Here is a 57671-nt window from a genome sequence, read left to right as displayed (position 1 = left end):
ATTCACTATGTGTCTTCTGATTCTCCTTCAGATACGCTTCTGCAGCCGGATCAACGAAAGCATATTTTCTCGTCCATTCTTTTGTCGCGTCATTTCTGACCGCTTCCGAGCGGTTCATGGAGAGGAACCGCACAAGTTCATATCCGCTGACCCAGATCTCATGATTTCCTTCTCTCTGTGATTCGTCAAAAATAAGCTGCAACCCAAAATGAAGATGATATTCATCAATATTGTTGACATTTTCTTCCGAGCTGTATCCTGTGCGGCCGAGATAGCCGATCACATCCCCCGCCTGCACCACATCTCCTTCTTTCAGCCCTTCGGCATACGGACGGTTCTGCCTTAGATGTGCGTAATAGTAATATCTCTTTTTATCAAAACTGTCGATTCCGATCCTCCAGCCGCCATACTGGTTCCATCCGAGCGCTGAAATCACGCCGGATTCTACTGCTATAACCGGTGTCCCCACCTGTCCCATCATATCATGTCCCAGATGATTTCTGCGGTATCCGTAGCTTCTGGAAACTCCGAAATCGTCATAATCCGAATATGAAAATCCTTTCGCGATCGGGTTAAATGCCTTGAGCCCATAAAAACTTTTCATACTCCCATCGGACTGTTCCAGACGGTACTCTCCCACCATCCCGTCCAGAACCGCCCCATAAGCTTCACGGTAATATGCAAAGTACTCCATCGTGTCTTCCAGTTCTTTCACCGATAACTCACCCATCTGCAGCTTTTCAGCCGTTTCGGCAAGATCCGAGCTTCGGTAACGGGAGAAATCTCCCCCGTATTTTGCTCCCAGGTATGCAAGAAGATCGACCCAGTTCAGGTGAACATCGCCGTCATATGTATCCAAATCATATTGGTATGCCTGCTTCATTGCCTCTGATGTCACATGAAATTCCACCCACTTGATGTAATCCTTTTCATCCCCGTTTTCTTCTGCATTTTCTTCGGGTTCCTCTTCAAGAAGATAGGCCGTAAAGGTATCCTGTACCAGACTTTCTGATGCATGACCGGTGTTTCCTCCTACGTTTACGGTTTGCTCACTCCAATATGCGATTCCAAGAATACAGGCTGCTACTGCGGTTGTTATCACAAATCCTTCCGGCGAAATTTTCTGTTTTCCCATGCATGATCTCCTGCTGCGCCTTCATCACATTCTATGCGGATCGACCAGGGGAAATGTCTATACTATGTCGTACATCTCGTCCAGGCGTTTCATGCAGCGTTCCACCAATTCTATCTGCGCGTCGTCTGCCGGTACTCCCGAAAAAAAGTATTGTACAGAAGCCGAGTTTTCTTCCTTTTGATCGGTCAGATCCCCCGGCAGAACGCGAAGAAGCTGCCGGAGCGTCCCTTCATTACCGTCCACGAAATGAATCTCTTCCGGGAAAACATTTCGAAAGTTCTGTTTAAAATAATTAAAATGGGTACACCCCAGTACGACTGCCGCATAATCTTCCAGGTCGAATTTGGAAAGTTCTTCGCATAGATATGCTTCGATCCCTCCGGATGTAAAATCACCTTTTTCCGCGAATCGCACCAATTTCGGAAGCGGGAGCAGATCTACATCATGCTCCTTATCCACCCGCTCAAGGAGATTATGAAGCTTATCCGAGGCAATCGTAATCGGTGTTGCCGCCACAAGGATCCGTTTCCCGGTGTCACAATACTGCTCCACTGCTTTCTTGACCGCCGGTTCCATCCCCACGATTGGCACCGGAAAGCCGGCGCGAAATTCCTTCGTGGCAACACTCGTAGCTGTATTGCAGGCGATCACAACCGCATCTACCCCCTGATCGATCAGGAAATTCAGATTATGTTCGTCAAATTCCCGAATCTGCTGCACCGTCTTTTCTCCGTATGGCACATGCTCGGTGTCCGCATAATAGACAAAACTCACGTTCGGCATCATTTTCATCGCGCGGTGAAGAACGGATAATCCGCCGATTCCCGAATCAAAAATTCCAATTTTCATATGTATAACCTCGAATCCACCGTTTTCTTTTCCGGTATCCTGCTCTCGCAGGGTACACCGGTCTGGCATTTTCCGCAGCCAAGGCGCGGGGCAAAATCTCTCTTCGTCTGCATCAGTTTCTGATGACACAGCGGATGCTTCTTTCCTTCTTCGAAGGAGATCGCCTGCACCGGACAGCGCCTGATACATGCACCGCAGAAAATGCAGTAATCATAAAGTCCGGAATACTTCCGCACATCCGGCTCCGCCTCCATCACCGTAACCAGACTGCCGAAGCGCCCTGCCATTCCTTTTTCTGTAATGATCCCTTTGGAAAGCCCGAACGTTCCCAGACCACACACATAAGCCGCATGTCGTTCCGACCATCTGCTTCCGTAGGTCTTCTCATTGATATTCTCGTATCCGGTAATTCCCTGGCCTCCCATAACACTTTGGAACCGCTCGTCCTGCGCCGGTACAAGAGTTGGTACATTCTGTTCGTTCATCCATGCAGCCAGCTCACGCATTGTATCGGCCAGAAAGGCCTGCCCTTCGATCCTTCCATGAAGCCATTCAGCTGAGGGCTCTCCTTCCGTCTCCCGGTTGCTTCTTCGCACTTCTTCTGTAAACGGGAAAAAAACAGAAACCACTGTATTGGCTTCCGGCATCCATTCTTTCGGACTGAGATGCCACGGTCCGATCACACCCTCTTTTTTATACTCATCAAACAGAGGATCCTCTGCACTTCCGATTCCCACCAACGGCTCATCAAAAAAGTGAACCCCTACAAGCTCTGGCCTGATAGCAAAATCTGCCGAAATCACATTGCCCGGATGATCCTTCATGCGGTTCCCCAGCCAGTTTTCTATCCTTTCCTTCGTCATATTCTGCCTCCATTTCCTCAATGTAATTTCTATTCCCATTATAATGTTGAAACCAATGGATTTCAACCCTGCCTTTTAAGCACACACGACTCGATCTGCCGAATTGGCTCACTTTCTTTACTTTTATTCGTTTTTCGCTTGACTTTACTTTAGTAAATTGATAATATTGTGAAGTAAATCGCATTACATATTTAATATAAGGAGAGAATTAAGCATGAAAAAGTTAATTTCAATGGGCCTTACTCTTGCCATGATTCTTTCGCTTGCAGCCTGCGGCGGTTCCGGATCGAAGACAGAGGAAAATAAGGAAACAAAGACAGAAAATACTTCCAGTGAACAGACCGATATGGAATATGTGAAAGAAAAAGGAACTCTGGTTGTTGGTATCACCGATTTCGAGCCGATGGACTATAAAGATGAGAACGATGAATGGATCGGTTTCGATGCTGATATGGCAAAAGCTTTTGCAGAAAGCCTGGGTGTTGATGTTGAATTCGTCGAGATCGACTGGGATAACAAGATCATGGAACTTGACGGAAAGACGATCGATTGTGTATGGAACGGTATGACTCTTACAGATGAAGTAACAAGTTCTATGGAATGTTCCAACGCTTACTGCAACAATGCACAGGTTGTCATTGTTCCAGCTGACAAGAAAGACCAGTATCAGGATGCAGACAGTATTTCCGGACTTACGTTCGCAGTAGAATCAGGAAGTGCCGGCGAAGCCGCAATCAGCGACCTTGGAATCAATTACACATCCGTAAAATCTCAGGCTGACGCACTGATGGAAGTTGCTGCAGGAACATCAGATGCTGCCGTGATCGACTCTCTGATGGCAGCTGCCATGGTCGGTGAGGGAACCGGATATGAGAACCTGGCCTACACATTCGGACTGAACAGCGAAGAATACGGCGTTGGATTCCGTAAGGGTTCTGACCTTGCCAAGGCTCTGAACGATTTCTTCTCATCCAGCTATGCGGATGGCAGCATGATGGAATGTGCTGAGAAATACGGTGTTCAGGCAGCACTTATTGAACAGTAATGATTTTCCGGATAGAGAGCGGTTCCTCCGCTCTCTATTCATTTACATTCCACTTACGTATTATAATGCGTAAAATACAATCTATTTTTGGAGAAAGCAGGGTATCCCTATGAATCAGATTATGGAACAGATGCCGATTGTCATCAACGCTTTGAATGTCGGCTTTTTACAAACATTAAAACTTTTCTTTGTGACACTGATCGGCGCATTTCCGCTCGGACTTATCATCGCCTTCGGTTCCATGTCACGTTTTAAACCACTTAGCTATTTGACCAAGCTTTTCGTCTGGATTATCCGTGGTACTCCTCTGATGATCCAGCTTCTCATTATCTTTTACTTTCCGGGGCTGGTCCTTCACAATCCTATCTGGGGCGGCGGTGAAGGAGGACGTTTCTTGGCAGCTTCCGTTGCGTTCATTATCAACTATGCATGCTATTTTTCAGAAATCTACCGCGGCGGGATCCAGGGTGTTCCGGTAGGTCAGGAAGAAGCCGGACTGGTACTTGGTATGACAAAAAGTCAGATTTTCTTCAAAGTAACGCTTCTCCAGATGATCAAACGTATCGTTCCTCCGATGTCCAATGAGATCATCACCCTTGTCAAAGATACTTCTCTTGCCCGCATTATCGCACTGCAGGAGATCATCTGGGCCGGTCAGGCGTTCATGAAAGGATCCCACGGTATTTCCGGTCAGATCTGGCCGCTGTTCTTTACAGCTGTTTATTACCTTATATTCAACGGTATTGTAACGGTACTGTTGGGCCGCTTAGAGAAAAAGCTGGATTATTTCAGATAAAGGAGAAAGAAAACAATGGCAATCTTAGAAGTAGAACACATTGGTAAAACGTTTAATCATACAGAAGTTCTGAAGGATATCAGTTTCTCTCTCGAAAAAGGGAAAGTCGTATCCATCATCGGTTCTTCCGGAAGCGGTAAGACGACTCTTTTGCGCTGTCTCAATTTTCTGGAAAAACCGGATGAAGGCGTCATCCGCGTAAATGGTGAAACGCTTTTTGATTCCGCAGATCCTTCGACCTGGCAGGAATCCTCTGTTCGGAAGAAACGTCTGCATTTCGGTCTCGTCTTCCAGTCATTTAACCTGTTTCCGCAGTATACTGCTCTGGAAAATGTCATGCTGGCGAAGGAACTCCTTGCCAAAGAACAGCCGGATTACAAGTCACGCAAAAAGGAGATCCACGACGAGATCCGCCTGCTGGCGGAAGATCTTCTTGCACAGATGGGACTTTCAAACAGGATGAACAATTATCCACACCAGCTTTCAGGCGGTCAGTGTCAGAGGGTCGCAATCGCCCGTGCTCTTGCGCTGAAACCGGATATTCTTTGTTTTGATGAGCCCACTTCCGCACTGGATCCGGAACTGACCGGTGAAGTGCTGAAGGTAATCAAAGAACTCGCCGACAAAGAAACCACAATGGTGATCGTAACGCATGAAATGGCCTTTGCAAGGGATGTCGCACATCAGGTCATTTTCATGGATGACGGATATATTGTAGAACAGGGTGATCCGAAGGAAGTGTTTGAAAATCCGAAAGAAGAACGAACCAGACAATTCCTTTCACGATTTAATCAGGGATAAATTTCAGCGTGCCTTTTATAAGCATCTAATTAGCGGCACGCAGAAAAAACAGGACGATAAGCGTTGATGGCGCCTGTCGTCCTGTTTGTATTAAAGCAGTCTTTCAACCTCTTCTTTTGCATATTTCAGTTTATTGATATCTTCCTGTGTTACTTTATCTACACGGAGCCTGGACAGACATTTCTGGAGCGCCGCATTTGCACTCTTCAGCTGCTTCTTGACAGCTTTGTCCATCTGCTTTCCTTCTTCTTTTAATTTCTTCTGTGCCTGGATGACGATCTGATTTGCTTCGTCTTTCCAGTCATCCTTGCATTTATAGTAAGCAAGAAGAATCGTCATATCTGCAGCATAGTCTATATATTGATTTTCAAACATCCTTTATGTCCTTTCGTAAATTTCAAGATAAATATCAATTCTTCCGAATCTTCCACTCATCATATCGGAGAAATCTAAACTAAAACGAAACTCAATTGCCATTTCACAAAAATTTCATAAACGCATATCACTACCTGGCGTCTTTCGGAAGATGCTTCGCAGAAACCATCAGGATCGGAAGCGTATTCTGTGATTCCCTGAGTACTTTAGTAAACTCATATCCGTCCATTTTCGGCATCATGACATCCAGTACAACAAGATCAATGTGCTCCCGATCCATCAATCCCAGCGCTTTCTCCCCATTCTCAGCCGTGTACACCGTATAATTCTCACTTTCTAGTACCGCTTTATATAAACGACGCGTATTCTTATCATCGTCGACAACAAGTATATGAACCATTTTCTGCCTCCTCAAATATTCTGTTATGATTATATAATAATAGCCGGAAAAACTAAACTGAGTCTAAACATTCTTTCATTTTTCATCCCTATTACACCATTAAAAGAAAAAAAGCACTCTGCATGTTTCCCATACAAAGTGCTCTCTTTCATCTCACTATATTATCATCTCACATGAAATCCCAGTTCTTCCACCAACGGAATTTCCAACTCCGCCGCATAATCGATCCGGATAAAATTCCGTGTTCTGAGCTTCTGCACCAGAAGATCAAGCTGTTCTCTCGTTCCCTGCGCTTCCATTACCACGGTGCCGTCCCATTCATTTTTCACCCAGCCGGTCACGCCGATCGCCTGCGCAAGATACTGGGCGCTGTACCGGAAACCTACTCCCTGTACATGTCCGGTAAATGTATACTGTTTTCTGATCTTTTCCATCTGAAAATCCTAGAATCCAAGTTCTTCATTGACCAGAATGATCTTGATTCTCTTCGGAATCTGACTGAATCTGGTAATCATCGTCTGACAGCAGATGCATCCCGGAGACTTGCAGTCGGAGCATTGTCCGGTAACGGTACAAGGTGTCTTTCCGAAACGCTGTGCGTTGACCGGCGCCGCAATATGTTTTGCGCGCGCTCTGGCATCTTCCTCGGAACGCACGACCTTATTCATTCCGATGATCATAAGTACATTCTTCGGTCCGTATGCAATGGCAGCTACACGGTTGGCATATCCGTCAATATTGACCAGGATTCCGTCTTCCGTGATTGCATTGGAGCTTGCCAGGAAGAAATCGCTGAAAAATGCCTTTTTGGTAATCTCGGTTCTTTCTTCCGGAGTCTTTGCCAGATCCCGGTCATAGACTTCGTAATTTCTTTCATGAACAGCCTTGATAAGACCGATTTCCTTTACACTCATGGAACCGCCCCATGCAACAGAGCTTCCTTCCGGCATGAGCTCCAGAGCCTTACAAAGCGCTTCTTCTTTATTTTCCGCATAATAAGCTTCCATATTGCGGGATTCCAGTGCTTTTATCATCTGCTGTGCCAGCAGTTCATTTCTCTTTTTTGCATTCTGATCCATTATTCAACCACCTTGATCCATCCTTCCGGTGCTTCCAGATGTCCCATCTGAATTCCGGTCAGGGTTTCATACAGCTTCTTGGTAACAGGTCCCATCTCGTCCATTCCGCTCGGGAAGCAGATCTCTTTGCCGTGATCCACGATCTTGCCTACCGGTGAGATAACTGCTGCGGTTCCGCAGAGTCCGCATTCTGCGAAATCTTTCACTTCGTCAAAGAATACTTCTCTCTCTTCTACTTCCAGTCCGAGATATTCTTTTGCCACATGCAGGATCGAACGTCTTGTGATAGACGGCAGGATACTGTCTGACTTCGGTGTAACGACTTTATTGTCCTTTGTTACAAAGATAAAGTTTGCTCCGCCGGTCTCTTCCACTTTCGTTCTGGTCGCAGCGTCCAGATACATATTCTCTGCAAATCCTTCTTCATGAGCGGTCACGATTGCATGAAGGCTCATCGCATAATTCAATCCGGCTTTGATGTGTCCTGTTCCGTGCGGTGCTGCACGGTCAAAATCGGAAACCTTGATCGTAATCGGCTTTGCACCGCCTTTGAAATACGGACCTACCGGTGTTGTAAATACACGGAACTGATATTCATCCGCCGGCTTTACACCGATAACCGGATTGGTTCCGAACATATACGGACGTACATATAAGGTTGCTCCTGAACCATACGGAGGTACATAAGCTGCATTTGCCTTTACAGTCTGTGCAACTGCCTCAATAAATCTGTCTTCCGGGAAAACCGGCATTTCCAGTCTTCTTGCGGAATCTGCCATACGTTTTGCATTCAGATCCGGACGAAACATTACAATATGTCCATCTTCTGTTGTATACGCCTTCAGGCCTTCAAATACAGTCTGTGCATACTGAAGCACTCCTGCGCACTCATTCAACACTACATTCGCATCCGGTGTAAGTCCACCTTCATCCCACTTGCCGTCCTTAAAATTAGAAACATAACGCATGTCAGTCTGTACGTATCCAAACCCGAGATTTGACCAGTCAATCTGTTTCTTTTCCATTGTAATTCCTCCATTCCGCTGTCCTTCGGCAGTTGTATTTTTATTATTTTTACTTATTTAATGCTATGGATTTCACACTCTCGAAATCTAAACTTCATTATAATACGACTCCGCCTAAAATTCAAGAGTGCGCTCTGTTTTTTGTTTTGATCTGTTTTCCTATCTCTTCGGCATGGTAATCGCTTCGATTCCCACAGTTCCGCCTCTTACCACTTCGATTGACTGGAACTCCGAACGAAGGAACTGAATGATCGCACTGTTTTTGTGCGCCGTGTGAACAAATTCCAAAAGCACACTGTCTTTTCCGTAATCGCGTACCTTTGCCTGATAGGTTTGTGCAATCTGGAACAGTTCCGTTTTATCTTCCGGCGTGCAGTTCTTTACTTTGACAAACATAAGCTCCTGCATGACTACAGAAATCTCCGTGAAATCAATGACTTTGATCACTTCTACCATTCGGTTCAGCTGTTTCTTGATCTGTTCGTATGTTTCTTCATCACTGATCGTTTCGATCGTCATACGGGAGATCGTCGGATCCTCCGTCTTTCCTACAGTCAGGCTCTCCAGATTGTAGCATTTTCCCGAAAACAGGCCGGAAATCTTGGACAGGACACCCACCTGATTTTCTACATATAATGAAATCCATCTTTTCTTCATTGTATTATCCATGTCTGCTCCTCCTTAATTATCCAGAATCATCTCTTCCAATGTTCCGCCCGGCTGTACCATCGGATAGACCTGATCTTCCGGATCCAGAATGAATTCGATCAGTGTCGGTACCTTAAGAGCGCGGTTTCTCTTTGCTTCTTCAAATGCCGGCTTCATTTCTTCCGGACGGGTTACACGGATTCCCTTTGCTCCGTAACTTTCAGCCAGTTTCACAAAATCAGGCGTATATTTCACCGGAGGTTCTTCCCCTCTTCTGGTCGCCGCACCGGAGCGGAGATCCGTCATGGAATAACGTTTGCCATAGAATAATTTCTGCCACTGGCGAACCATTCCCAGATATGTGTTGTTAAATACACAAAGGATCAGCGGCAGCTCCTCCAAAACTGCAGTTGCAAATTCCTGAATATTCATCTGCATTCCTCCGTCACCGGAAATTGCAATCACGGTGCTGTCCGGATTGCCGATTTGTGCACCGACTGCACCAGGCAGTCCATATCCCATTGTACCAAGTCCGCCTGACATATACATTCTTGTTTTTTCATTGACTTCCAAATATTGGGAAGTGAACATCTGATGCTGTCCTACATCCGTCACAACGATTGTATCATCCTCTTTAAATACTTCATTGATCGTTTCGATAATATCCTGAGCCTGCATCACGCCGTATTTTGGTTTCATCTTCAGCGGATGCTCCTGTTTCCACTCTCCGATTCTTTCCAACCATGCCGCATTGTCGCCCGGTTCCACATACTCAAGAAGCTTTTCGATGGCCTCCTTCGCATCGGCGACAATCGGGACATCTACTTTGATATTTCTGGAAATCGACGCCGTATCAATGTCAATATGCACGATCTGCGCGTTCGGTGCAAATGCATGCAATTTTCCGGTAATACGGTCATTAAATCGGGTACCGATGGAGAAAAGGAGATCGCATTCACCCACAGCCATATTGGAAGCATAGGAACCGTGCATTCCGAGATTGCCGATAAAGAGCGGGTGATCGGTCGGAATCGCACCTCGTCCCATAATCGTTGTCACCACCGGAACATTTGTGATCTCAGCAAATTTGCGAAAGCATGCATTGGCTCCGGAAATATTAACACCTCCGCCCGCAAGGAGCAGCGGGCGTTTTGCTTTACCGAGCATCTTGATTGCCCTCTTAAGCTGGCCGATATGTACACCTGTGCTCGGTTTATACCCACGGATATTCACAGTCTGCGGATATTCCGGACTTCCCAGCTCTGCCATCACATCTTTCGGGAGATCCACAAGTACCGGACCTGGGCGTCCTGTTCTTGCAATATAAAACGCTTCTTTGATGATGCGCCCGAGATCCTCTCTCCTGCTTACCGTCACACCGTATTTGGTAATACTTCTTGTGATTCCTACAATATCAACTTCCTGAAAGGCATCATTTCCGATCAGAGGTCTGGCCACCTGACCGGTAAAGCATACCAGAGGAACACTGTCATAGTTGGCTGTTGCAAGTCCTGTTACCAGATTCGTCGCACCCGGGCCGCTGGTTACAAGACATACGCCTACTTTCCCTGTCGATCTCGCATAGGCATCTGCCGCATGAACCAGTGCCTGTTCATGTCTTGGAAGGATCACCTTTGTATGGTTCTGCTTATAAAGTTCATCGCTGATATCGATCGTGCAGGCGCCCGGATATCCGAACATGACCTCTACTCCTTCTTCTTTCAGCGCTTTTACCAATAATTTGTTCCCCGAAATTTTCTTCATGTAACTACCTCCTTTGTTCTATAAAGCAAAAAAACCGCCCCAAACTATTACTAGCTTAGGGCGAATCATCATCCGTGTTACCACCTAAATTCAGGAACCGCAGTTCCTGCACTCTGTCAGTACGGGACATTTCTCCTGTCCGATACCGTTCCCATGTAACGTCGGAACCACGTCGAAGTCTACTGAGGCATCAGCCCGTTGGGTTCGCTGCTCGAAGGCTACTTCCATAATTCCATCCCGAAAGCTTACACCGACCGCTTTCTCTCTATGCATCCGGAAATTATGTACTCCTCCTTGTCATTGCATTTCACATATTCTTGCTTGTTTCTTTACTGATTGAATCTATTATACTTACCATTACCAGTCTTTGTCAATGATAGTTCTTGCATATTTTCTTGATGTTTTTTGTTATTTGCGTTCATATCTGGTAAAGGCATACTCCAGATCAAAACAGGTCTGTTCTTCCCCTTCATCTGTCAGCTCCCACTCTTCATCCTCATCAAGATTCGGGAACCAGGTATCGGCTTCGTAAGCATAATCGATCCGCGTCACGAGTGCCGTATCACAATAAGGAAGCATTGCCCGGTAAATGCTCTCCCCGCCGATCACAAATACGTCTCCGTCATATTTCCTGCTCTCCTCAATTGCTTCCTCCACACTGTGAACGACGACCGCATCCTTGACTTTGTAGGACGGATTTCTCGTAATCACAATATTTACCCTGTTCTTCAGGGGCTGTCCCTGCGGAAAGCTTTCCAGTGTCTTTCTTCCCATGATCACGACGTTTCCCTGTGTCGTCTCACGGAAGAATTTCATATCAGCCGGAATACTCCACATCAATTTATTGTTTTTCCCAATGGCCCAATTTCTATCAGCCGCTACAATCAGTTTCATATTTGCTTCTCTCCTTTATCCCGTATTTCGCCTCTACACAGCGATTGGTATATCCTTGATCTGAGGTCCCGTTACATAGTTATCAAGACGGACATCATCTTTTGTAAATGCATAGAAATCTTTAATTTCCGGATTCAGCCAGAACGTCGGTGCCGGATGCGTCTCTCTGGTGATCAGTTCCTCGATCAGCGGGATATGACGATCGTAAATGTGCGCATCAGCAATCACATGTACGAACTCTCCAACCTGCATATCGCAGACCTGCGCCAGCATATGCAGAAGAACCGCGTACTGGCAGACATTCCAATTGTTTGCCGCAAGCACATCCTGAGAACGCTGATTCAGAATCCCGTTCAAGGTAAGTTTGTCACTTCCTTTTTCCTTCGTCACATTAAACGTCATGCTGTACGCACACGGATAAAGATTCATCTCATGAAGATCCTGATGCACATAGATATTGGTCATGATTCTCCGACTGTACGGATTGTTCTTCAGATCGTAAATCACCCGGTCCACCTGATCCATCATTCCTTCTTTATACTGATGCTTGACGCTCATCTGATAACCGTAGGCTTTCCCGATGGATCCGTCCTCATCCGCCCAACTGTCCCAGATATGGCTGCTTAGATCATGAATATTATTCGACTTTTTCTGCCAGATCCATAACAGTTCATCGGTACAGCTCTTGATCGCTGTCTTTCTGAGCGTGATTGCCGGGAATTCCTTACGCAGGTCATAGCGGTTCACAACACCGAATTTTTTGATCGTGTATGCCGGTGTTCCGTCCTCCCATCTCGGACGAACCTTCTCCCCTTCCGTGCTGGTTCCGTGATCAATAATGTCCCGGCACATATCTATAAAAACTTTGTCTGCATAACTCATGTCTCTTTCTCCTTTACCACTTAGAATCTGTCCGATTTACGGTTCAGAAATATTATATAGTACTTTTTCCAGCGCTTTTTTGAGCGCCTGTACTTCTTTCTGTGTCATTCCCATCGTAAGCTGCCTGTCACTCTTCTTCCTGCTTGCCTCCATCTTCTTCTGAATATCGTAGGCCTTCTCAGTCAGATAAATGTTCTTGCAACGTTTATCCGTCGTACTGGGCACGGATAAAATGAATCCCTTCTCATCCAGCCGTTTCAAAAGACCTGTCACCGTCGGATTCTTCAGACTTAAGTGCCGTTCGATATCACGCTGTGTGATCTCTTCCTTGCTGCTGTGAAATAAATAATCCAGTACCGCGCACTGTGAGGAAGTGATGCCGATCGACTTCAGCATCCGGTTGAAATCTTTTTCATAAATATTATTAATCTGTTTCACCAAAAAGCCTATCGTCGTACGCTCACGCATTGCTCCACTTCCTTTCTCTATGATTCCCTTAATATTCCCGGATGATACTGCTGATTTCTTTTACGATCGGCATTTTCTTAAGAGCATCCACTGCATCCTTCATATGATATTCCTTAACTGCCGCGGTTCCGATAACCAGTTCAGCATGCATTTTCTTCGCTTCTCTTTGTACGACCCGTTCGATGCTGACCTTGTGATCGCCAAATACTTTCGCGATTTGCGCAAGAACGCCCGGCTCATTCGTTACCTGCATTCTCAGGAAAAAGCGGTTCTTGACTTCTCCAAACTCTTTGACCGGCAGTTCTTTATAACATCCGCATCCGATTCTTCCCATGCAGCCGTACTGCATATTCCTTGCCACATCCAGAATATCTCCTACTACCGCGCTTGCCGTAGGCATCTCACCTGCTCCTCTTCCATAGAACATGGTGTCTCCTACCGCGTCTCCATGCACGAACACTGCATTGAAGGATTCTCTTACCGTAGCCAGAGGATGATTCTTATCAATGATCATCGGATAGACACCGACTTCGATACCCTCTGGCGTATTTCTTGCTACCCCAAGCAGCTTGATAACACAGTCAAATTCTCTGGCATATGCGACATCTCTTGCTGAGATCTTTGTAATTCCTTCCGTATACACATCGTCGAATACGACTCTGGAATGGAATGCAGCGGAAGCCATGATCGCCATTTTACGTCCTGCATCCAGGCCCTCGACATCTGCGGTCGGATCCGCCTCCGCATAGCCCAGCTCCTGCGCCTGTGCCAGAGCCTCACCGAAGTCCATTCCCTCTTCAAACATTTTCGTTAAAATATAGTTTGTCGTTCCGTTTACGATTCCGACGACTTCATCAATCGCATTTGCCGCAAGACATTGTTTCAACGGTCGGATAATCGGAATTCCTCCGGCAACCGCCGCTTCAAAGAGAAGATCTACCTTATGTTCCCTGGCGGCTTCCAACAGCTCTCCTCCATGTTCCGCAATCAGATCCTTATTCGCCGTAACCACACTTTTACCTGCTGCAATCGCCTCCAGAATCATCGTTCTGGCCGGTTCAATTCCTCCCATTGCTTCAATGACGATCCGAATTTCTTCATTTCCGATAATATCCTCCCAACGGTCCGTCAGAAGGCTCTGTTCGATTCCATGGCGTGTCTTTTTCAAATTATGTACAAGAATCTTCTCGATCTCAAGATTTGCTCCAATCTTCTGTTCCATCTCATCACTGCGGCGTCCAATCAACTTATACACACCTGTTCCGACTGTCCCCAGTCCAAGCAGTCCGATTTTAATCACCTTATTATCCATCGTATTTTAATCCTTTCCTGTATCTCGAGTAAATAGTCATTAATTGGTTCTATTCTATCACTTTTTTGAATACGTGCAAAGAAGTTTCTTGACTTCTTTTCCAGAAGTGATAACATTATATATGTATGGACATTAAGACTATGAAAAGCCAAAGAGGAGAGATAACGAATGAAATGCCCCATTTGTAACAAAGAACTTGAGATCAGAAACAAGAAAGTCGGTGAGACTGCAGACGGTGAGGCTATCTACAATGAATTTGCCATTTGCCACGATTGCAAGAAACAGTGGAATTTAGATAAACAGCGTGCCAAAAAGGAAGTTGATACAGAAACGCCAAAGCCAAAGCGCAAAAAACGCCCGGTGAATCCGAATCCTGTTCCGGGAAATGAAAACCCGGTGAGAAAGGCACCTGTCTCCGAGTCTTCTGCCAAACCGGCAGCCCCTGCCAGGAAAAAGAAACCTGTTCCTTCCGGGTCTGAGGCAAACACCCAGGAACTCCCACAGGCAAAGGCTGCAGCGACTGAGAAGAAGGCAGCTCCGAAGAAGAGACCTGTTTCTCCGGAAGCTAAAGAAGCAGCACCCAGAAAGAAACCTGCTGCTCCGGTAAAAGAGAAAACTATGCCTGAGAAGAAAACCGTTCCTGCCAAAAAGAAAAAAGCAGCTCTGGATGAGACTGTTGCAATTGAACGTCCAGGCTTCGATGAAGAAGCACCGCGTCCGAAGAAAAAACCACGTCCGGTAAAACCGGCACCGCGCGCAATGGAAGATCCGATCGAGGAATTTTCCGATGCACTGGACAGTGCCTTTGAGGATCAGCCGAAACCGGTCAGACGCAAACAGATCGATAACAGAAAGTCAGAACAGACTTACTCCAACATTCCGCCGAAGCATGTGCGTGAATCCCGTGAAAAAGAAATGCGTGAGAATTACCAGAATATGCTTGATGAAGATGACGAGGATGAAGGCGGACGTTTTCCGGTCGTACTGGTCGTGATTCTTGTCATTCTGATCCTTGCTGCAGCTGCATTTGCCGGATACTGGTTCTTCCTCCGGTAATCGGATTTTGCTTTTCGTATATTTTAGTGAATGAAATTCATTACATAAAAGAGGAGTCTGCCTCAGCCATTAACCGGCAATGCAGACTCCTTTTTTCTGATTCTATTTTTTCTTTCGTTTTACTGACTCTTCAATAATCCGGCACACTTCATCCTTGTTTTTCCCGAGTGCAAAACCAAGTTCTGAATACAGGCTCTGTTCCGCCTTTTGAAAATAGCGTTCATCTACCATCATCGTTTTTTTGCCCTGGGCCATTCTTTTCTGATTGCGCAAGTATATCATTTTAATAATACTGATCAGAGATTCCGGATCGCCGCTTCGAACCGCTTCCTTATATCGCTGCTCCCTCATTTTTTCATTGTCCACCCACATTTCCTCAATCTCGGGTATTTTGTCGATCAGTTTCAAAGCTTCCTCTTCCGTCATAGCCTTTCTGATATTGGTTTTTGTGTCGACAGGGACATATATTTTTTCGGCCTTCTCTCCAACCGGTATCAATAAATAGTACTCTTTCTTGCAATCAACTCCAGACATGTTCAAATGCAGGATGTCTTCCACTTTGCATACACCATCTGTAGATTTTACAATGTAATCTCCAATTTGATACACAATCATACCTCCTTCATTCTCCGCTCGAAATGTCCAGAAAACTTTACTAGCATTACTTCTGAGCAAAGAATTACATAAAAAAAACAATGGAGCATAAACCCCATTGTTTCCAGAGCGACAGACGGGACTCGAACCCGCGACCTCCACCTTGGCAAGGTGGCGTACTACCAACTGTACTACTATCGCATGTATGAATTTGCGTTCCTCTGAACAAAATATAGTATACCCTATATGCGTGCACTTCGTCAACCCTTTTTTTCGTTTTGCATGTATGACTTTTCATTTGTTTCAAACGAATTGTCAGCAAAATATCCACAAATCCTCAAAAAGTTGAACATGCATTTCTTCACAAATCAGTTGACAAATGTTCATTCATAAGGTATAGTATATATTGTTCTGAGGAACGACAATTACACATGCGATAGTAGTACAGTTGGTAGTACGCCACCTTGCCAAGGTGGAGGTCGCGGGTTCGAGTCCCGTCTGTCGCTCTTTAACCACTGAGATATCCCAGTGGTTTTCTTTTATATAATTTTTTTGCAAGTCTAGATTATTCGTCATGGAAGTGAAGTTTTCTATAGAAAAAAGCACGTCATCCATTTTCTGGGCAACGTGCTTCTCTTCTTTTATTCTTATTCTTCTGTCTTCTCTTCCTTTGTTCCCGCAAGTTCCAGTCCCAGCTCTTCCAGCTGTTTTTTGTCAACTGCTGCCGGAGCCTCGGTCATCAAATCAGATGCATCCTTCACCTTCGGGAATGCGATTACGTCGCGGATGCTGTCCTGTTTTGCCATCAGCATAACCAGACGATCCAGTCCGTAAGCAAGTCCTGCGTGCGGCGGTACACCGTATTTAAACGCATTCAATAAGAATCCAAACTGTTCTTCGGCCTGCTCGGGTGTGAAACCGAGTACTTCAAACATCTTACTCTGGATTTCCTGATTGAAGATACGCACACTTCCTCCTCCGATCTCGTTTCCGTTCAGAACGATATCGTATGCTTTGGCACGTACTCTTCCCGGATCAGAATCGATGTACTGAAGGTCTTCTTCCATCGGCATGGTGAACGGATGATGCATCGCTGTGAAACGATTCTGCTCTTCACTCCACTCAAGAAGCGGGAATTCCGTTACCCAGAGGAATTTGTATTCGTTTTTATCCAGAAGTTCCATCTGTCGTGCGAGCTCCAGGCGGAGTGCTCCGAGGACATCCCATACCACTTTATTCTTATCAGCAGCAAAGAGAAGCAGGTCGCCGTTTTCTCCTCCCATAGCCTCGATCAATGCTTTCTGTTGTTCTTCATTCATGAATTTAGCAAAGGAAGATTTCACGGTACCGTCTTCCTGGATTGCAATGTAGGCCAGTCCTTTTGCACCATAGTCCTTTGCGAAATCAACCAGCTTGTCAATTTTCTTTCTCGGCATCGCGCCCTGTCCTTTTGCGTTAATGCCACGGACAGTTCCGCCTTTTTCAATCGCATTCTTAAAGACTACAAAATCAAAATCTTTTACAACTTCTGTCACATTCTGAAGTTCCATACCGAAACGAATGTCCGGTTTGTCGGATCCGAAACGGTCCATGGCCTCCTGCCAGGTCATTCTCTGGATCGGAAGCTCAACATCGATATCCAGCACTTCTTTGAACAGCTTTGCAAGAAGACGTTCATTGACATCGATCACATCGTCTACATCAACAAAAGACAATTCCATATCGATCTGTGTAAATTCCGGCTGACGGTCAGCACGGAGATCCTCGTCACGGAAACACTTTACGATCTGGAAATAACGGTCATATCCGGAACACATCAAAAGCTGTTTGAAAATCTGCGGTGACTGCGGAAGTGCATAGAAGTTTCCCGGATGAACACGGCTCGGAACAAGATAATCTCTTGCGCCTTCCGGTGTACTCTTGATCAGGAAAGGAGTCTCAATCTCAAGAAATCCTTCTTCTGCAAGGAACTGACGAGTCAGCGTTGCCACACGGCTTCTCATCATCAGATTTCTCTGAATATCCGGTCTTCGAAGATCAAGGAAACGATATTTCAAACGCAGATCTTCCTTTGTCTTGGAATTCTCTTCAATCGGGAACGGAGGTGTCTCGGATTCGGACAACACCCTGAGTTCTTCCGGTTTGATCTCGATGGCACCGGTTGCCAGATTTTCATTGACCGCACCGGAACGAGCTTCTACTTTTCCTACAACCGCAATGACAAATTCACTTCTCAGCTTCGCAGCCTTTTCAATAATCTCCGGAGCTGTGCTTCCCTCTTCACATACGACCTGAACGATTCCTGAACGGTCACGCACATCGACGAAAACCAGTCCTCCTTTATTTCTGTTCTTCTGAACCCATCCCATGATGGTCACTCTCTCACCAATATTTGCCTCGGAAAGTTCCGCACAACGGTGCGTTCTTTTCAGGCCCATCATTGATTCTGCCATGATTTCTTCCTCCTGTTTTTATCTATTTACAGTTCCATTACGGAATCTTTATAGCAATCCGTAATATCCTCATACCCATCCGCGATCAGCTGATCCTTCTGGAATTTTTTATTCTTCTTCATGTTGGCGATCAGAACCTGCTTTCCGTTTGCACGGTCTTCTTTCGCCATAGCAAGTACTTTCAGAATTCCTTCCTGATGCATGCCTTTCTCCAGAAGGTATGCCTTCTTCTGACGCTTTGACGGAATCTCATATCCATTCTCCAGAAGAAGCATAACAATACGCTCAAATCCAATCGAGAATCCACATGCTGGGGTGTCCTGGCCGGTAAATTTACCGATCATCTTATCATAACGCCCGCCTCCGGCGACTGCACCGCCAAACTCATCCATCGTAACCTCGAAAATAGTTCCGGTATAATAAGACTGTCCGCGCACCAGAGTCGGATTAAATTTCACTTTAAAATCTGCCTCCTTAGCACTTTCCACGCAGGAAATGATCGTTTCCATGCTGTCTGCCACCTTCTCATCCAGGAATCCTGCCAGCTTCTTGCGGCAGAAACGGATTCCTTCCACATCCGGGCTGATCTCATCAAAAAGCCCCAGATAGGTGTCAACATTTTCTTTGGTATACCCCATCTCCTGGAGTTCAGCTCCGACACCTTCAGCTCCGATCTTATCCATCTTATCCAGAATAATAAATACTTCATCGAAATCTTCTTCTTTAAAGCCGCTGTATGCTGCCATGGCTTTCAGAATATTCCGGTCATTAATATTGACGGTGAAATTATGGAAATCCATCTTCCCAAGCATCGTTGTGGTCGCCAGAATCAGCTCGATCTCGGCCAGATTGCCCGGTTCTCCGAGAATATCGATATCACACTGCATGAACTGGCGGAACCGGCCTCTCTGCGGACGGTCAGCACGCCATACATTTCCGATCTGAAGCGCCTTAAATGGAGACGGTAGTTCATTTGCATGGTTTGCGTAATATCTTGCGAGCGGTACAGTCAGATCATAGCGGAGTCCTCCGTCCACCAGATCCGCCTCTTCTTTCGCCTCATCGATCTTAAGCTTCTCACCACGTTTCAAAATCTTGAAAATCAGTTTTTCGTTATCTCCACCCTGTTTACTGCAGAGATTCTCAATATGTTCCACACATGGAGTCTCCATGGAGGTAAACCCGAAAGTTTTGTAAGTGTCTTTGATCATCTGGATTACGTAATCCCGGATCTCCATCTCCTTCGGGAGCATGTCCTTCATACCGGTAACCGGTTTCTTCTTTAACGCCATAGCCATTCTCCTTTTCGTTCTATCATCTCATGGACTCGTGAAATATACTCTCCCACGTCCCTGACATTTTCTATTCTGATCAGATTCGTCATTCTGCCGTTCCTGCTGCCCGGCGCCGGAATCTCATAGGGAAGTACGATCTTGGTGGAAGCACCCGCCCCCGCTGCAATGATCGATTGTTTTTCCTCCATAATTAGTATATTGTAAATTCCGGCTTTGTCAACCTTTGCATAGCCCACATTTTCAAAATTTCCGGCGATATTCTTCTGCCGGTACAGATAATACGGATGCAGATCCATCTCTCTCGCAGCCACAGACGCCATATCGATCATTTCTTCCAGTTCACGGGCCATCTGTGCATTCTTCATCTGCTCCTCTCCCGCGTTTCCGCCGCCCGTCTGCTGGGCCTTCTCCCTTGTAAGCCGGGAACCATGCTTCATTGCAAGCGCATGTACAGTCAGGCTGTCCGGCTCCAGCTGCCGTATCTGACGCAGTGTGTCTTCCATATCACAGGGATGCTCTCCCGGGAGACCGGCAATGAGATCCATATTGATGTTGTCAAATCCGATTTCGCGGGCCATATGATAGACGCGTACGATATCTTCTACTGTGTGATGACGTCCGATCGCATCCAGAGTCCTCTGCTGCATCGTCTGTGGATTGATGGAAATCCGCCCAACGTTGTGCCGGTATATAACTTCCAGTTTTTCCTTCGTGATACTGTCCGGACGCCCTGCCTCGATTGTAAACTCTTTCAGCTCTTCATAGCTGAATTTTTCTTCCAGATGGGTAAGCACCCGATCCATCTGCTCTGCGCTCAGCGTCGTAGGCGTTCCTCCGCCCATATAGATCGTGTTCAAATTTTTATTGCGTGACATTTCGGCAATGCCGGTCAGTTCCTCCAGAAGCGCATCCACATACTCATCCGTACGTTTTTCCCATTTTGCGATCGGATAAGACGTGAAGGAACAATAACTGCAGGTCGTGGGGCAAAACGGAATTCCGATATAGAGGCTGTATCCATTTTCATAATCCAGCTTTCCAAGCTGTTCCTTCTCCCGTTTTGCGATTTCGATACCGAGGCGTGCTTTCTTCTCACCTACCACATAAGTATCTGCCATAAATCTGACGATTTCGTCATCAGAAAATCCTTCCTCCAGCTTCTCCATGAGCATTTTCGTCGGACGTACTCCTGTCATATCCCCCCATGCATGGCTTTCTCCTGTGAGTTCTGACAACCATATATATAATTTTTTATTGATATATCTCTTTTTTTCCCTTTTATCTGCAATCGGATCCGTTTCAGACGGTTCAACCGTAAAGATTCCCGGTTCGTTACTACCTAAAAAGGTTCCGCGAACCTCTTCGTCGTTTGCTTGGCAACAAAAACAAGAATCACCATCCACTCTGATCTGAATCAGTGATTCTTGTTCTGCATCCACCGTCTGGTTTATCACGGCATCCGGAAAGAACGATTTTACGATATGATACATGTCGTAGGTATACCGCTCATTCTGACATATAATCTGAATCATGCCTTATTAAACCTCTTCTGCCTGTGTTTTTCTATCCATTTTCATGTTACACATAAGGATTATTTACCTTTTCATTCCCGATCGTTGTTGCACCCATATGTCCCGGATACACGATCGTCTCGTCCGGGAGAAGGAACAGCTTCTCCTTAATCGAACGGATCAGATCCGAAGTACTGCTCGTCGCGAAATCAGATCTTCCCACGGAGCAGCAGAACAGCGTGTCTCCGCTGAAAAGTACATTTGCATCTTTCACATAATAACAGACACCTCCTGCCGTATGTCCCGGTGTATGAATCACCTGAAATTCATATCCGATCAACGACAGCACATCTTTGTCATGAATCACCTCACCGCCTGCATAGCTGTATCCCGCCGTATAGGTCGTAGATTCGTTCAGTTCCGCTTTGTGAAGGAGGTCCAGATCATTTTCTTCCACATAAACCGGGATTTCCCCAAACATGGCTATAATCTTATCAATTCCCATAATATGATCAAAATGCGCATGCGTCAGAAGGATGGCTTTGGGTTTTAATTGTTCCTCTTCCATATAACTCACCATTTTCCGTGAAAGATTCGCCGGATCAACGATGACCGCTTCCTTCGTGTCTTCATTTGACAGAATATAACAATTGGTACTGATAATACCTGTTACAAACTTCTCTATTTTCATATTCATATCCTCTTCTTACGATATATTTTCTATTTAACCGACTGCACGTTCAATATCCAGCACACCTTGAAGCTGACGGAGCTTTTCAATCACTTTCGCCAGTTCCTCACGCCCATGTACGACAAAACCTGCTTCGATCGTTGCCGTTCCCTGCTTGCTGGTGCGCACATTCATAGACTTCACATCAATATTCATCTCCGTCAGGACTTTGGACATATCCATCAGCAATCCCTGACGATCATTTGCATACATCTTGATTTCGGCCAGATAACTTCCGTTGCCTTCACCGTCCGCCGGTTTTTCCCACTCAGCCGGTATTAGTCGTGCACGTTCCGGCTCTGATAAATGAATCATATTCACACAATCCGTCCGATGGATCGACATGCCGCGGCCTCGAGTGATAAATCCGACGATCTCGTCACCCGGAACAGGATTACAGCATCTGGAAAAGCGCACTGCCATATCGTCAATTCCCTTAACAACGATTCCACTTTTCGATTTTGCAATGTGAACCTTATTCTTGGATGCCTCCGCGATCTTTTCCATTACGATCTCGTCGGTGATCTCTTTTTTGTGATCCTTGCCGTATTCTTCAACAAGACGGTTGATCACCTGACCTTCTTTCAGGCCGCCGTGTCCGACCGCCGCCAGAATAGAATCCCAGTCACGAAATCCGTATTTTTCCTGCACGATCTGCATGTATTTCGGCTTCAAAAGATCAGCCAGTACAAATCCTTTCGCCTTGCTGTAGGCCAGCATCATTTCTTTTCCGCGTACAATATTTTCTTCGCGGAACTCTTTCTTGAACCACTGATTGATCTTATTCTTCGCCTGTGTACTTTTGACGATATTCAGCCAGTCCCGGCTGGGACCTTTGGAATTCTGTGAAGTCAGGATCTCGATCCTGTCACCGTTTTGTATCTTATAATCAATATTGACCAGCTTACCGTTCACACGCGCACCGACCATTTTATTGCCGACTGCAGTGTGGATCGCATAGGCAAAGTCAATCGGCGTAGAACCATTCGGAAGGTTCTTCACGTCTCCGTTCGGGGTAAAGCAATATACATCCTCCGCAAACAGGTCCAGATCTCCTTTGAGGAGGTTCATAAATTCCCGGTTGTCGGACATATCTTTCTGCCACTCCAGGATCTGTCTGAGCCAACTCAGCTTCTCCTCTTCCTTCGCTTCTACGCTCTTCTTACCGTCATTTGATTCCTTATATTTCCAGTGTGCGGCAATACCATATTCTGCCGTTTTGTGCATCTCTTTGGTTCGGATCTGAATTTCAAACGGCTGGCCGACAGAGCTCATCAAAGTCGTGTGAAGCGACTGATACATATTTGCCTTCGGCATAGCAATATAATCCTTGAATCTTCCCGGAACCGGTGTGTACATCTCGTGAATGACTCCCAGCGCAGCGTAACAGTCTTTCACAGAATCTACAATGATCCGGACTGCGAACAGATCATAGATCTGATCCACGGTTTTATCCTGGTTGACCATCTTTTTATATATACTGAAGAAATGTTTCACTCGACCGTTGACTTCCGCCTCAATGTTCGCATTTTCCATATGAGCGGAGACCTCATCCACGATCTGCTGAACAAACTCCTCTCTCTCTGTCTTTCTCGCATTGATCTGTTTCACCAGATCATAGAATACTTCCGGTTGAGAGTATTTCAGTGCCAGGTCATCCAACTCTGTCTTTATTTTAGAAATACCAAGCCTCTGCGCGATCGGCGCGTAGATGTCCATGGTCTCTTTCGCCTTTTCCTTCTGCTTCTCCGGCCGCATATACTGCAGAGTCCGCATATTATGCAGACGGTCTGCAAGTTTAATAATGATAACGCGGATATCTTTTGCCATAGCAAGGAACATTTTCCTAAGGTTCTCCGCCTGAACATCCAGCTTATCCGCCGAATAGGATAACTGTCCCAGCTTCGTCACACCGTCCACCAGAAGTGCGACTTCGTCTCCGAATTCTTCCTTGATCTCATCATACGTCATGACCGTATCTTCCACAACATCGTGAAGGATTCCTGCTGTGATCGTCTCCTTATCCATCTCCAGCTGCGCCAGAATGATTCCAACCCAGAGCGGATGAATGATATAGGCTTCCCCGGACTTTCTCTTCTGACCTTCATGCGCGTTTTTCGCGATACAATATGCTTTTTCGACCATTGAGATGTCCGCCGACGGATGATATTTCTGAATCCGCGCAATTAAACTATTATACAATTCATCCGGGTTCTGATAGTCTGCAGGTGCCTTTACCGCATGGCCATCGACGATATCCAGTTTTTTATTACTCGCTTCAATCAGCGGCTCCTGACTGATGTCCCATCCATCTGCCATATCTTCCCCCTCCTTTTCCTTAGTTTCCGGGATATTGGATTACGGACTCAACCGGATAACCTTCCAGTTTGCTCCGTCCCTTCAATCCTTCCAGCTCAATCAGACAAAGAAAGCCTACAACTTCTCCGCCCAGTTCCTCGACCAGCTTAATGATTGCTTCTGCGGTTCCTCCTGTTGCAAGAAGATCATCCACTATGATCACTTTATCTCCCGGCTTGATGGAGCGCTTGTGAATCTCGATTTCCGCGGTGCCGTACTCCAGCTCATAGGAAGCAGATATCGTCTCACATGGAAGTTTTCCCTTCTTTCGCACCGGCACAAATGCCTTGTGATGGTTGTACGCGATCGGCATTCCGAAAATGAAACCTCTGGATTCCGGTCCGACAATCACATCAAATTCTCTGTCACCTATTTTTTCTTCCAGACCATCAATTGCAAGATGAAGTCCATCCGCATTTTCCAATACACTTGTCACGTCTCTGAAAATAATTCCCTCCTGCGGGAAATCCGGAATACTTACTACATAATCTTCTAACTTTTTCATGAAACCTTCCACCCTTTGTACGCATAATAAAATATTATTAATTATATCACAAAATTCTGAATTTTCAAAATCTATTTATAATTTTGAATCACAATCTGCGGAGTTTTTATTCCCTGGTATTCATTGATATCGGGATAATATGTAAATGCCATTTCGATTCCCTTCTCCGCGCGGTTTCTTGGCACATTCCTGCCGCTCAGCATATCCTGATATGCCCGATCCCCGAACTTCTGTTTTATATAATTCAAAAAGCCTTCTATATCACCGAAATACATTGCATCGATCCCGGTTCCGTTCGTATCTTCCACGCGAAGTTTCAACACATTCCGATTTTTTCCCAGGATCCGCGCTCCAAGAACATGTACTTTTCGTTCTGCAAACAGCGGCTTCGCGTTAGCCTTTCCGAATGGTTCCAGAACCTTTATATCTCCGACAAATTTCTCCGTCACCGCAGAAAAAGGAAGCTGCATATCAATCTGTATCTTTTCCACGAGGTCTTCCTCTGATAGCTGTGATTTCCGGTTGATCTCCTGGCGGAACTGCTCCAGATTCTCTTCCGGAAGCGAGAGACCTGCCGCCATCTTATGTCCGCCAAACCGCGTCAGAAGATGCGCACAGCGATTCAATCCTTCATACATGTGCCATGTCTCAATTGATCGACCGGATCCTTTCAGCCCTTCCTGGGCGCGGGTCAGGACAAACACCGGTCGGTAATATTTCTCCCTGACTCTTCCTGCCACGATTCCCGCAAGACTCTCATGACACTGCGGAAGATAGATTACCAGAACATCATCATCCCGGATCTCCGTATTCTCAACCTGAATAAACGCTTCCTCCACCGCCTGGGCCGTCATGTCCTTTCTGCTGTCATTCAAAGCCTTCAAATCCCCTGCCAGCACATCTGCCTCTTTCTGCGTTCTTGCTTCCAAAAGCTCCAGCGCCCGCTTCGCTGTATCCAGACGGCCGCTTGCATTCATGCACGGTCCCAGGACAAATCCAATATGATAGGTATTCAGGTTCGCAGCATTGACTCCTGTACATTCAATCAGTGCTTTTAATCCCTTATTCTTCGTACGCTTCAGCATTTCCAGGCCCTGCTTTACGAAAATACGATTTTCATCCACGAGATCCACCACATCTCCAACCGTGGCAATGGCGACATTTTCCATCAAATAATCCAACTCACATACATCACTGTCCATTGCTTCTGCCAATGCTTCCACAAGCTTATAGGCGACTGCAGCTCCGCAGAGACCTTTAAATGGATACAGACAATCCGCTCTTTTGGGATCAACAACCGCATCCGCCTCCGGGAGAAGATATGCTCTTTCGCCTTCCTCTTCGCGATAAGGTACTTCATGATGGTCTGTCACAACCACCGTCATCCCCATGCTTTTTGCATAAGCTATTTCTTCTGCCGCCGCAATCCCATTGTCGCAGGTCACAATGGTGTCAACATCCGCGTCAAGTGCCCGGTCGATCAGGTGGCGATTTAATCCATATCCGTCTTTCATTCGATCCGGAATATCACTGTCCACATCAGCTCCCAGATAACGGAACCCTTCCAGGAGAATGTAGGTCGACTGTATTCCGTCTATGTCATAATCCCCGATAACACGGATACGCTTTCCTGCCCGGATCCGCTCCACAAGGACATTGACAGCCTTATCCATATCCTTCATCAGCATTCCATCATAGAGATCCGCAATCGTTCCGTTCAAATATTTCGCAATCGCCTCATCTCCGATGACATCTCTGTTTCGAATCAGTGAAGCGATTCGCGGACTGATATGAAATTTCTCACTGATATGTGCAAAATCCGCACCTTTTCTCAAAAGTACCCAGTTTTCCATCTTATCGTTTCCTTTCAATCTTATCCTGATATATGGAAAAGGTGTCGGAAAACTCCAACACCTTTTCTCTATCAAATTTCATAATACAATTTATTTTTTCTTCTTTCCGCCTGCCGGAACTTCTTTCTTCTTCCATTTGGTCTTCATCATATACCACAGGGCTCCTGTGATGCATACAGAAGAATATCCGCCGCATACGATACCTACCATCAGAGGGCTTGCGAATTCCTTAATCGAACTTACGCCCAGGATGTAGATCACTGCAACCATGACAAAGGTAGTGAGTGAAGTATAAATACTTCTGGTAAGTGTATTGGTGATACTCTTATTTACTACGTCTGCCAGGCTTTCATCCCGTTTCTTCAAATGTATTTCTTCACGGATACGGTCGAATATAACGATCGTCGCATTGATGGAGTATCCGACAATAGTAAGCATACATGCGATGAATGTATTTCCTACGGAGACTCTTGCCACTGCGTAGAAAGCCAGTACTACAAGAACATCGTGCAAAAGTGCAATAACCGCGCTGGTTGCGAAACGGATGTCTTTGAAACGGAACCAGATGTAGATCAGCATACAGATCGTAGCGATAATTACCGCGATGATCGCATCCGTTCTCATCTCTTTGCTGACAGTAGAACTGATATTTTCTGCTGTAATCAGAGATTCATCTACTCCGAATTTATCTACAAGTGCCTGATTCAACGCTTCTCTCTGTTCCAGATCCAATGTCGTAGTCTTAATGATCACCTGTGTGCTGTCTTTCACCTTCTGCGTCTGAACATTCTTATCGCCGGTCACCTCTTCTACAACCGGTACGATGAGAGAATCAATTTCCTTGATATCATAATCTTCATTGAAGGTCACATTGGTAGCCGTACCACCCTTAAATTCCAAGCTGTAATTCAGAGCGCCGTTTCCGCCTGCTGACTGCACACCCATTGTAATCAGGCCAACCGCAATGACTGCAATCGAAATTGCGAAACAAAGATTCTTTTTGCCAAGGAAATTGAATACCTTTGTCTCTTTCTTCTTTTTTGCATAGAATTTCTCATCACGGATTCCAATTGCATAGAAGGAAAATACAATTACTCGAGTGATCACAAGTGCTGTGAACATGGAAATCACGATACCAAGAGCAAGTGTCTGAGCAAATCCTTTGACAGAACCGGAGCCCTTAAGTCCCAGTACGATTGCCGCGATCAAAGTAGTCACGTTACCATCCACGATCGCGGACATTGCCTTCTTAAATCCGTTTCTGAGTGATGATCTCACACTCACTCCGGCAGCAATCTCTTCCCTCACACGCGCGAAGATAATAACATTCGCATCAACTGCCATACCGATACCGAGGATAATACCTGCGATTCCAGGAAGAGTCAGTGTAATGTCAAATGCGTTCAAAAGTACAATGACCAGTCCTGTATAAATGAGAAGTGCAAGTCCTGCAGCAAAACCAGGAAGCAGGTATACAATACACATGAAGATAAAGACTAACGCAAGACCGATCGCTCCTGCTTTCAAGCTTGTACTGATTGCTTCCTCACCAAGCTGTGCCCCCACTACATTGGAACGGAGTTCTTCCAGTTCCAGCTTCAGTCCACCGATTCGGATCGTTGAAGCAAGTGTGTCAGCTTCCTCATAATCTGCCATACCTTCGATGACAGCCTGTCCATTTTCAATCACAGAATTAACCACCGGTGCACTGATCGTTTCGCCATCATAAACAATGGCGATCTGCTTTCCAAGATTTTCTTCCGTTGCCTTTGCAAATTTCTCTGCGCCTTCGTCCGTAAGCTCCAGAGCCACAACATACTCATTATTCTTTGTCGTGCTGTTCTGCTGAGTCTGTGCCTGAGCACTCTTCACATCAGAACCACTTAATACGACTTCTCCGTTCGGATCCTGGAATTCCAGTGAGCCCGGTTTTCCGAGTTCTTCCAGAACAGTATTTGCATCGGAAACACCCGGAATCTCAATGCTGATCCGGTCATCGCCTTCCTGATAAACAGAAGCCTCTGTACTGTACTGTTCCACACGTTTCTGTAATTTGTAGATGGTATCTGCCATCTCTTCTTTGGTCGGATTCTTGTCCTTTGCCTGATAGGTAATGCTGACACCGCCGGCAAGATCAAGACCCAGGTTAATGTTCTTTGCTGCACCGGAATGTGAGGATCCGAATCCCTGAGCACAGGTAAATCCAAGCAGTCCCATAAGTGCAGCGATCAGAACAAGGCTGATAATCCCTTTACTTTTCTTCATGTCCTACTTCCTTTCTTCTGCCAAAGCAGCCTTTATCATGATTGCACATTCTACCCGCTTACGCTCCATCTCGCATCCGATGTCATAGGAGTCGTTCAGACCGCCTGCATATTTATATGCATTCGCCATACAGCCTCCGCTGCAATAGAATCTGGCAAAACATTTCTTGCATTTTTCCTTGGTATATACATTACAGCACCGGAATGCGTCCGCAATCTCCGGTTTTGTAATTCCTTCATCCACATTTCCCATCAGGAAATCTTCATCTCCGACAAACTGATGGCACGGATAGAGATCGCCCCACGGAGTTACCGACAAATACTCTGTTCCGGATCCGCATCCGGACAATCTCTTATACAGGCACGGTCCGCCTTCCAGATCGATCATAAAATGGAAGAAATTAAAGCCTTCGCCCTTTCTTTCCTTCTCAATCACGAACTGCGCCAGCTTATCATATTCTTCAAAAATCTTCGGCAGATCCTCTTCACGGATCGCATACGGATCCGAAGCATCCCCGACAACCGGTTCGATGGACATCTGTTTGAACCCAAGCTCTGCAAAATGCTTTACATCCTCGGAGAAGTCCAGATTATTTCTGGTAAATGTTCCCCGGATATAGTAACGCTCCTGATTTCTGGAATCCGCAAGTTTCTGGAATTTCGGCACAATCAGATCATAACTGCCCTTCCCGTTTCGGAACGGTCTCATACGGTCATTGACTTCTTTTCTTCCGTCGAGACTCATGACCACGTTATCCATCTCTTTATTGATAAACTCCTGGATCTCATCATTCAGCAGAACACCATTCGTCGTCACTGTAAAACGAAAATGCTTATTATGTATCTTCTCCTGTTCTCTTCCGTATGCAACAAGATCCTTGACAACCTGCCAGTTCATCAGCGGTTCCCCGCCGAAGAAATCCACTTCCAGATTACGTCTGCTGCCCGAATTGGCAATCAGGAAATCCAGGGCTTTCTTTCCCACTTCAAAACTCATCATGGCTCTTCTTCCATGATATTCTCCTTCTTCTGCAAAGCAGTATCTGCATGCCAGATTGCAGTCATGCGCAATATGCAGGCACATTGCCTTCACAACCGTCTTGCGTTTCACGACCTCACCGATGAGCGGCTCATAAGTATCCTTCACAAATAACTGCCCCGACTCCGTGAGTTCTGTCACATCCTCTAATATTTCTCTTAATTCTTCTTCCGGATATTTATCCTTCAGCTCCGCTTTCACTGCCTCCCAGGTCTCATCCTGACGAAGCGTCTCGGCTGTCTGGTTCTCATTCCTTGCATTCAGACATGCAATCACGTCATATGCTGCCTGATCCACCGTATGAACGCATCCGCTGTTGATATCCATCACGATCAAATATCCGTTATTCTGGTACTGATGAATCACAACCGGTACCCCTTTCTAATTTGTTTTCCATAACGCCAATAGACAGCGGCTTTTAGCCGCTGCCTTGATTCATACTAAGATAAAATTCTCTTATTTGCTGTGCTCGCAAGTCTGATTTCCTACGGTACAGGATGTCTTACAAGCAGACTGGCAAGATGTCTGGCATTCTCCACATCCGCCTTTTTTTACTGTATTGTTCAGAGTCTGTGTATTCAATGTCTTAATATGCTTCATTGCAATCTCCTCCTTACTTTTCACTATGCACTATAGTATATCACAACACCCTTGACAGCGTCAACGTCAAAGTGTTACAAGTTTTCTTCTCATGAGAGCATACCTCCCAGCATCCCCCCCGCCACACAAAGTGCAAATGAAACCAGCATACTGCTTCCTCCCTGGATTGTGCGGTATACACCGATTGAAATCATGAGAAGCAGTGCAAAATACAGGATTCCGATCAGAGTCCCCCACAGGAACCGCCTCGTTCCTGCCAGCTTGCCTGCTATCATTCCTCCGATAAAAGCAGATACCAGATACACGATCAGGATTCCGATCTCTACTTTCTTCTCATCTAGTCCAAACTTATACAGCAAAAACGTCAGAAGCAAAAGAAGCAGGGCTGTCACGATATAAGAAGCAAGCAATGCCTTCAGTATTTGAATCGGTTTGATCACAGAATTCACTTTCTTTTCCATGTTCTGTTCCTCCTTATCTAAAACATGTGTATGCAGATAAGTTTAAAATCAGAACGAAAAGCTGTTTCTAATCGTACAGGAACTTTACATAAATGATGGATCGTTGTCGGAGCAGACATATCACAGAACACACCGTTGAGCATCTCTCTTTTTTCCGTTTTATTATCCCTTTTAGGGTTCTTCAATATTTATTACAAATGTTTACCTGGGTATTTGGGCAATAATACCGGATAATAGTTCTGCCTTGCGAGTGAACTATGGCAATTAGTATTATCATAAATCAAGTTTAGAATAAGGTCAGCTGCAGTCTTTCCCTATGCAAAAAGGAATGCCCACCATCCGGTAAGCATTCCTCTGATAATTCCATATTTTCTGCCAGAATGATTCTTTTCCTAATGGGTCGTTCCCATTGCTTCTTCAATGTCTTCTGTATTGTTTACAGTAGCCTCAATCGCATATTCAAGGCACTTCGCAATCATTTCCAGAGACATGAACGGAGTTCCGTTCGGCTTATCGACCACCTGCTCAGCAGCAAATGGTACATGAATAAATCCGGCACGAATGTTGGTATATTTTGTTGCTGCCATATGAAGTACGTTATACATCACACAGTTGCATACATAGGTTCCTGCTGTATAGGAAATATGGCAGGGGATTCCATGATCACGGATGTTCTTTACAATTGCCTTAACCGGAATCGTCGCAAAATATGCCGGTGCGCCGTCCACCTGAAGCGGTTCATCCATAGGCTGCTCTCCGGCATTATCCGGAATACGCGCTTCTGCAAGGTTCACTCCCACCTGTTCGATGGTAACACAAGAGCGACCGCCTGCCTGTCCGACATTGATGACAACGTCCGGCTGATATTTCTGGATCCCTGCTTCTACAGCCGGACCACTCTTTGAAAACACCGTCGGAATCTCCAGTTTAATGATCTCTGCCCCCGCGATCGTATCCGGCAATAATTTTACTGCCTCATATGCAGGATTTACTTTTTCTCCCCCAAACGGGTCAAAACCTGTTACTAATACCTTCATGTTCGTTTCCTCCTTACGACTCTTTCTGACCATTAACAAAAAGTTCCGCATGCGGAACTTTTTGTACCACCGCCGGTACTAATATACCACCGGTTCTGGTATGATAATCTTCCCTTGCTGCATAATCTGTCTATTATCAGTATAAATGTCCGGTTCCAGACACACAAGGTCAAAATGACCATTTGCGTTCTGCTTGCCTCCCAGCGCCAGATTCCTTCCCAGGCCAATATGAAAAGTTCCGTATGCCGATTCGTCTTCGATATAACAATTACCCAGACACCGGGAATAAGAATTCAGACCAATCCCAAATTCTCCTCCGATATAGATTCTCGGATCCCTGTATTCTTCCATATAGTTTTTCAGTTTTATGCCGGTATGCGTTTCTTCTATATCTGTTATCCGCCCCTCGTGAAACAGAATCCGGGTCGGCTCATTTGCACGCCCTATATAACCGAGAGAACCGTCCAGCATCATAACGCCTTCTGTCTTCGTCTCCTCGATCGGAACGTATACCTCAATGCTGGCAGAAGAATATCCTTTTCCATCTTTGATCACACCGTTGAAGAAGCCCGGATTCCGGTTTTCTTTATACATGACCAGATCCGTTCCCGCCGATGTCGTCACATGGATTTTTTCAGAACTGCGAAGGTATTTCATGATCACCTTCGCCATCAGACGGCTTTTCTTCGTATCCATCGTCATGAAATCATATTCCAGCATGGATCTGCCATCATTTGTAGAAAGCGGGAGGGACAGGAACTTCTTGTGCTTCTGAATCGCACGTTTTGCCGCTTTTGTGGTCACAAGTGAATAATCGGTCGCAGCGATTATGGCCGTATACGGGTCGAACACTTCCTCATTCGTGTCAAAAAATACCCCTACCAGCCTTCCTGCATCTTCCACAGTCAGCGTATTGACCGATCTTGCTCTTCCGATCGCACATTTCCGCAGCATCCTCGCTTCCGGCAAATGCTCTCTTGTCGTCACGATCAGCAGCTTGTCCCACGGCTTTACCCGGACCCAGTCGCAGATCACAATTTGGGCTCCCCGCTCCATATCCCGACTCATCTTTCCATCATCCTTTTTCGTAAATGCTTATTTGAATAAGATCATATAGCAGATCTGGAATACCAGCATGATCATAGCTATAAGAACCTGATTCTTAATAACACCCCAGCGATCCTTCATATTCAGAATAGCAACCGGAACGATATTGAAGTTTGCAGCCATAGGTGTACAGAGCGTTCCACAATATCCGCATGTAAGAGCAAGCATACCGATTATAACCGGATTTGCTCCATAAGCAAGTACGAACGGTGCGCCGATACCAACTGTCATAACTGTGATCGCTGCAAATGCGTTACCCATGATCATAGTAAATAATACCATACCTACTGCATATACAATAATACCTAAATTTACATTTCCCTTCGGAACGATATTTTCTACGATACCCGCAATCACTTCGCCGACACCTGCTGCAGTGAACACGCCACCCAGACATCCAAGAAGCTGAGGAAGCATACAGAGAGGTCCCATCAGAGAAAGGAAACGCTCTGATTCTTTCAAAAATACATCCGGTTTGTTTTCAGACGGATTGTAAACCATCAGAATGATAACAGCTACTAATGTACCGAGTGTTACTGCAAGCATGGAACTGATATTGGTAAACAAAGCCATGCAAAGTGAGAAGATACCAACACAGACAGCCGGGAAGAAGATCTTCATACCAACTTTCTTGTACTGCTTCTGTGTATATTCTTTGGTCGGAACTTCTGCTTTTCCGACTTTTACCTTCTTGAAGATCGGCGGGATACACATGATAATAACCAGTGCACCGGAAACCTTCGCCGGCAGCCATGTACCAAATGCACACACGATACCGAATGAACACCAGAAAACGGCTGTTCCGATTCTGGAAGGATTTTCTTTGTCAAGTAAGTTCTTAATACCTGCGTAAATTGTAACAAGTCCGATTATGATCCAAACGATATTAACCAGATTTGTGTTTAAAGTAGGGTCAATCTGAATAAATTTTAAAGCACTCATTTATGTCTCCTCCCTATTTCTTTGTTGTCTTTGCTGAATTGCCATAGTATTTCTGCTGCATTTTCTTATCCTTGATCACTACAAATGCACATGCAAGGATCAAAGCAAAGATTGCAACCGGAATTTCTGTTACAGCTAGATCGATCAGTTCTACTTCGTATCCGAGTCCGGCTAATGTAGTCTGTACAAGAATACCGCCGGCTCCACCTACAAAGAGCACCTGGAAGAAGAACCATGTAACGTTTTCCATTGCAGATGCCATACCTTTTACATCTTCAATATGTTCCTCTGTTGCTTTGTTTCCGCCATTTTCAATCGCAGCTTCTGCCATTGGAAGAACAACCGGACGGATGAATCCGGCAACACCACCGAATCCTACGTTGAACGCTCCGAAGATACCACGCATGATACCGTATGCAGCAACAACCTTACCTGCAGTAGCACCTTTCACCTTCTTAATCAGGTCTGCAGCTGCCTCACGTAGTCCGTTTCTCTCCAGTACACCGGTTACCAGAAGAATCATGATGAAAATTGCCATACTTCTGTTGGCAACAAAGTTTGTTCCAATTGTTTCCAAAAGTCCACCGATTCCAAGACCGCCCACAAGACCTGTTGTGATCAGTGCAAGGAAAATAATGAGGATTGAATCCAGTTTCAGCGCAAATCCTACAATTACGATTAAAACGCCAAGTAATTTGATGAGTTCCATAGAAATCTCCTCCTTTAGAATATATTTTATTTATTTTTTCCAGATCCGCCGACAATCATTGGCCGTAATCGACAGTATCTGGCAAAAACCGCATTATCACGTAAGCCGCAATCACAGTCGAAGACATTCTCTGCCTTCATAAGCATCTGCAGTGTCGCTTCGTCATGAGCCACATGAGCCCGGGCGCATAAATTCAAGTATTCTCCCTGTGCCGTCTCATCCGCCACTTCACTTGTGTAGGCAACCGTGGTGATCCATGGGAAACGGATCGACGGATACCGATGAGTCGGATCCGACGCAAACGGGATCCAGTAATTGATCATATTTTTATAGTAATTTGCCGGGAAAAGCTTCGGCATCCATGCATGTGCATATTTTTCAAACTGCGCACTCCACTCGAGATTCCATCTCGTCATCTCTTCATCCTCGGCAATCTTGTCTGCGATCACATCTTCCATCTCTTTGTTCACTGGATAATTATCCTTGTATTCCGGATTGGTAACATACCAGAAATATCCATACAGCAGAGATCTCGGAAGCCAGAATCCTTTGTAGGAAGGTGAAGTATAACCTGAAAACTGCTGTTCCCACTCATGGCTCGGTACACCGTGATTATCTACGATCATATCCGGCACAAATTTTTCAAACAACCGTGTCAGTCCCATCGCTTCACTATGTATCGTATCCGGGCGGAAATGCTCATAATAAAATTCTTTACCAATTGAATTAAATCTTGCCACATGCAGTTTCCAGTTTGGATGTTCCTTCTGAAGCTCGTAATGAATTGCAGCGCCATCCACATTTTCCATCGGAACAAGTACCAGGTTCAGCTTCTCGGGAAGATCCCTGTAAATATCTTCCGTCAACAGTTTCTTCAAAAGAATCAGGGAAGCATTCGTACTGGACACCTCGTTTGCATGATGGCGGGCATTGATAACCTCACTCGGGCATCTGGTCAGCCGCTTCGTCATAGACAGATATCCCTTGTACTCTGGTTTAAGCCAGATCGCATATACTTCTCTTCCGGCATAAGATACCGCTGTACGGAACACTTCGATTCCTTCTACCTGCTTTAATTCTTCAATAATCTCACAATAGGTATCATAACCAATCAGTTCCTGTTCATGCAGGTCAATCTCGGTAATCTTCTTCACCGGGCGGTCTTTTTTTTCAGGGACTGCCGCTTCGTAGCTGTGTCCGTTTTCATCCCGGAGTACAATACAATAACATGGATCCAAACGATTCGCAAGATCAAGAATGCCTTTATCAAAAAGCTCGGCATAAGCAGAAAGTACCATTTCCGGAACGCCTTCTGTTCGAATCAAAAGTTCCAACCGGTCTCCGCACATCCGTATACGTTCTGCCCATACCTGTACATCTTCTCTGTTCTTCTGTGAAACCACTTCATTACCTTCACACAGAATGCAGGCCGATTCCCGCAGCTGCTCATAAAGCGTCACTTTAAATACCGGTGCTCCTTCCCGGTTATGGATCTCAGGAAGGATCAGTCCCGGTGCATCCAGCATGACATCTGCTCTTTGTACGCCGTAATTCTTAAAATAGTCACTTCCGACAAAATACATATCTTCATGCAGCGCATCCAGAGAGGAAATCAGATCTTCTCTGCTCCCGGTTCTGTAATCCGGCTCACTTACCGTAACATCCAGCGAAAGTTTATGGAAGAACGGCTGCAGATCAGAACGGATTTCTCCGCCAGTCTTCTTCTCGATATATCTGCGGCAGTCAGGCAGCACTTCTGCCTGATAGATATCCCAAACTTCTTCCAGATCTGTCTTGATCTCTTCGGAAAGCTTTTCTTCTCCATTTACCCACACCCGGACATAACCGGTCGCCGGATGAACCTTTCCCATCTGCGGATATTCATCCATATACGGACGTTCCTCATAATGTACCAGATACCGGAATTCACGACTTTCTTCTCCCGCAGCAACACGGCAGAGATAGGTGATATTCTCATCACCTTCGTACGGAAGGAACACCACATCCTCACGTGCGATTCCCAGTTTTTCTGTGATGATATCCTCAATCGGATAAAGCTCCTGCAAATAGCGGATCGGAAGGTCATACCATTTATCCGGATTATCGGCCTTCAAATTATGATAAGACGGTGTTGCACCGTTCTCATCAAGCCACTCGGTCTGCCCTTCCGGAAGAAACGGTTTGAAATAAATCTCAACCTTTGTCGTATCTACCTTTGCAGCTTCCGGAATGACAACTTCTTCCATCCACGAAAATCCCTGCTTGTAAGCACAGATCAGCTGCGCCTGTTCCAGCACTGCTCCTTTTTCTTCAAGATGTTTCGCTACATCTGCAACGATCCTGCTGCGCACTTTTTTGTCCTCACTGAGCGCGCCTTCGATTCTGACCCGATCTCCGCATCCGATGCATGGATAGATCTTCTCTTCCAGAACCTGTGTAAATGTATCCACTTCCCACGGAAGCTCATATACTTTTTCATAGACCTTGCGGCCGGATTTATAATTGTAAAATACAGAATCCGGGAATTGTTCTTTCTGTTGATCGGTAATCTCCGGAGATCCATACAGTTCATATGCTCCCGGCTCCGTCTGCTCATACGCGCTCAGATAGGCGAGCTGTCCGTCTGCATTTCTCAAAGCGAAATCATCCGCCATATCCATCAGCACATCCCGCCAGCTTCTCCATGCATCGACAACCGGGAATTTCTCACAGACAAGGGCGGACAGCTTCTCCAGTTCTTCGCCGCGTCCTCTTACATACAGGCGAACCGCATTCTCTTCCTGCTCCACTGCCATCTCTGCACTCTTGGCATCTTCAAACACGATCGCATTCCCCTGATAGGTCTCATCTGCAAGGATCTTGCCCTCATAGGCAGTGGTCTCCATTCCCAGACGAAATGCAATGTTACACGCCGCCGTGATCATAGACAGATCCGCTTCCTTGGGCAGGATTATCCGAACATCCAACTTGTCCGGCAGAAAGTCATAATCCTCATCTTTCAGGAACTCCCCGGTTCCAAACAGAGTCTCAAGACCTTTCTTCTTTCGGAAATCAGTATCAAAAATCGGTCCTTCTTTCTTTGCCGGCAGATATCCTTCCGGTGCTGCTTTGGCTTCCAGTCTCCATAAAGCGGTCAGTTCGTCTTCGGTTCCCGGAACCTCGATTTCTCCGTCCAGTGCCGCTATCGGAAATTCTGCTGTCTCCGTCTGGAATCCATAAAGCAATGCTGCCTCAATGGCTAGCTGTTTCTCCTTCCATTCCATGGAATGCTCCAACCTCAATCTCTTCATCCCGCAACCTCCTCGCAGTCAAAATAGTACCAAATTCCGTACTGCGTTCTCTTTTTTGATTTTATCATTGTAACAGAGATATGAAATTAAGTCAAGTAAAGCCTTTTTTTACCACTGTTTTTGTGCATTTTTGCCAATTAACTTGAAATTTGCGTTTTTACTATGTTATGATATGGAAGCTAATATTTTTACTTTCGAATTAGCATCCAATTCTTTACAAAAGAGAGACGTATTATGAGAAAACCGTACAAAAGTAAAACAAAAGAAAAAATTATGCAGGCTGCGTGGGAGCTTTTCTATGAACAGGGCTACGAAGAAACAACCATTTCACAGATTATCGAGAAATCCGGGACCTCACGCAGCGCCTTTTATCATCACTTTCACGGAAAAGAAGAACTTCTTTTTTCGGTCGCTTATACTTATGACATAATCTACGAAGACTGGCAGAAGCAAAATCTGGATTCCTCTCTTCATTCCGTGGAAAAACTGAAAATATTTAATGTATTCGTTATGCGTTCCGTTGAGGATTCCCCATATCGAAGTTTTTATCCTACCCTTTACGGACTCCAGGTCATGACAAGTGGAATGCGCCATATTCTGAATCCTGACAGAAAATATTATCAGATCATGCGTTCCCTGGTGAAAGACGGACTGGAATCCGGCGAGATCACCTCGCCCCATTCTTATACCACTCTGGCAAACATGATCTGTGGTTTCCAGATCGGTCTTACCTATAACTGGTGTCTTCAGCAGCAGCGTTATTCCCTTCTGGAATATGCACAGACGATCATGGATCCATTTTTCGAATCACTGAGATCCTGATCCAATTACATAATTTGACCTTATTTTATCATACAGAGGATAGTGTGTGTCAACACTTTGGATACTTTATCCAATATATTTCATTCAAAAAGAGGAAACCTTCCGCTAAGATCAAGGTTTCCTCTTTTTTCATTTCTTCTATACTCCTGCAAACTGACTATAATACAACTGATGATAAAATCCACCTTTTTGGATCAGTTCTTCATGATTTCCCTGCTCTACGATCTTACCGTCCCTCATGACCAGAATCACATCCGCTTCACGGATCGTGGACAGTCTGTGCGCAACGATGAAACTGGTCCTTCCCTCCATCAGACGCGCAAATGCCTTCTGGATCTGCACTTCGGTTCTTGTATCAATGGAAGATGTCGCCTCGTCCAGAATCAGCATCGGCGGTCTGCACAGCATGACACGGGTGATACAGAGCAGCTGCTTCTGCCCTTGTGACAGACTTCCGCCGTCCTCCGTAATCCAGGTATCATACCCCTTCGGCAGACGTTTGATGAAGCTGTGCGCATGAGATGCTTTAGCCGCCTCAATGATTTCTTCCTCCGTTGCATCCGGTTTTCCCATGACAATATTATCACGAATCGTGCCGGTCTTCAGCCAGGTATCCTGAAGCACCATACCGTATCCCGCTCTAAGGCTCCTTCTGGTCACTTCCCGGATATCCTCGCCTTCCACACAGATTTTTCCTCCGGTCACATCATAGAAACGCATCAGCAGATTGATCAGCGTAGTCTTCCCGCACCCGGTCGGCCCCACGATCGCCACTTTCTGTCCCGGCTTTACCTTCAGGCTGAAATGTTCAATCAACTTCTGCTCCGGCAGATAGGAAAACGACACATCTTCAAGACAAACATTTCCCTTGATATCCGTAAGTGCATCCGCGTGTTCCTTTTCCAGAATCTGCGGTTCTTCCTCAATGAGATCAAAGATTCTCTGAGCACAGGCGATCGCATTCTGCAGTTCTGTGATAACTCCGGATATCTCATTGAACGGTTTCGTATACTGGTTCGCATAACTGAGGAAGCAGGACAACTGACCGACCGTAAGCGACCCGTTCAGTACCGCAAATGCTCCCGTAATTCCTACCCCTGTATACACCAGGCTGTTTACAAATCTGGTTGCCGGATTCGTGATGGACGAGAAAAATGTCGCCTTCAACGAGCAGTCTTTCAACCTTTCGTTGATCTCGTCAAACTGTTCGACTACCTTATCACCCTGTCCAAAGGCCTGTACCACTTTCTGATTCCCGATCATCTCATCGATCAGCCCCGTCTGTTCACCTCTCGTCTCAGACTGAAGCTTGAACATGGTAAAGGTCCGCCTCGCGATAAAATTCGCCACCAGGAAGGAGACCGGCGTAATCAGCACAACCACCAACGTGATCTTCACATTCACGGAAAGCATGAATCCCAAAGTTCCGATGATTGTTGCCACTCCGGTAAATAACTGTGTAAATCCCATCAAAAGCCCGTCTGCAAACTGATCCACGTCGGCAATGACCCGGCTTACAATTTCACCGTAAGCATGCCCGTCAATATATTTCAACGGAAGAATCTCAATTTTCTTAAACGCTTCATTTCGAATATCCTGAACCACCTGATATGTCATCTTATTATTGCAGATACTCATGATCCACTGCGCCAGTGCCGTGATCAGTACGCAGATACCGATCTGCAGCATCACCTGGAAAACGCCTGTAAAATTAACCTGCCCTTTGGTTACAATATAGTCCACCGCCCTGCCGGTCAGCTTCGGAATATAAAGAGTCAGTGCGACGGTCACGGCAGCAAGGAAAATGGAGATCACAACGAAAATCCGGTATTTTCCAAGATAATGAAATACTTTTTTCAATGTTTCCGACTGTTTTTTCTTCTTATCTTCCACTTGCTTACGCCTCCTTCTCCTTCGGGAACTGTGAATAATAGATTTCCTGATAAGCAGGACAATTCTCCAGAAGCTCCCTGTGGGTTCCGGCGCCTGCCAGCTCTCCGTCATCCAGTACCAGGATCTGATCCGCATACTGGATGGAAGACGCTCTCTGAGATACAATGAACACCGTAGGCTGCTCTTTCATTTCCCGGATCGCCTTTCTCAATTTCGCATCCGTCGCAAAATCCAGCGCCGACGCACTGTCGTCCAGAATCAGGATCTCCGGCTTCTTCACCAGTGCTCTTGCTATCGTCAGACGCTGTTTCTGACCGCCGGAAAGATTCCGCCCACTCTGCTCGATTTTAAAATTCAGTCCATCCTTTTTCGAATCCACAAATTCCTTCGCCTGCGAAATCTCAAGTGCTTCTTCGATCTCCGCATCGGTTGCATCTTCTTTTCCCCAGCGGATGTTCGCTCCGATCGTCCCTTTGAACAGAACTGCTTTCTGTAGAACCATTCCGACCCGTTCCCGCAGGGAATCCATCTGATACTCTTTTACATTCCGCCCGTCGATGCGGATCTCACCCTGTGTCGCATCATAAAACCGAGGGATCAGATTTACCAGAGACGATTTACCGGAACCGGTACCTCCGATAATTCCGATCGTCTGTCCCTGATATGCTTTAAAAGAAATATCACTTAAAGACTCCGCACCTGCACCCTGGTACGTAAGTGAAACATGCTCAAATTCCACTCTCGGGATCTGCTTCCTATCCGGATCCGCCTTCCACACAAGCGTTCCGTCCTGCATATCCGGCTTCTCCTCAAACACACTCTGGATCCGGTTTGCACACGCCAGCGCCTTCGTAATCGAAATGATCAGATTCGCAAGCTTCACCAGTTCCACCAGAATCTGGGACATATAGTTGAGCAGCGCAACAACCTGCCCCTGCGTCAGTTCCCCTATATTGACCCGAACCGCACCGGTATAAATAAGCACGATCACCGCTCCGTTGATCACAATATAAGTAAGCGGATTCATTAGTCCCGAAATACTTCCGACAAACTTCTGCGCCTTGGTAAGAAGCAGATTATTCTCCTCAAACCGGCATTTTTCATCCTCTTCTTTGTTAAATGCCCGGATCACTCTCGCACCCGTCAGATTTTCTCTCGTCACCAGAAGCACCTGATCCAGATGCGCCTGCACCTTTTTATAGAGCGGCATCGTCATCAGCATGATGGAAAATACAATCACAGCAAGCAGCGGAATCGCCACCACAAACACAAGAGCCGCTTTGATATCGATCATAAACGCCATGACCATCGCCCCGAAGACGATGAACGGGGAACGAAGCAGCAGACGAAGCGTCAGATTCAGCCCGGACTGCACCTGATTCAGATCACTCGTCATCCGGGTGATCAAGGTCGATGTCCCAATCGTATCCATCTCCGAAAATGTAAATTTCTGTACATGCGCAAATAATGCATGTCTCACCTCCGCCGCAAATCCGGTTGCCGCCTTCGCCGCGAAATACTGCGCCGTGATCGAACAGGTAAGTCCGATAATTCCAAGCGCGATCAGAATCAGACACATGCGGACGATGTAGCTCTGATCACTTCTGGCGATTCCATTGTCGATCACCGCAGCCATGACAAGCGGCACAAACAAATCAAATAACGCTTCCAGCATCTTGAACAAAGGCGCCAGAACCGTTTCCTTCTTATAGTTTTTCAAATATACCATAAGAGATCTCATAGTCTTCTCTCTCTCCTCTCAACCTCATTTTTCCAGACTCTGTATTGATTATGTTCTTTTTCTGTGAATCCGTGTTCTATGATACCACAAACCGGGCAAGATAGGAATGGGCATTTTGATTCGATTGCCATATGCATATTTTGCATTTTTTCTATAACTCCATTTCCTTTCTTCCTTGAATTGGATATAATAGAATTAATCTCAAGTTTTCTTTAGATTTGTTGATGCTGTCGTTTATATTTATAGTAACGTTAAAGATCGTGTTTCTTTTGGGCAAGTAGCCCGTAACCCAAAATGGTATGATTATTCTATGAAATATCATATCAGACTGTATAAAGGAGGTACACTATGAAAATAGAAATGCATGTCCATACCAGTGAGGGAAGTCCCTGTGCCGAAACTGATGCGGAAAGTATTGTGAAAGCATACAATAAAGCCGGTTACGATGCCATCGTAATAACCAATCATTTTGACAATAACCTTCTGATCCATTTTGGAAATACAGAAAAAGCTAAAATCGAAAGATATTTATTGGGATATCGAAAAGCAAAATCAGTGGCATCAGAGAATCGCATAAAAGTCATGCTCGGAATAGAAATACGCCTGGAGCCGAATGAAGAAGATTTTTTAATTTATGGAATCGATGAAGATTTCTTATTTCAAAACCCTGATCTTTGTTTTATGAGTCAAAAAGAACTATATGAACTTTGTCATTCATATGGAGCAGTATTGTATCAGGCTCATCCCTTCAGAACTCCATGCATTCCCCGCAATCCCGATTATTTAGATGGTGTCGAATACAATCAGCGTCCAAACAGTGGAAATAACAACGAGAAATTGGATACATGGCTTCAATCATATCCTGATTTAAAGCTGATCTCAGGCAGTGACTGCCATAACCTGCTGCAGGTTGGTTATGGTGGAATTATAATTCAGGAAACTGTAAATGACTCACAAGAACTGGCAAAAGTATTAAAACAGCATCCTGTAAAACTAATTATGAACGAACACAGTACGCAATGATTATTATTTGACGCGCGTCAAATAATAATTAAGTATGCGAAGTAACAAACCCTTATATGCATATTTATAATATAATTCGCATAATTTCTCATAAAAAACAGAAAAAACATTTATTCTATATATTTCTTATGGTACAATAGTTTTATCTTATATTTTTTAGAAGGGCAAGATAGAATGAAAAACATGATTCACCATAAAACATTACGCGAACAAGTCGCAGATGCGATTCGTAAAAAAATACTACATCACGAACTTGAACCGGGCATGCGCATGACAGAATCCGAGCTTGCAACTCAGTTTGGTGTAAGCCACGGACCTGTGCGTGAAGCTCTCAGACAATTAGAGCAGGAAGGTCTTGTAGAATACACCAGAAATGTAGGGTGTTCTGTCAGAAACATCTCCCTTTCCGACGTGATCGAAGCCTTGCTGATCCGCGGTTCCTACGAAATCATGGCCGCTCAGGCATGTAAGGGCAATATTTCCGACAAGGCTCTCTCTGAGATGTCGGATGTGTTGGAAGCCATGAGGGATATGGACGATACAGATTTTAACGAACCGATTTTCTATGACAATCAATTTCACAGGATTTTGATTCACGAAGCTCATATGCCTTACCTTGAAAATGCATGGAATGCATTGGATTTCGTATCATTCTTCTCTTACTATACGCAGCATGATGACAATCCTTCTTCACTGGCGAAAAGACAGCATATATCTCACAAAGAAATCTTCGACGTTTACAGGACGCGGGATTGTAAGGCAATCTGCAATACCATTTCCAATCATTATAGTCAGTTTATCAACAAGCTGCTTCAGCAGAATGATCTGACGGAAGATGATTTTCCATTTTCTTTTGATATTATTAAACCGGGATCATAATAAAAAGTACCGAGAACACCGTTTTACTTCGGTGTCCCCGGTACTTTTCATTTGAGACTGTCTGAATGTTAAACCGCCCTTGTATATTTTTCAAGCCAAAGGGTTTCTTCTTCATTCAGATAAGGGGAGATTGTATCATAAACTTTTTTGTGATAGTCATTCAACAACTTCTTATCTTCCGCACTCATAATGTCCGGATTAATTGCATCCAAATCGATAGGAATCAATGTAATGGTATCAAAATACATAAACTGTCCGTATTCGTTCTTTTCACCCTTACAGCAGAGGAGTTCATTTTCTATACGAATACCATGTGAACCTTCTATATAAATTCCCGGTTCATCCGTAATGACCATACCTTCGCGAAGCACCTCTGTTTCTCCTTTGCGGTATTTCCAGCGGAAACCTGCCGGGCCTTCGTGAATGTTCAGCAGATAACCTACTCCGTGACCTGTTCCATGATTGAAATTCAGATTTCTGTCCCAGAATGGTTTTCTTGATAAGATATCAAGCACCAGTCCTGTACATCCTTCCAGGAATTTCGCACTTCCAAGCTGAAGATTACTGATTGCCACGAGTGTAAAGTCGTCTTTCATCTTCTGAGGAATTTCACCCAGGGCATAAGTTCTTGTTACATCTGTGGATCCTTCCCAGAAACCTGCTCCGGTATCGGTAAGATACAGACCGCCTTCTTTCAGCACAACATCTGTTTCAGGTGAGGATGTATAGTGAACGATTGCTCCATGCTCTCCGTAAGAAGAAATCGGCTCGAAACTAGGACGGATAAAATTACCCATCTCAGCACGGAATTCATCCAGTTTATCCGGCGCGCTCATCTCGGTAATTTCCATTTTACCTACGTTTTCCTTCAGCCACTTCATAAATCTTACGTGAGCCACACTGTCTTTAATCTGTGCTTTCCGGATATTTTCCACTTCAACCGGATTCTTAATTGCTTTCATAAGAATTGCCGGATTTCTCTCCTCTACCTTTTTCACATTAGCAGGTATATTATTGTACAGAGCATAGTTCAATTTACTCGGGTCAACCATGACCACATTACTCTCATCCAGTTTTCGAATATCCTCATAGATATCGTTATATGGATGAAGATTAACGTGGATCTTTGCCAGCTGTGCCTTCATTTCATCGTCCAGTTTGCTCTCATCAACGTACAGCTCCATGCTGTCCATTGTGATGATTCCATAAGAAAGAACCAGCGGGAAAAATTCAATATCATCTCCACGAATGTTCAAAGTCCAGCAAATATCATCCAATGTTGTAAGAACATGAACATTTGCTCCGGCTTTTCTCATCTCTTCGCGGGTTCTCTCCAATTTGTCCGCCGCTGATTCTCCTGTATATTCGATTCCAAGTGAAAATGCAGGTGCTTTAGACATCTCCGGACGATCTTCCCAAATCAGGTCGATCAGATCATCATGATAAGCTACCTTTGCTCCCTTTTTCCCGGCAATTGCAGCGTATTCTTCTCCTTCTCCTACAGAGACTACTCGTCCGTCAAAGCCAAGAGTATCTCCTTCGTTCAGAATGCCTTCCAGATATGCAGTAAGTTCCGGCACTCCCGGTTCTCCCATTTTCATAAGTTCAACCGTTGTACCTTCAAGCTGACTTGCCGCCTGAATAAAATAACGTCCATCCGTCCAAAGACGAGCTTCATCTTTTGTAATGACTGCTGTTCCTGCCGAACCTGAGAATCCGGTAATATATTTTCTCGCTTTGAAATATTCTCCAACATACTCACTCTGATGAAAATCTGCGGTCGGAACGATATAAACATCGACACCTTTTTCCGCCATTTTGGCACGCAAATTAGTTAATCTCTCAGGAATACTCATTTTCAACACCTCTTAATTTTATTTATTATTTATCCTTATTTTCTACCAGCGCTGTCAACGGTTTGTCAAGAAGGATCAGGAGTGCTACTGCAATTGCAGAAACAATTATAACGATAAAACATCCTGTCGTAAACTTCAATGAACCGCTGAACAGGCCATTGTACAGGTATCCATATCCCTTCGCTGCGAAGAAGATTGCAAGTCCCCATACAGACTGCATTGTTGAGTAAATGCGGCTTGGTGCATACTGTGCGATAAACGCATTACCCAGTGGAGAGAAGAACATCTCACCGAAGGTGATCAGTAATGCAAAAATCAAAAGCCATAAACAGCTGATCTGTCCGTCTCCACGCATAATTTCAAGCAATGCAAAGAACAGATAACCGATACCCAGTGTTCCGATACCCATTGCACATTTCTTATAAATACTAACATCACCCTGCGGTCTGCTCTGCAGATAGTTCCAGAGCTTAGGTGTTACGAACGTACCAACAAGTACGCAGAATAACGCATTCGCCGCATCGAACCATGTGAGAGGAACATTGTAGCCTGCTACTACCCAGTTCGCATTCTCGCCCCAGTGATAGTATACCGGCAGGTATGCCAGATACCAGAAGATCCAGAAAATGATTGCAAATACACAAACAAGGATAATTGCTGCAATTCTCTTCTTCTCTATACCTGTGAACGGAATACTCTTTGCTTCTTTGTTCTTTGCTTTCACTTCTGCCTCATGAGCAAGTTCCTCTGCCGTCTGCTCTTTCTTGAACGGCTTCTTTCCTGCTTCTCCCATGAAACGTGAACCTGCCGCAAACCAGATTGCACCTAAGAACATCAGGACTGCTGCAACTTTGAAACATGGTCTGAATCCAAGAACATCCCCTTCAGCAAATACATCCTGATACAAAATACCAACCAGGAACGGTCCTGCAAATGCACCGATATTTACCAGACCATAGCGGATAGAATAAGCTGCATTCAGCTGATCTTTCGGCACGATACGTCCAATCAGAGGACCGGTCTTGTAGAACGCAAGTCCGATACTGATGCACCAGATCATGGCATACATCATTGTACTGTTTGTCGCCATAGATCCAAGCCAGTAGCCGATACCACAAAGCACCATTCCTATCGGTGTCGTATACCTTGCACCGATCAGACGGTCACAGATTACGGCACACACGATCGGAAGACCGTAAGAGAATGCTGTCAGGTTGGACTGCATATTGGCAGCCACACCATCTGAAAGACCAAGACCGCCTTGCGCTACTGCTGTCGCCACGAACACCAGCAGGATGGAACGTCCCAAATAGTAGGAAAAACGTTCAAAAATCTCCGTCGTTGAACATACCCAGAACCCCAGTGGGTACTTTTGTTTTTGAGTATTCATTTACTCTTCCTCCTTTTCTCGACATCTTTCCCCTTTGTCAGCCAGACTTTTCATCTGGAACAAGACGCCTTTTGTTAATAATCAATTATAGATTATTGATAATCTATAATTGATTATAGATTATGCACAAAATTGTGTCAAGAGAATTTCTTCTTGAATCTCATTTATTTGTTCACTTCTTCAGATTCTTCACTTATATAACAGCAATCATGATCAACGAATCACAATAAGTGTTCCGTCAAACTGATGCATATTTTCCCTTTCATTTACAGATACTATGGAAAGAAACGGAAAGTAAATTCAAAAGATACTGTTTATGGAGGATTTTTATTATGAAGGCTACAGGAATTGTGAGACGAATTGATGACCTCGGGCGTGTTGTAATTCCCAAAGAAATCCGCCGCACTCTAAGAATTCGGGAAGGCGACCCTTTGGAAATATTTACAGACCGCAAAGGCGAGATCATTTTAAAAAAATATTCTCCAATCGGAGAACTTAGTACATTTGCAAAACAATATGCGGAAAGTCTGGCACAGACGCTGGGATACCTTGTATGTGTAACTGATATGGATCAGGTAATCGCTGCCGGAGGACCGGGGAAAAAGGAATTTCTTGAGCAATCGATTTCCCGCCAACTTAGCGAAGCAATTGCAAAACGTCAGCAGTTTCTCTCTTTCGCCGGGGAAAAGAATTTTACAAGAATCATTACGGCACAGCCGGAGGAATACGACAGTCAGGTCATCAGCCCGATCATTTGTGAAGGAGATGCCATCGGGTCGATCGCAATCCTTGCCAAAGAAGGGAAAAAGAAATTGGGTGACACAGAATTGAAAATGGCGCTATGCGCAGCCGGTTTTTTGGGAAGACAGATGGAGCAATAGTGAAATTGCTCCATCTTCCTTCTATTTTATCTCGTCTTCATCAAATTCACACACTACATAGAACCCCCGCGGAGTCTCCTTCACATCCACTACTTTTCCTTTCTTTGACTGAAGTCGTTCCCAGGATCTGAAGTTGGCGCTCATCGCTACAGCCGGCTCGATTGTATAGTAAAAGTATGCTGCAACTTTTCCTTCCGAGACTTCTACCTCCTGACCTGCCTCCACAAGTCCGGGACGTTCCATTTTGAATTCCATTTGTCTCATAGACATCACTCCTCTTTCTATTTTGCCGCAATCGGGAGGGCTGCCTCAATCTTTGCCGCTCCTTCTCCAATGATTGCATTAGTCCGCGCCAGGGATTGCTTCGCCTCTGTCTCGATTCCCAGATCTGCCGTCTCTTTCAGCAAAGTCTCCATATCATTCAATGGTAAGATATAATAATTCGGATTATCGCTGCTGCCTGACTTGTACACCCACGTCGGTATAAACTCCATGCCCGTAAGGGAAACCTGACCATCGTCTGATTTTTCAAGTATCAGTTCCACCATCAGCCCGTCTTCTGTATGTCCCTCGGGAGCAAAATCAATCCGTTCTTTTCTCTGGTCTGATAAATGATTTCCCAGAGAGTAGACGCATACCATCTGATGGGTTCCTGCTTCATTTGTGAGAAGATCTACCGGCTGTACCACATGCGGATGCCCGCCGATCAGCGCATCGATTCCCAGTTCACAAAGCTCTTTTGCAATATTTTGCTGACGTTCATTTTCCGTTGTTTCGTACTCTGTTCCCCAGTGCAGATAGGCGATTGTGTATTCTACGCCTTGCGTTTCCAGTTCTTGGAGGCCTTCTTCGATCTCGCTGTAAAGATAATGTTCCAACCCTCCGTAATTAAAGGTATTGATCCGCTGCGCATCTTCATCGCTGACCGGAATCGAGTTGATGGATATCTCCTGACCATCAACGCTTCCTGAATCAAATACATAGTTAAAGATTCCGATTTTAATTCCGTCAATTTCTGTTACATAATAGTTTTTTTCAGAAGTATCTTTGCGCACTCCGGTGTAAAGCAGATGATTCTCTTCCATCGCCTGAATGGTTTGCATCAATCCTGTCGTCTGATTATCATAAATATGGTTATTCGCCAACAGGCACAAATCAACATAATTATCAGAAAGTGCTGTTGCAATCGCCTCCGGAGATTTGAATCTTGGGTAGGCCGTGTAGTCGCCATCCGCAATTGTTGTCTCGAAATTCACAACTGCAAGATCCGCCGCCTCATACTCACCGGCTATATATTTGAAAACGGAATGGTAATCATATGTGCCGTCTTCATGCAGATACTGATTCGATACCAGCATTGGATCATGCATCATGATATCACCCGCCGTCAGAATCGTGGAAGACTCTTTTTGAATGACCTCTTCTGATACGACAGGCTGGCTCTCCTGATTTTCTTTTGTGTCCTCTCGAAAGAAAAGGAACCGAACGAGACTGACCGCTCCGACAATAAGCAGGATGAAGATCAGAAGCATTCCGGCCAGTACCCCGAGCCGGATCATTTTTTTGATCCGCCGGCGGCGTCTTCGCTGCTTACGCTGCTCTATTTTCTTTCTTCTCATGTATTCTTCTTTTGTCATATCTACTCCAATCCCAGTTCTTCATAACCTCTGGCCAGCCTTTTTGCAAACTGTGTATAGAAATTCTCAGCCTCCTCATATGGAGAAAGATAAAATTGCTGCAGTATGTACATACTGACCGCCTTTTGCTCTTCCGGATTCTCGGAAACATATTTTTCAAGTGCAAGAAGAAAATTATGCCAGTCATTTACGAATGCTTCATACGATTTCAGATCCGGTGTATCGATCCATTTTTTCACTTTGACCTTGGAACGGTTTTCCTTGCGGCATTCGTTCACCTGAAGAAAATACCTGAATCCTCCGTTTTCATAATAACGCCCGAGCGGGAACAGCCGGCAGATTCCCGGACGGATGGGATGAATGCAGCAGCGTCCCTCTTCGTTCAGAAAGCCGCATTTTTCTTCCACCATTTTCAGATTTGGAAGAATCAGGCCGTCCACGACATTCAACTCCACGTTTTCGGACAACAGTTCCTCGAACGTCATCTGAAGTCCACATGCAAGACGATTGACATCCAACGGGTCCAGTACGATCGATGTCCCCATGCCCCTGCAGCAAGCCGAACATCCCTCACAATCGCCGCAATCTGCCTTTACCATATCATTGCTCCCGTACAATTTCCCATCGGAAATTTCGTTCATATTCACTTGCCTTTTCATCTTTCTTTTATACCCCTTCCAGTGTAAATGGAGGGATGAAGCTTTCTTTTGCCGTCTCTCCCTCCTGAATAAATGCCTGTTCAATCCCCAGCGAGATCGCATAATCCACCAGCCGTTCATAAGCATGATCCGGCACCTTCCGCGCCAGTTCCGGATAGCGTTCCTGATCCAGTGCCTCCACCGGAGTATACTGATTCATCAGACTGAGATAAATCCGGTTCCCATAAGTCTGATACAGATATTCCACGATCCGCTTTGCATCCGCAAGACATCCCGGCAGGAGCAGATGGCGCACAATCACGCCCTTTCTCATGATCCCCCGCTCATCAAACTCAGGGGAGCCTGCCTGTCTTACCATCTCGGCAACTGCTGCCTTCGCCACGTCCGGATAGTCTTCCGCCATCGAATATTTCTTCGCATGCAATGGATTTAAATACTTAAAATCCGGCAGAAACACGTCTACATAACCTTCCAGCATTTTCAGTGTCTCCTGCCGCTCATACCCGCCGGAATTCCACACAATGGGAAGCTTCATCCCCTCATTCTTGGCTAGATCCAGTGCCCGGATGATCTGCGGCGCGAAATGTCCCGGCGTCACGAGATTGATATTATTTGCTCCCTTCTCATTCAGCTCATGAAAAATGTCCGCCAGCCTTCTTACAGATATGATCTTTCCCACCTCTCCATCGGAAATGACGTGGTTCTGGCAGAACACACACCGGAGCGTGCAGCCGGTAAAAAAAACCGTTCCGGAACCATTTTCTCCGGAAATGCACGGTTCTTCCCACATATGAAGCGCCGCACGCGCGACTCTGATTTCTGACGTTTCACCGCAGAAACCCTTTATTCCATTTTCCCTGTCCGCCCCGCATCTTCTGGGACAAAGTTCACACACTGCCATAATTCCTTATCCTATATTCCACTTTTTGCGCTTATACCAAATGATTCGCCTCAAACATATGAAGCCTTAGTTTCTCCGATATTTCTCTGAGCACATACTGCCCCGCGACACTGTTTCCTTTCTCATCAAGTGCAGGTCCGAATATTCCGATTCCCATCCGCTTATCCGCAACCGACAGAATTCCGCCGCCAACTCCGCTTTTGGACGGTACGCCTACTTCCACAGCAAATTTCCCGGAACCGTCATACATCCCACAAGTCAGCATGATCGTTTTCACTGTCCTCACTACATTGCTGGCGAGCAGCCTTTTCCCTGTGACAGGATGAATCCCATCTGATGCCAATACAAGGCCGAAGCCTGCCAGACTTGCCGCTGTTACACTCAGCGAACACATTTTCACATAAAAGTCTATTGTCTCCTCAACACTGTTTTCCAGAATTCCTTTGCTTTCAAGCAAATATGCGATTGCTTTATTTCTTGAAATATGATTCATCTCTGACTGATATACCTTCTCATCCAGCACAATCTTATCGTCCAGACAAAGTATCTTTGTAAAATCAAGCATTTCTTCAAAGTTCACAAGGGAAACCAGATAATTCGTAACCGCAATCGCTCCGGAATTGATCATCGGATTAAAAGGATGATCACTCGTCAGATCCAATTTTATCAGTGAATTGAATGCGTCCCCCGACGGTTCCATCCCGACACGTGCAAAAACTTTCTCGAATCCGCATTTCTCCAATGCAACTGCGAGTGTAATAACCTTTGATATACTCTGGATCGTAAATCTTACATCTGAATCTCCGCTCTGCCAACGTTTTCCTTCTTTTGTAAATACACATACCCCAAGATAATCCTTATTGACTCTTCCCAATTCAGGAATATAATCCGCCGTCTTCCCCATCGACGTCAGATCTCTGCCTTCCCGAACGGCATCATCCAGTATCTTTTGCATTTTGTTTTCCTCTCTTTATACATTATATAGAAGCTTCTGTGATCGCTTCAGACATACCTTATCATGGAACATTTTCCCTCCTACATTATATTAGTTGTAATGCCCGGATGTCAATCATCTCCAAATGATTTGATGATCGCGCATATTTCCTCTGGTATTTTTTTCACATTCATGTATAATAATGGTTATATAATAAATGGAGGGATCGTAACATGAGCAAAATTGATGAAGTAAGAAGCGCAATGGTCGCTGCAATGAAAGCAAAAGACAAAGACACCAAGGAAACCTTATCTGCTCTTCTGGCTGCTCTTAAGAACAAAGCGATCGACAAACGTGCCGATTTGACTGAAGAAGAAGAGGTTCAGGTAATCCTCAAAGAGATCAAACAGGTGAAAGAAACTCTGGAGATGACTCCGGAAGACCGTACCGATATCAAGGAAGAATGTGAGAAACGCCTTGCTGTTCTGGAACAGTATGCACCGAAGATGATGGACGAAGCCGAGATCAAAGAAGTGATCGCTTCTGTTCTTTCCGAACTTGGAATTGCAGAGCCGACCGGTAAAGATAAAGGCAAGATCATGAAAGAGCTGATGCCGAGAGTGAAAGGAAAAGCGGACGGCAAGCTTGTCAACCAGGTATTGATGGGAATGCTGAAATAATACTTGAATATCATAAAGAGAGATGCCGTTTTTTATCCGGCATCCCTCTTTTTCAGTATACCTTTTTAGCCGCGTTTTATATTACAGCGGATTCTGCATCCAGATCCACATCTGAATCCACATCGATTTCTTTCAGTTCTCTGCGGAAGAAAATATCATACATCACCGGTACAATATAAAGGGTCATCAGGGTTGCATAGGCCAGGCCGCCGATCGTTACGGTTGCCATTCCCTTTCCGATTGCAGAAGCCATATCCCGCGAGAATGCCATGGTTGACATTGCAAGGATCGTCGTCATCGCCGTCATCAGAATCGGGCGCATACGGGTCTTGCCGGTCATCACCAGTGCTTCTTTCTTCTCCATACCGGAGAGACGAAGCTGGTTCACATAATCCACAAACACGATACCATTATTTACAACCACACCTGCCAGCACGAGGAAACCGATCATCGCAACCATGGAAAGAGTCTGTCCGGTTCCCCAGAGTGCCAAAAGTCCTCCGGTAAATGCCAGCGGGATCGTGAAGATTACGATGAACGGTGACAACAGACTCTGGAACTGTGCAACCATGATCATATAAATGAACACAACCGCCAGCGCAATCATCTGGATCAGATCCGTCATGGTATCCTGTACACTGACTACTTCACCTGCCATCTCTACGATATATCCTTCCGGCACATCGTACTCGTCCAGAAGCTTCTGGACTTTTCTTCCGATCAGGGATGTATTATAGCCATCCTGCGTCACTGCACTGACCGAAATCTGTCTTGCCTGATTTTCTCTGTGGATCGAAGCAATGCTGTTCGCATCTTCCTTTTTGGCAAACTCGCTCAGCTTGTGCTCCTCGGTCACATCATTTCCCTCTTCATCCTTCGAAGTCGTTTCAAAGGTGTAGTCCATCAGATTTTCCGCCGTCAGCATATCCGATTCATCGACAATGATCACACTGTACTCATTTCCCTCCAGAGTCAGGGAAGCTGCCGTTTTCTCCGTAGTCAGCGCCGATGCCAGTTCGGAATAGATCTGTGCAACCGTCAACCCGTTTCTCATGGCAGCATCCTTGTCCAGAGCGATCTTGATACCCGGATCCTGCTCCTCCTGACCATTCGTAATCTCCTCCAGGCCCTCGACCTGTTCCAACATGCCTTTCACATCCTCACTAATGGCAAGGAATGTATCCAGATCCTGTCCTTGAATATCGATTTCGATTCCGCTTCCTCCGAGAGAGGACATATCCATTCCGGGCGAAGAGACCTCCATCTCATATTTTTCTTCCTGACCGCTTCCAAGCTCTGCGATCTGTTTACCGATCGCATCACCGTCATTTTCATGCTCTTCGTCCAAAAGTGCATAGAACGTGAACTGCGTTTGTTTTTCTCCGGTCGAAGTGCCACTCAGCGACATAACACTCATGGCAGTTCCTCCCGACATGGCGCCGACTGTTTCTACGCCCTCGATATCTGCAATTTGTGCTGTCAGTTCATCGACGTTCCGGTAAATGTTATCCTGATCCATTTCCTCATTCATTGCCAGAGAAACGCTGATCGTATTGCTGCTCATATTCGGGATCAGCTCCAATCCCATTTTCGTGGTTCCATATACGGCGCCGACCAAGAGCGCAATCGCAAGGCCAAGCGGAACAATTTTCCATTTCAGACAGAAACGAAGTGATTTATCATAAAGGATCATCACTTTATCAAACAGTGGGTGCTTTTTCGCAGTACTCTTCTTCAGCACGGTCGAACTCATGGCCGGCACAACGGTAAGTGCCACGATCAGGCTGGCGATCAGCGAATAAGCAATGGTAAGCCCCATATCCGTAAATAGTTCCCGGGTCATACCTTTTGTAAATACGATCGGAAGAAAGACACAGATAGTGGTCAAAGTTGAAGCAAAAATTGCACCGGACACCTGTTTTGCTCCCTGAACCGCGGCTTTCGGGGCCGGAACTCCCATACTTCTGAGCCGGTAAATATTTTCAATCACGACGATCGAGTTATCCACCAGCATTCCGACTCCAAGCGCCAACCCGGACAGAGAAATAATATTCAGTGTTACATTTGAGAAATACATCAATACAATCGCAAATAATACACTGAGCGGAATACTGAACGCAACCACGATCGTCGGCTTCACATCCTTCAAGAACAATGCCAGCACAATGATTGCCAGAATCGCACCGTAGATCAGATTCTTTAAAACAGACTGAATGATCAGTTTAATATAATCTCCCTGGTCCATCAATGAAGTGATATGTAGTCCCTCATACGTTTCTTCCAGTTCCTTTATCACATCATTCAGATTGTTGGAAACATCCGAGGTCCCTGCCGTGGATGATTTCATGATACTCAGCATAACCGCATCATTTCCGTTGATCCTTGCATAACTTTCGCCGGAATTATCGATCATCGTCACATCCGCCACGTCCGACAGCCTGACATCACCGATTCCGTCCAGACTGCACAGAAGGGTATTCTTGAGTTCATCCAGCGTGTCGAAATTGTCACCGATTTTCAGAAGGAATTGTTTCTCGCCTTCCTTTATGTAGCCTGCCGGCATTTCGAAATTCTGCGCATAGATCAGTCCGGACAAAGTATCCATATCTACAAGCGCATCAATATTGGCGTTCTTCATCGCCGTCTCTCTTGCCGTCTTATACTGCTCTCTTGCCTCATCAAGCTGAGCCTGTGCCGATGCAAGCTGGCTCTCTCCCGCCGAAAGCTGTGCGGAAGCCGCGCCAAATGCAGCTGCAGCGGAAAGCTTTCCTTTCTCCACGGAAGCGTAATTGTTCTTTGCTTCAGCGACCTGACTGTTCACCTGAGCAAGCACGGCCTGCGCCGCAGCGATCTCGGTATCCAGATTGGCAAGCTCCGTATCGATCTGCGGAAGCCGTACCGTTACCTTCTCTTCCATCATGGAAAGATTCTCCCATGTGAAATTCTCTACCATCGTCTGAAGCTCCGGATTATCCGGCTGCATCTGTGCCATATTTGCCAGAGTCATCTTCACCTGCTGATAGGTTGTCTGGCTCTCATCGGCAAGAATCGCAGAAATACTGAGATCCGGAGCTCCCATCATGGCACCAACCTGCGCCACCACTTCATTCAGCTGATTATATGCCGGGACGACCTGCTCATGATAAGCATCCTTTTCTGCCGAAAGCGCCGCCTGGCTGGTCTGAAGTCCGGTCACCTGCGCCTGATAGGCAGACGCTGTTGCCATCGCTTCATCCATCAGCTGGCTGTATATTGCCAGTTCATCATAGGTGGAATCCTGCTGGCCCTCCAACTCTTTCTTACCGCTGGCGATCTCACCCTTCGCTGCGTTTAATTCACTCTCTTTTTCATCCAGCGTCGCCTTAGCCTCGGCAAAAGTACTGTCCATTTTCGCCAGAAGGCGGTCATTTACTTGATCGATCTTTGCCTGGTTCAGACGGATCTCTACTTTTTCCTCGGTAAGCCCCGTGCTGTTCACGCTCGCCACGCCGTCCTGACGTTCCAGATAAGGAATCAATATGTCCTCCGCGAACTTGCTGAGTTCTTTCACATCCATTCCATCATAATCAAGGCTCACCGTCATCGTAGGGATCATATCCGGCGACAGTTCCATCAGCATCGGCGTTCCCGCTTCGTCCGGGAGGACGCTGCTCAGCTGTTCCACGGCAGTTGACAGCTTGACCATCGCGCTGTCCATATTCGTATCCTCTTCGAATTCCAGTATGACCAGACTGTAATTCTCCGCGGAATTACTGGTCACATTCTTTACACCATTCACCGTACCGAGCGAACTCTCCAATGGTTCTGTCACAGAGTTTTCCACCTTTTCCGGCGTCGCCCCCGGGTAAGTCGTTATCGCCATAACATAGGGCAACGTGATGCTCGGCAGCAGATCGGTCGTGATCCTGGTGAAACTGATAAATCCCAGAACAAGCACCATCACGATACCTACCAATACGGTATATGGCTTTTTTACACAAAATTTCGACATCTTGTCTAGTCCTCCTGTCGTCTCTATTAACCCCTCAATTCTGCAGATGATTTCTGCCTATTGTTTTATTTTATTCTTAGAGAAATCAAGAATCAATGAAGAATTTTCTCTTTTAATCAATTTAATAAATATTTGTAACTATTCAGAACCACCCTTATTCAAAGATGAAATCAGGGTGGCCTGAGATCGCATTTTTGATTGCTTCGTAAGCATTGTATCCCTGCTTATGTGCCGTACCAACGTA

General features: G+C 45.5%; 50 protein-coding genes, 2 tRNA genes and 1 other annotated feature (1 of these 53 running past the window's edge). Of the genes, 10 read left to right on the top strand and 42 right to left on the bottom strand.

Annotated elements, in window-relative coordinates:
• The 3 genes in view from ACTNBR_RS08840 to ACTNBR_RS08830 are tightly spaced (at most 57 nt apart) and all read right to left on the bottom strand, a layout consistent with a single transcriptional unit that may run on beyond the window.
• Positions 1 to 1135, bottom strand: partial view of a M23 family metallopeptidase gene (locus ACTNBR_RS08840; RefSeq protein WP_441017753.1) — the 5' portion only. 2 nt of this gene lie to the left of the window's left edge; only the first 1135 of its 1137 coding nucleotides appear in the window; the start codon lies at positions 1133 to 1135; only part of the stop codon is in view: it crosses the left edge, with 1 base visible at position 1.
• A 57-nt stretch (positions 1136 to 1192) separates the two neighbouring features.
• Positions 1193 to 1984, bottom strand: coding sequence for a glutamate racemase (gene murI / locus ACTNBR_RS08835; protein WP_427807172.1), 792 nt, complete (start codon positions 1982 to 1984; stop codon positions 1193 to 1195).
• Positions 1981 to 2847 carry a 4Fe-4S binding protein gene (locus ACTNBR_RS08830; RefSeq protein ID WP_427807170.1) on the bottom strand — a complete coding sequence of 289 codons (867 nt, stop codon included), beginning with the start codon at positions 2845 to 2847 and terminating at the stop codon, positions 1981 to 1983. Before ACTNBR_RS08830 ends, murI begins: the two co-directional genes overlap by 4 nt.
• 214 nt (positions 2848 to 3061) lie before the next feature.
• Here ACTNBR_RS08830 and ACTNBR_RS08825 point away from each other — a divergent pair, with 214 nt between their 5' ends.
• The 3 genes from ACTNBR_RS08825 (at position 3062) to ACTNBR_RS08815 (ending at position 5489) form a co-directional block, all read left to right on the top strand.
• Positions 3062 to 3892: a transporter substrate-binding domain-containing protein gene (locus tag ACTNBR_RS08825; protein WP_427807168.1), complete on the top strand. Its 831-nt coding sequence runs from the start codon at positions 3062 to 3064 to the stop codon at positions 3890 to 3892.
• 109 nt (positions 3893 to 4001) lie between these two features.
• Entirely contained in the window at positions 4002 to 4688 is a 687-nt protein-coding gene (locus ACTNBR_RS08820; RefSeq protein WP_427807167.1) for an amino acid ABC transporter permease, read from the top strand.
• 15 nt (positions 4689 to 4703) lie between these two features.
• On the top strand, positions 4704 to 5489 hold the full coding sequence (locus ACTNBR_RS08815; RefSeq protein WP_427807165.1) for an amino acid ABC transporter ATP-binding protein: 786 nt from the start codon (positions 4704 to 4706) through the stop codon (positions 5487 to 5489).
• 90 nt (positions 5490 to 5579) lie between these two features.
• On the opposite strand, the gene ACTNBR_RS08810 is transcribed toward ACTNBR_RS08815, so the two are convergent.
• The 11 genes from ACTNBR_RS08810 to ACTNBR_RS08760 form a co-directional block, all read right to left on the bottom strand.
• Positions 5580 to 5864 carry a DUF5685 family protein gene (locus ACTNBR_RS08810; protein ID WP_441017755.1) on the bottom strand — a complete coding sequence of 95 codons (285 nt, stop codon included), beginning with the start codon at positions 5862 to 5864 and terminating at the stop codon, positions 5580 to 5582.
• A 130-nt stretch (positions 5865 to 5994) separates the two neighbouring features.
• Positions 5995 to 6264, bottom strand: coding sequence for a response regulator (locus ACTNBR_RS08805; protein ID WP_441017757.1), 270 nt, complete (start codon positions 6262 to 6264; stop codon positions 5995 to 5997).
• Between the two features lie 164 nt (positions 6265 to 6428).
• Positions 6429 to 6698 (bottom strand): acylphosphatase, encoded by a 270-nt coding sequence (locus ACTNBR_RS08800; protein WP_427807161.1) that lies wholly within the window; start codon positions 6696 to 6698, stop codon positions 6429 to 6431.
• Between the two features lie 9 nt (positions 6699 to 6707).
• Positions 6708 to 7343 (bottom strand): lactate utilization protein, encoded by a 636-nt coding sequence (locus tag ACTNBR_RS08795; RefSeq protein WP_427807160.1) that lies wholly within the window; start codon positions 7341 to 7343, stop codon positions 6708 to 6710.
• Positions 7343 to 8368: a branched-chain amino acid aminotransferase gene (locus ACTNBR_RS08790; RefSeq protein WP_427807159.1), complete on the bottom strand. Its 1026-nt coding sequence runs from the start codon at positions 8366 to 8368 to the stop codon at positions 7343 to 7345. The genes ACTNBR_RS08795 and ACTNBR_RS08790 overlap by 1 nt, the downstream gene beginning before the upstream one ends.
• A gap of 159 nt (positions 8369 to 8527) precedes the next feature.
• A complete protein-coding gene (gene ilvN / locus ACTNBR_RS08785) occupies positions 8528 to 9037 on the bottom strand; it encodes an acetolactate synthase small subunit (protein ID WP_427807158.1) in 510 nt (169 codons plus the stop codon).
• A 12-nt stretch (positions 9038 to 9049) separates the two neighbouring features.
• Positions 9050 to 10780, bottom strand: coding sequence for a biosynthetic-type acetolactate synthase large subunit (gene ilvB, locus ACTNBR_RS08780; protein ID WP_441017759.1), 1731 nt, complete (start codon positions 10778 to 10780; stop codon positions 9050 to 9052).
• 53 nt (positions 10781 to 10833) lie between these two features.
• Positions 10834 to 11090, bottom strand: a binding site (T-box leader).
• 98 nt (positions 11091 to 11188) lie between these two features.
• Positions 11189 to 11674, bottom strand: a complete 486-nt coding sequence (locus ACTNBR_RS08775; RefSeq protein ID WP_427819869.1) for a dihydrofolate reductase — start codon at positions 11672 to 11674, stop codon at positions 11189 to 11191.
• 33 nt (positions 11675 to 11707) lie between these two features.
• A complete protein-coding gene (gene thyA, locus ACTNBR_RS08770; RefSeq protein WP_427807155.1) occupies positions 11708 to 12556 on the bottom strand; it encodes a thymidylate synthase in 849 nt (282 codons plus the stop codon).
• Positions 12557 to 12592: 36 nt separating this feature from the next.
• Positions 12593 to 13024, bottom strand: a complete 432-nt coding sequence (locus tag ACTNBR_RS08765) for a MarR family winged helix-turn-helix transcriptional regulator (protein ID WP_427807154.1) — start codon at positions 13022 to 13024, stop codon at positions 12593 to 12595.
• 28 nt (positions 13025 to 13052) lie between these two features.
• Complete coding sequence (locus ACTNBR_RS08760) at positions 13053 to 14336, bottom strand: homoserine dehydrogenase (protein ID WP_441017761.1); 1284 nt, start codon at positions 14334 to 14336, stop codon at positions 13053 to 13055.
• Between the two features lie 168 nt (positions 14337 to 14504).
• On the opposite strand from ACTNBR_RS08760, the gene ACTNBR_RS08755 reads away from it, so the two are divergent.
• A complete protein-coding gene (locus ACTNBR_RS08755) occupies positions 14505 to 15392 on the top strand; it encodes a hypothetical protein (RefSeq protein WP_441017763.1) in 888 nt (295 codons plus the stop codon).
• Positions 15393 to 15494: 102 nt separating this feature from the next.
• On the opposite strand, the gene ACTNBR_RS08750 is transcribed toward ACTNBR_RS08755, so the two are convergent.
• Together ACTNBR_RS08750 and ACTNBR_RS08745 are read right to left on the bottom strand one after the other, a co-directional pair.
• Positions 15495 to 16001, bottom strand: a complete 507-nt coding sequence (locus ACTNBR_RS08750; RefSeq protein WP_441017765.1) for a CarD family transcriptional regulator — start codon at positions 15999 to 16001, stop codon at positions 15495 to 15497.
• A 113-nt stretch (positions 16002 to 16114) separates the two neighbouring features.
• A tRNA-Gly gene (locus tag ACTNBR_RS08745) sits at positions 16115 to 16187 on the bottom strand.
• Positions 16188 to 16419: 232 nt separating this feature from the next.
• On the opposite strand from ACTNBR_RS08745, the gene ACTNBR_RS08740 reads away from it, so the two are divergent.
• A tRNA-Gly gene (locus ACTNBR_RS08740) sits at positions 16420 to 16492 on the top strand.
• 141 nt (positions 16493 to 16633) lie between these two features.
• Here ACTNBR_RS08740 and aspS read toward each other — a convergent pair.
• The 16 genes from aspS to ACTNBR_RS08660 all read right to left on the bottom strand — a co-directional run bounded on the left by aspS (position 16634) and on the right by ACTNBR_RS08660 (position 38140).
• Positions 16634 to 18439: an aspartate--tRNA ligase gene (gene aspS / locus ACTNBR_RS08735; protein WP_441017767.1), complete on the bottom strand. Its 1806-nt coding sequence runs from the start codon at positions 18437 to 18439 to the stop codon at positions 16634 to 16636.
• A gap of 26 nt (positions 18440 to 18465) precedes the next feature.
• Positions 18466 to 19737 (bottom strand): histidine--tRNA ligase, encoded by a 1272-nt coding sequence (gene hisS / locus ACTNBR_RS08730; RefSeq protein ID WP_427819874.1) that lies wholly within the window; start codon positions 19735 to 19737, stop codon positions 18466 to 18468.
• Positions 19722 to 21266 carry a coproporphyrinogen dehydrogenase HemZ gene (gene hemZ, locus ACTNBR_RS08725; protein WP_427819875.1) on the bottom strand — a complete coding sequence of 515 codons (1545 nt, stop codon included), beginning with the start codon at positions 21264 to 21266 and terminating at the stop codon, positions 19722 to 19724. The genes hisS and hemZ overlap by 16 nt, the downstream gene beginning before the upstream one ends.
• 46 nt (positions 21267 to 21312) lie before the next feature.
• Complete coding sequence (locus ACTNBR_RS08720) at positions 21313 to 21936, bottom strand: MBL fold metallo-hydrolase (protein ID WP_427807147.1); 624 nt, start codon at positions 21934 to 21936, stop codon at positions 21313 to 21315.
• 33 nt (positions 21937 to 21969) lie between these two features.
• Positions 21970 to 24294, bottom strand: coding sequence for a RelA/SpoT family protein (locus tag ACTNBR_RS08715; RefSeq protein ID WP_427819876.1), 2325 nt, complete (start codon positions 24292 to 24294; stop codon positions 21970 to 21972).
• A gap of 19 nt (positions 24295 to 24313) precedes the next feature.
• Positions 24314 to 24838 (bottom strand): adenine phosphoribosyltransferase, encoded by a 525-nt coding sequence (locus ACTNBR_RS08710; protein ID WP_427807145.1) that lies wholly within the window; start codon positions 24836 to 24838, stop codon positions 24314 to 24316.
• A 71-nt stretch (positions 24839 to 24909) separates the two neighbouring features.
• Positions 24910 to 26691 (bottom strand): single-stranded-DNA-specific exonuclease RecJ, encoded by a 1782-nt coding sequence (gene recJ, locus ACTNBR_RS08705; RefSeq protein ID WP_441017769.1) that lies wholly within the window; start codon positions 26689 to 26691, stop codon positions 24910 to 24912.
• Between the two features lie 90 nt (positions 26692 to 26781).
• The gene (gene secD / locus ACTNBR_RS08700; protein ID WP_441017771.1) at positions 26782 to 28956 is read right to left on the bottom strand and encodes a protein translocase subunit SecD; all 2175 of its coding nucleotides are present in this window, start codon (positions 28954 to 28956) and stop codon (positions 26782 to 26784) included.
• A 3-nt stretch (positions 28957 to 28959) separates the two neighbouring features.
• A complete protein-coding gene (scfB, locus tag ACTNBR_RS08695; protein ID WP_427807142.1) occupies positions 28960 to 30360 on the bottom strand; it encodes a thioether cross-link-forming SCIFF peptide maturase in 1401 nt (466 codons plus the stop codon).
• 90 nt (positions 30361 to 30450) lie between these two features.
• A complete protein-coding gene (scfA, locus tag ACTNBR_RS08690; protein WP_008369659.1) occupies positions 30451 to 30594 on the bottom strand; it encodes a six-cysteine ranthipeptide SCIFF in 144 nt (47 codons plus the stop codon).
• 89 nt (positions 30595 to 30683) lie between these two features.
• Positions 30684 to 31055: a TIGR04086 family membrane protein gene (locus ACTNBR_RS08685; protein ID WP_427807141.1), complete on the bottom strand. Its 372-nt coding sequence runs from the start codon at positions 31053 to 31055 to the stop codon at positions 30684 to 30686.
• A 392-nt stretch (positions 31056 to 31447) separates the two neighbouring features.
• Positions 31448 to 32092, bottom strand: a complete 645-nt coding sequence (gene pcp, locus ACTNBR_RS08680) for a pyroglutamyl-peptidase I (protein ID WP_427807140.1) — start codon at positions 32090 to 32092, stop codon at positions 31448 to 31450.
• Positions 32093 to 32170: 78 nt separating this feature from the next.
• Positions 32171 to 33160, bottom strand: a complete 990-nt coding sequence (locus tag ACTNBR_RS08675; protein WP_427807139.1) for a peptidase — start codon at positions 33158 to 33160, stop codon at positions 32171 to 32173.
• Between the two features lie 27 nt (positions 33161 to 33187).
• A complete protein-coding gene (locus ACTNBR_RS08670; protein WP_427807138.1) occupies positions 33188 to 34141 on the bottom strand; it encodes a DUF979 domain-containing protein in 954 nt (317 codons plus the stop codon).
• Positions 34142 to 34154: 13 nt separating this feature from the next.
• Positions 34155 to 34850 (bottom strand): 5-oxoproline transporter, DUF969 family subunit, encoded by a 696-nt coding sequence (locus tag ACTNBR_RS08665; protein WP_427819880.1) that lies wholly within the window; start codon positions 34848 to 34850, stop codon positions 34155 to 34157.
• 26 nt (positions 34851 to 34876) lie between these two features.
• Positions 34877 to 38140, bottom strand: coding sequence for a M14 family metallopeptidase (locus ACTNBR_RS08660; protein WP_441017773.1), 3264 nt, complete (start codon positions 38138 to 38140; stop codon positions 34877 to 34879).
• A 234-nt stretch (positions 38141 to 38374) separates the two neighbouring features.
• Between ACTNBR_RS08660 and ACTNBR_RS08655 the strand changes: the two genes are divergently transcribed.
• Positions 38375 to 38962, top strand: coding sequence for a TetR/AcrR family transcriptional regulator (locus ACTNBR_RS08655; RefSeq protein WP_441017775.1), 588 nt, complete (start codon positions 38375 to 38377; stop codon positions 38960 to 38962).
• A 138-nt stretch (positions 38963 to 39100) separates the two neighbouring features.
• On the opposite strand, the gene ACTNBR_RS08650 is transcribed toward ACTNBR_RS08655, so the two are convergent.
• Entirely contained in the window at positions 39101 to 40855 is a 1755-nt protein-coding gene (locus ACTNBR_RS08650; protein WP_441017777.1) for an ABC transporter ATP-binding protein, read from the bottom strand.
• A gap of 4 nt (positions 40856 to 40859) precedes the next feature.
• Positions 40860 to 42596, bottom strand: coding sequence for an ABC transporter ATP-binding protein (locus ACTNBR_RS08645; RefSeq protein WP_427807132.1), 1737 nt, complete (start codon positions 42594 to 42596; stop codon positions 40860 to 40862).
• Positions 42597 to 42944: 348 nt separating this feature from the next.
• Here ACTNBR_RS08645 and ACTNBR_RS08640 point away from each other — a divergent pair, with 348 nt between their 5' ends.
• Together ACTNBR_RS08640 and ACTNBR_RS08635 are read left to right on the top strand one after the other, a co-directional pair.
• Entirely contained in the window at positions 42945 to 43619 is a 675-nt protein-coding gene (locus tag ACTNBR_RS08640; RefSeq protein WP_427807130.1) for a PHP domain-containing protein, read from the top strand.
• Positions 43620 to 43793: 174 nt separating this feature from the next.
• The gene (locus ACTNBR_RS08635) at positions 43794 to 44498 is read left to right on the top strand and encodes a GntR family transcriptional regulator (RefSeq protein WP_427807129.1); all 705 of its coding nucleotides are present in this window, start codon (positions 43794 to 43796) and stop codon (positions 44496 to 44498) included.
• Between the two features lie 68 nt (positions 44499 to 44566).
• Here ACTNBR_RS08635 and ACTNBR_RS08630 read toward each other — a convergent pair whose 3' ends face one another.
• Together ACTNBR_RS08630 and ACTNBR_RS08625 are read right to left on the bottom strand one after the other, a co-directional pair.
• Complete coding sequence (locus ACTNBR_RS08630) at positions 44567 to 46354, bottom strand: aminopeptidase P family N-terminal domain-containing protein (RefSeq protein WP_427807128.1); 1788 nt, start codon at positions 46352 to 46354, stop codon at positions 44567 to 44569.
• 25 nt (positions 46355 to 46379) lie between these two features.
• On the bottom strand, positions 46380 to 47744 hold the full coding sequence (locus tag ACTNBR_RS08625; protein ID WP_427807127.1) for a peptide MFS transporter: 1365 nt from the start codon (positions 47742 to 47744) through the stop codon (positions 46380 to 46382).
• Positions 47745 to 48076: 332 nt separating this feature from the next.
• On the opposite strand from ACTNBR_RS08625, the gene spoVT reads away from it, so the two are divergent.
• Entirely contained in the window at positions 48077 to 48625 is a 549-nt protein-coding gene (gene spoVT / locus ACTNBR_RS08620; RefSeq protein WP_427807126.1) for a stage V sporulation protein T, read from the top strand.
• A gap of 21 nt (positions 48626 to 48646) precedes the next feature.
• On the opposite strand, the gene ACTNBR_RS08615 is transcribed toward spoVT, so the two are convergent.
• From ACTNBR_RS08615 to glsA, 5 genes are read right to left on the bottom strand one after another with little or no spacing between them, the layout of a single operon-like run.
• On the bottom strand, positions 48647 to 48889 hold the full coding sequence (locus ACTNBR_RS08615) for a hypothetical protein (RefSeq protein ID WP_427807124.1): 243 nt from the start codon (positions 48887 to 48889) through the stop codon (positions 48647 to 48649).
• A 17-nt stretch (positions 48890 to 48906) separates the two neighbouring features.
• A complete protein-coding gene (locus ACTNBR_RS08610) occupies positions 48907 to 50262 on the bottom strand; it encodes a CapA family protein (protein ID WP_427819890.1) in 1356 nt (451 codons plus the stop codon).
• A gap of 2 nt (positions 50263 to 50264) precedes the next feature.
• On the bottom strand, positions 50265 to 50921 hold the full coding sequence (locus ACTNBR_RS08605) for a YkgJ family cysteine cluster protein (protein ID WP_427807122.1): 657 nt from the start codon (positions 50919 to 50921) through the stop codon (positions 50265 to 50267).
• A gap of 7 nt (positions 50922 to 50928) precedes the next feature.
• Positions 50929 to 51822, bottom strand: a complete 894-nt coding sequence (locus ACTNBR_RS08600) for a radical SAM protein (RefSeq protein WP_427807121.1) — start codon at positions 51820 to 51822, stop codon at positions 50929 to 50931.
• Positions 51823 to 51853: 31 nt separating this feature from the next.
• Positions 51854 to 52777: a glutaminase A gene (glsA, locus tag ACTNBR_RS08595; RefSeq protein WP_427807119.1), complete on the bottom strand. Its 924-nt coding sequence runs from the start codon at positions 52775 to 52777 to the stop codon at positions 51854 to 51856.
• 212 nt (positions 52778 to 52989) lie between these two features.
• On the opposite strand from glsA, the gene ACTNBR_RS08590 reads away from it, so the two are divergent.
• The gene (locus ACTNBR_RS08590) at positions 52990 to 53436 is read left to right on the top strand and encodes a GatB/YqeY domain-containing protein (RefSeq protein ID WP_427807118.1); all 447 of its coding nucleotides are present in this window, start codon (positions 52990 to 52992) and stop codon (positions 53434 to 53436) included.
• Positions 53437 to 53512: 76 nt separating this feature from the next.
• On the opposite strand, the gene ACTNBR_RS08585 is transcribed toward ACTNBR_RS08590, so the two are convergent.
• Positions 53513 to 57427 carry an efflux RND transporter permease subunit gene (locus ACTNBR_RS08585; RefSeq protein ID WP_441017779.1) on the bottom strand — a complete coding sequence of 1305 codons (3915 nt, stop codon included), beginning with the start codon at positions 57425 to 57427 and terminating at the stop codon, positions 53513 to 53515.
• Positions 57428 to 57671: the final 244 nt, after the last annotated feature.

Origin of the sequence: Bariatricus sp. HCP28S3_F11 (assembly GCF_052065395.1) — a bacterium.
Classification (GTDB): Bacteria; Bacillota; Clostridia; order Lachnospirales; family Lachnospiraceae; genus Allocoprococcus.
This window is presented reverse-complemented; position numbering and strand designations above follow the sequence as displayed.

Coding starts and splice junctions, on each gene's coding strand:
- ACTNBR_RS08755 (WP_441017763.1), top strand. CDS start 14,505: ATGAAATGCCCCATTTGTAACAAAGAACTTGAGATCAGAAACAAGAAA.
- ACTNBR_RS08685 (WP_427807141.1), bottom strand. CDS start 31,055: ATGGAAAAGAAAGTGAATTCTGTGATCAAACCGATTCAAATACTGAAG.
- ACTNBR_RS08765 (WP_427807154.1), bottom strand. CDS start 13,024: ATGCGTGAGCGTACGACGATAGGCTTTTTGGTGAAACAGATTAATAAT.
- secD (WP_441017771.1), bottom strand. CDS start 28,956: ATGAAGAAAAGTAAAGGGATTATCAGCCTTGTTCTGATCGCTGCACTT.
- hisS (WP_427819874.1), bottom strand. CDS start 19,737: ATGGCTATGGCGTTAAAGAAGAAACCGGTTACCGGTATGAAGGACATG.
- ACTNBR_RS08660 (WP_441017773.1), bottom strand. CDS start 38,140: ATGAAGAGATTGAGGTTGGAGCATTCCATGGAATGGAAGGAGAAACAG.
- ACTNBR_RS08625 (WP_427807127.1), bottom strand. CDS start 47,744: ATGAATACTCAAAAACAAAAGTACCCACTGGGGTTCTGGGTATGTTCA.
- pcp (WP_427807140.1), bottom strand. CDS start 32,092: ATGAAGGTATTAGTAACAGGTTTTGACCCGTTTGGGGGAGAAAAAGTA.
- ACTNBR_RS08815 (WP_427807165.1), top strand. CDS start 4,704: ATGGCAATCTTAGAAGTAGAACACATTGGTAAAACGTTTAATCATACA.
- ACTNBR_RS08830 (WP_427807170.1), bottom strand. CDS start 2,847: ATGACGAAGGAAAGGATAGAAAACTGGCTGGGGAACCGCATGAAGGAT.
- ACTNBR_RS08790 (WP_427807159.1), bottom strand. CDS start 8,368: ATGGAAAAGAAACAGATTGACTGGTCAAATCTCGGGTTTGGATACGTA.
- ACTNBR_RS08675 (WP_427807139.1), bottom strand. CDS start 33,160: ATGAGTCGGGATATGGAGCGGGGAGCCCAAATTGTGATCTGCGACTGG.
- ACTNBR_RS08795 (WP_427807160.1), bottom strand. CDS start 7,343: ATGGATCAGAATGCAAAAAAGAGAAATGAACTGCTGGCACAGCAGATG.
- ACTNBR_RS08810 (WP_441017755.1), bottom strand. CDS start 5,864: ATGTTTGAAAATCAATATATAGACTATGCTGCAGATATGACGATTCTT.
- ACTNBR_RS08630 (WP_427807128.1), bottom strand. CDS start 46,354: ATGAGTATTCCTGAGAGATTAACTAATTTGCGTGCCAAAATGGCGGAA.
- ACTNBR_RS08610 (WP_427819890.1), bottom strand. CDS start 50,262: ATGACAAAAGAAGAATACATGAGAAGAAAGAAAATAGAGCAGCGTAAG.
- ACTNBR_RS08820 (WP_427807167.1), top strand. CDS start 4,002: ATGAATCAGATTATGGAACAGATGCCGATTGTCATCAACGCTTTGAAT.
- spoVT (WP_427807126.1), top strand. CDS start 48,077: ATGAAGGCTACAGGAATTGTGAGACGAATTGATGACCTCGGGCGTGTT.
- ilvN (WP_427807158.1), bottom strand. CDS start 9,037: ATGGATAATACAATGAAGAAAAGATGGATTTCATTATATGTAGAAAAT.
- ACTNBR_RS08825 (WP_427807168.1), top strand. CDS start 3,062: ATGAAAAAGTTAATTTCAATGGGCCTTACTCTTGCCATGATTCTTTCG.
- aspS (WP_441017767.1), bottom strand. CDS start 18,439: ATGGCAGAATCAATGATGGGCCTGAAAAGAACGCACCGTTGTGCGGAA.
- ACTNBR_RS08800 (WP_427807161.1), bottom strand. CDS start 6,698: ATGGAAAAGATCAGAAAACAGTATACATTTACCGGACATGTACAGGGA.
- ACTNBR_RS08710 (WP_427807145.1), bottom strand. CDS start 24,838: ATGAAAAAGTTAGAAGATTATGTAGTAAGTATTCCGGATTTCCCGCAG.
- ACTNBR_RS08670 (WP_427807138.1), bottom strand. CDS start 34,141: ATGAGTGCTTTAAAATTTATTCAGATTGACCCTACTTTAAACACAAAT.
- ACTNBR_RS08715 (WP_427819876.1), bottom strand. CDS start 24,294: ATGGCAGATGGATGGGACATCAGTCAGGAGCCGCTGATTGAAGCGAGT.
- ACTNBR_RS08590 (WP_427807118.1), top strand. CDS start 52,990: ATGAGCAAAATTGATGAAGTAAGAAGCGCAATGGTCGCTGCAATGAAA.
- recJ (WP_441017769.1), bottom strand. CDS start 26,691: ATGGAAAACTGGGTACTTTTGAGAAAAGGTGCGGATTTTGCACATATC.
- ACTNBR_RS08665 (WP_427819880.1), bottom strand. CDS start 34,850: ATGGAACTCATCAAATTACTTGGCGTTTTAATCGTAATTGTAGGATTT.
- glsA (WP_427807119.1), bottom strand. CDS start 52,777: ATGCAAAAGATACTGGATGATGCCGTTCGGGAAGGCAGAGATCTGACG.
- ACTNBR_RS08635 (WP_427807129.1), top strand. CDS start 43,794: ATGAAAAACATGATTCACCATAAAACATTACGCGAACAAGTCGCAGAT.
- scfA (WP_008369659.1), bottom strand. CDS start 30,594: ATGAAGCATATTAAGACATTGAATACACAGACTCTGAACAATACAGTA.
- ACTNBR_RS08600 (WP_427807121.1), bottom strand. CDS start 51,822: ATGGCAGTGTGTGAACTTTGTCCCAGAAGATGCGGGGCGGACAGGGAA.
- ACTNBR_RS08655 (WP_441017775.1), top strand. CDS start 38,375: ATGAGAAAACCGTACAAAAGTAAAACAAAAGAAAAAATTATGCAGGCT.
- hemZ (WP_427819875.1), bottom strand. CDS start 21,266: ATGATTCAGATTATATGTCAGAATGAGCGGTATACCTACGACATGTAT.
- ACTNBR_RS08805 (WP_441017757.1), bottom strand. CDS start 6,264: ATGGTTCATATACTTGTTGTCGACGATGATAAGAATACGCGTCGTTTA.
- ACTNBR_RS08605 (WP_427807122.1), bottom strand. CDS start 50,921: ATGAAAAGGCAAGTGAATATGAACGAAATTTCCGATGGGAAATTGTAC.
- thyA (WP_427807155.1), bottom strand. CDS start 12,556: ATGAGTTATGCAGACAAAGTTTTTATAGATATGTGCCGGGACATTATT.
- ACTNBR_RS08640 (WP_427807130.1), top strand. CDS start 42,945: ATGAAAATAGAAATGCATGTCCATACCAGTGAGGGAAGTCCCTGTGCC.
- ACTNBR_RS08615 (WP_427807124.1), bottom strand. CDS start 48,889: ATGAGACAAATGGAATTCAAAATGGAACGTCCCGGACTTGTGGAGGCA.
- ACTNBR_RS08760 (WP_441017761.1), bottom strand. CDS start 14,336: ATGGATAATAAGGTGATTAAAATCGGACTGCTTGGACTGGGGACAGTC.
- ACTNBR_RS08720 (WP_427807147.1), bottom strand. CDS start 21,936: ATGAAAATAGAGAAGTTTGTAACAGGTATTATCAGTACCAATTGTTAT.
- ACTNBR_RS08775 (WP_427819869.1), bottom strand. CDS start 11,674: ATGAAACTGATTGTAGCGGCTGATAGAAATTGGGCCATTGGGAAAAAC.
- ACTNBR_RS08585 (WP_441017779.1), bottom strand. CDS start 57,427: ATGTCGAAATTTTGTGTAAAAAAGCCATATACCGTATTGGTAGGTATC.
- ilvB (WP_441017759.1), bottom strand. CDS start 10,780: ATGAAGAAAATTTCGGGGAACAAATTATTGGTAAAAGCGCTGAAAGAA.
- murI (WP_427807172.1), bottom strand. CDS start 1,984: ATGAAAATTGGAATTTTTGATTCGGGAATCGGCGGATTATCCGTTCTT.
- ACTNBR_RS08645 (WP_427807132.1), bottom strand. CDS start 42,596: ATGAGATCTCTTATGGTATATTTGAAAAACTATAAGAAGGAAACGGTT.